Source organism: Halorientalis marina, assembly GCF_023028345.1.
Classification (GTDB): domain Archaea; phylum Halobacteriota; class Halobacteria; order Halobacteriales; family Haloarculaceae; genus Halorientalis; species Halorientalis marina.
Genome location: NZ_CP095490.1, coordinates 515,550 through 558,567 on the forward strand (window position 1 = coordinate 515,550; position 43,018 = coordinate 558,567).

At 59.3% G+C, this 43,018-nt stretch carries 37 protein-coding genes and 3 pseudogenes; 31 read left to right on the plus strand and 9 right to left on the minus strand.

Annotated features, from left to right (window positions below; translation table 11 throughout):
* The first annotated feature begins 778 nt into the window (after positions 1–778).
* Both MUG96_RS23875 and MUG96_RS23880 read left to right on the plus strand, forming a co-directional pair.
* On the plus strand, positions 779–1,882 hold the full coding sequence (locus tag MUG96_RS23875; protein WP_246989657.1) for a single stranded DNA-binding domain-containing protein: 1,104 nt from the start codon (positions 779–781) through the stop codon (positions 1,880–1,882).
* An 834-nt stretch (positions 1,883–2,716) separates the two neighbouring features.
* Positions 2,717–4,009, plus strand: a complete 1,293-nt coding sequence (locus MUG96_RS23880; protein ID WP_246989658.1) for an RNA-guided endonuclease InsQ/TnpB family protein — start codon at positions 2,717–2,719, stop codon at positions 4,007–4,009.
* Here MUG96_RS23880 and MUG96_RS23885 read toward each other — a convergent pair.
* Positions 3,992–5,383 carry an ATP-binding protein gene (locus tag MUG96_RS23885; RefSeq protein ID WP_246989659.1) on the minus strand — a complete coding sequence of 464 codons (1,392 nt, stop codon included), beginning with the start codon at positions 5,381–5,383 and terminating at the stop codon, positions 3,992–3,994. The two genes, MUG96_RS23880 and MUG96_RS23885, sit on opposite strands and share 18 nt — an antisense overlap.
* A gap of 176 nt (positions 5,384–5,559) precedes the next feature.
* Here MUG96_RS23885 and MUG96_RS23890 point away from each other — a divergent pair, with 176 nt between their 5' ends.
* The 5 genes from MUG96_RS23890 (at position 5,560) to MUG96_RS23910 (ending at position 8,543) form a co-directional block, all read left to right on the plus strand.
* The gene (locus MUG96_RS23890; protein ID WP_246989660.1) at positions 5,560–5,748 is read left to right on the plus strand and encodes a hypothetical protein; all 189 of its coding nucleotides are present in this window, start codon (positions 5,560–5,562) and stop codon (positions 5,746–5,748) included.
* Positions 5,748–6,062 carry a hypothetical protein gene (locus MUG96_RS23895; RefSeq protein ID WP_246989661.1) on the plus strand — a complete coding sequence of 105 codons (315 nt, stop codon included), beginning with the start codon at positions 5,748–5,750 and terminating at the stop codon, positions 6,060–6,062. The genes MUG96_RS23890 and MUG96_RS23895 overlap by 1 nt, the downstream gene beginning before the upstream one ends.
* An 87-nt stretch (positions 6,063–6,149) precedes the next feature.
* On the plus strand, positions 6,150–6,521 hold the full coding sequence (locus MUG96_RS23900; RefSeq protein ID WP_246989662.1) for a hypothetical protein: 372 nt from the start codon (positions 6,150–6,152) through the stop codon (positions 6,519–6,521).
* 62 nt (positions 6,522–6,583) lie between these two features.
* Positions 6,584–7,633, plus strand: a complete 1,050-nt coding sequence (locus MUG96_RS23905) for a hypothetical protein (protein ID WP_246989663.1) — start codon at positions 6,584–6,586, stop codon at positions 7,631–7,633.
* Positions 7,634–7,682: 49 nt separating this feature from the next.
* Entirely contained in the window at positions 7,683–8,543 is an 861-nt protein-coding gene (locus tag MUG96_RS23910) for a beta clamp domain-containing protein (RefSeq protein ID WP_246989664.1), read from the plus strand.
* Between the two features lie 278 nt (positions 8,544–8,821).
* On the opposite strand, the pseudogene MUG96_RS23915 reads toward MUG96_RS23910, so the two are convergent.
* Positions 8,822–9,379: pseudogene (locus MUG96_RS23915) on the minus strand (diadenylate cyclase).
* A gap of 423 nt (positions 9,380–9,802) precedes the next feature.
* Between MUG96_RS23915 and MUG96_RS23920 the strand changes: the two are divergent.
* The 4 genes from MUG96_RS23920 to MUG96_RS23935 all read left to right on the plus strand — a co-directional run bounded on the left by MUG96_RS23920 (position 9,803) and on the right by MUG96_RS23935 (position 15,133).
* The gene (locus MUG96_RS23920) at positions 9,803–10,519 is read left to right on the plus strand and encodes a putative universal stress family protein (RefSeq protein ID WP_246989665.1); all 717 of its coding nucleotides are present in this window, start codon (positions 9,803–9,805) and stop codon (positions 10,517–10,519) included.
* 85 nt (positions 10,520–10,604) lie between these two features.
* Positions 10,605–11,969: an APC family permease gene (locus tag MUG96_RS23925; RefSeq protein WP_246989666.1), complete on the plus strand. Its 1,365-nt coding sequence runs from the start codon at positions 10,605–10,607 to the stop codon at positions 11,967–11,969.
* Between the two features lie 122 nt (positions 11,970–12,091).
* Complete coding sequence (locus MUG96_RS23930; RefSeq protein ID WP_246989667.1) at positions 12,092–13,726, plus strand: potassium channel family protein; 1,635 nt, start codon at positions 12,092–12,094, stop codon at positions 13,724–13,726.
* Between the two features lie 465 nt (positions 13,727–14,191).
* Positions 14,192–15,133 carry a CPBP family intramembrane glutamic endopeptidase gene (locus tag MUG96_RS23935; protein WP_246989668.1) on the plus strand — a complete coding sequence of 314 codons (942 nt, stop codon included), beginning with the start codon at positions 14,192–14,194 and terminating at the stop codon, positions 15,131–15,133.
* Here MUG96_RS23935 and MUG96_RS23940 read toward each other — a convergent pair.
* Positions 15,126–17,444, minus strand: coding sequence for an amino acid permease (locus MUG96_RS23940; RefSeq protein WP_256465466.1), 2,319 nt, complete (start codon positions 17,442–17,444; stop codon positions 15,126–15,128). The two genes, MUG96_RS23935 and MUG96_RS23940, sit on opposite strands and share 8 nt — an antisense overlap.
* Positions 17,445–17,565: 121 nt before the next feature.
* Complete coding sequence (locus MUG96_RS23945) at positions 17,566–18,270, minus strand: universal stress protein (RefSeq protein ID WP_246989669.1); 705 nt, start codon at positions 18,268–18,270, stop codon at positions 17,566–17,568.
* A gap of 262 nt (positions 18,271–18,532) precedes the next feature.
* Between MUG96_RS23945 and MUG96_RS23950 the strand changes: the two are divergent.
* Positions 18,533–18,721: pseudogene (locus MUG96_RS23950) on the plus strand (DUF955 domain-containing protein); the annotation flags it as partial.
* A gap of 36 nt (positions 18,722–18,757) precedes the next feature.
* Here MUG96_RS23950 and MUG96_RS23955 read toward each other — a convergent pair.
* Positions 18,758–20,443 (minus strand): NAD-binding protein, encoded by a 1,686-nt coding sequence (locus tag MUG96_RS23955; protein WP_246989670.1) that lies wholly within the window; start codon positions 20,441–20,443, stop codon positions 18,758–18,760.
* A 265-nt stretch (positions 20,444–20,708) separates the two neighbouring features.
* Between MUG96_RS23955 and MUG96_RS23960 the strand changes: the two genes are divergently transcribed.
* From MUG96_RS23960 to MUG96_RS24010, 11 genes are all read left to right on the plus strand, one after another.
* Positions 20,709–21,593 (plus strand): IS1595 family transposase, encoded by an 885-nt coding sequence (locus MUG96_RS23960; protein ID WP_246989671.1) that lies wholly within the window; start codon positions 20,709–20,711, stop codon positions 21,591–21,593.
* 331 nt (positions 21,594–21,924) lie between these two features.
* Complete coding sequence (locus MUG96_RS23965) at positions 21,925–22,887, plus strand: M78 family metallopeptidase domain-containing protein (RefSeq protein WP_246989673.1); 963 nt, start codon at positions 21,925–21,927, stop codon at positions 22,885–22,887.
* A gap of 231 nt (positions 22,888–23,118) precedes the next feature.
* Positions 23,119–23,877, plus strand: a complete 759-nt coding sequence (locus tag MUG96_RS23970; protein WP_246989674.1) for a GIY-YIG domain-containing protein — start codon at positions 23,119–23,121, stop codon at positions 23,875–23,877.
* A gap of 147 nt (positions 23,878–24,024) precedes the next feature.
* Positions 24,025–24,957 carry a DUF6610 family protein gene (locus tag MUG96_RS23975; protein ID WP_246989675.1) on the plus strand — a complete coding sequence of 311 codons (933 nt, stop codon included), beginning with the start codon at positions 24,025–24,027 and terminating at the stop codon, positions 24,955–24,957.
* A gap of 35 nt (positions 24,958–24,992) precedes the next feature.
* Positions 24,993–25,154, plus strand: a complete 162-nt coding sequence (locus tag MUG96_RS23980) for a hypothetical protein (protein WP_246989676.1) — start codon at positions 24,993–24,995, stop codon at positions 25,152–25,154.
* Positions 25,151–25,843: a hypothetical protein gene (locus MUG96_RS23985; protein ID WP_246989677.1), complete on the plus strand. Its 693-nt coding sequence runs from the start codon at positions 25,151–25,153 to the stop codon at positions 25,841–25,843. The genes MUG96_RS23980 and MUG96_RS23985 overlap by 4 nt, the downstream gene beginning before the upstream one ends.
* Positions 25,844–25,896: 53 nt before the next feature.
* Positions 25,897–26,151 carry a hypothetical protein gene (locus tag MUG96_RS23990; RefSeq protein ID WP_246989678.1) on the plus strand — a complete coding sequence of 85 codons (255 nt, stop codon included), beginning with the start codon at positions 25,897–25,899 and terminating at the stop codon, positions 26,149–26,151.
* The gene (locus tag MUG96_RS23995) at positions 26,141–26,980 is read left to right on the plus strand and encodes a DUF6884 domain-containing protein (protein WP_246989679.1); all 840 of its coding nucleotides are present in this window, start codon (positions 26,141–26,143) and stop codon (positions 26,978–26,980) included. The genes MUG96_RS23990 and MUG96_RS23995 overlap by 11 nt, the downstream gene beginning before the upstream one ends.
* Before the next feature lie 65 nt (positions 26,981–27,045).
* The gene (locus MUG96_RS24000; protein ID WP_246989680.1) at positions 27,046–27,189 is read left to right on the plus strand and encodes a hypothetical protein; all 144 of its coding nucleotides are present in this window, start codon (positions 27,046–27,048) and stop codon (positions 27,187–27,189) included.
* A gap of 163 nt (positions 27,190–27,352) precedes the next feature.
* Positions 27,353–27,502 carry a DUF2080 family transposase-associated protein gene (locus MUG96_RS24005; RefSeq protein ID WP_246989871.1) on the plus strand — a complete coding sequence of 50 codons (150 nt, stop codon included), beginning with the start codon at positions 27,353–27,355 and terminating at the stop codon, positions 27,500–27,502.
* 3 nt (positions 27,503–27,505) lie between these two features.
* Positions 27,506–28,735, plus strand: a complete 1,230-nt coding sequence (locus MUG96_RS24010; RefSeq protein ID WP_246989681.1) for an RNA-guided endonuclease InsQ/TnpB family protein — start codon at positions 27,506–27,508, stop codon at positions 28,733–28,735.
* Positions 28,736–28,763: 28 nt separating this feature from the next.
* Here MUG96_RS24010 and MUG96_RS24015 read toward each other — a convergent pair whose 3' ends face one another.
* Positions 28,764–29,255, minus strand: coding sequence for a hypothetical protein (locus MUG96_RS24015; RefSeq protein ID WP_246989682.1), 492 nt, complete (start codon positions 29,253–29,255; stop codon positions 28,764–28,766).
* A 65-nt stretch (positions 29,256–29,320) separates the two neighbouring features.
* Here MUG96_RS24015 and MUG96_RS24020 point away from each other — a divergent pair.
* A protein-coding gene (locus MUG96_RS24020) for an IS630 family transposase (RefSeq protein WP_246989683.1) occupies positions 29,321–30,321 on the plus strand; the annotation gives its coding sequence in 2 pieces (ribosomal slippage) (positions 29,321–29,810 and positions 29,810–30,321; 1,002 coding nt in all).
* Between the two features lie 184 nt (positions 30,322–30,505).
* Positions 30,506–32,452 carry an archaea-specific SMC-related protein gene (locus MUG96_RS24025; RefSeq protein ID WP_246989684.1) on the plus strand — a complete coding sequence of 649 codons (1,947 nt, stop codon included), beginning with the start codon at positions 30,506–30,508 and terminating at the stop codon, positions 32,450–32,452.
* Between the two features lie 27 nt (positions 32,453–32,479).
* On the opposite strand, the gene rdfA is transcribed toward MUG96_RS24025, so the two are convergent.
* The 3 genes from rdfA to MUG96_RS24040 form a co-directional block, all read right to left on the minus strand.
* On the minus strand, positions 32,480–33,124 hold the full coding sequence (gene rdfA, locus MUG96_RS24030; RefSeq protein WP_246989685.1) for a rod-determining factor RdfA: 645 nt from the start codon (positions 33,122–33,124) through the stop codon (positions 32,480–32,482).
* A 922-nt stretch (positions 33,125–34,046) separates the two neighbouring features.
* Positions 34,047–34,808 carry an IclR family transcriptional regulator gene (locus MUG96_RS24035; protein WP_246989686.1) on the minus strand — a complete coding sequence of 254 codons (762 nt, stop codon included), beginning with the start codon at positions 34,806–34,808 and terminating at the stop codon, positions 34,047–34,049.
* Positions 34,809–34,980: 172 nt separating this feature from the next.
* The gene (locus tag MUG96_RS24040) at positions 34,981–35,241 is read right to left on the minus strand and encodes a hypothetical protein (protein WP_246989687.1); all 261 of its coding nucleotides are present in this window, start codon (positions 35,239–35,241) and stop codon (positions 34,981–34,983) included.
* Between the two features lie 909 nt (positions 35,242–36,150).
* Here MUG96_RS24040 and MUG96_RS24045 point away from each other — a divergent pair.
* The 6 genes and pseudogenes from MUG96_RS24045 to MUG96_RS24070 all read left to right on the plus strand — a co-directional run bounded on the left by MUG96_RS24045 (position 36,151) and on the right by MUG96_RS24070 (position 42,964).
* Positions 36,151–37,152, plus strand: a complete 1,002-nt coding sequence (locus MUG96_RS24045) for a YeiH family protein (RefSeq protein WP_246989688.1) — start codon at positions 36,151–36,153, stop codon at positions 37,150–37,152.
* 271 nt (positions 37,153–37,423) lie between these two features.
* Positions 37,424–38,374, plus strand: a pseudogene (locus MUG96_RS24050) (transposase).
* 178 nt (positions 38,375–38,552) lie between these two features.
* Entirely contained in the window at positions 38,553–39,152 is a 600-nt protein-coding gene (locus MUG96_RS24055) for an SRPBCC family protein (RefSeq protein WP_246989689.1), read from the plus strand.
* A gap of 53 nt (positions 39,153–39,205) precedes the next feature.
* Complete coding sequence (locus tag MUG96_RS24060; protein ID WP_246989690.1) at positions 39,206–39,700, plus strand: (2Fe-2S)-binding protein; 495 nt, start codon at positions 39,206–39,208, stop codon at positions 39,698–39,700.
* 1 nt (position 39,701) lies between these two features.
* Positions 39,702–42,080 carry a xanthine dehydrogenase family protein molybdopterin-binding subunit gene (locus MUG96_RS24065; protein ID WP_246989691.1) on the plus strand — a complete coding sequence of 793 codons (2,379 nt, stop codon included), beginning with the start codon at positions 39,702–39,704 and terminating at the stop codon, positions 42,078–42,080.
* On the plus strand, positions 42,080–42,964 hold the full coding sequence (locus tag MUG96_RS24070) for an FAD binding domain-containing protein (protein ID WP_246989692.1): 885 nt from the start codon (positions 42,080–42,082) through the stop codon (positions 42,962–42,964). The genes MUG96_RS24065 and MUG96_RS24070 overlap by 1 nt, the downstream gene beginning before the upstream one ends.
* Positions 42,965–43,018: the final 54 nt, after the last annotated feature.

Consider the following 43,018-nt stretch of genomic DNA (forward strand, 5'->3'; position numbering starts at 1 on the left):
TCGGCGCGGGTCCCACCCACCTCTTGGTCGCGCGGTACGGGCCGCCCGCGCGACGTGCTCAGTAATGAGTAACCGGTTAGCACTTAATTCAGACGCTCCACTGCGCGCGAGACTGCGCTCCGCGCTTCCATCGTGCTCGGATAGTCGTGTCGCCGTCGGCGACACTGCCGGGGGTTCTGCGCGCTCGGCGAGGGACGCTCCTCGCTGACGCGAGGGCGTTTCCTGCCAGTCCGCGCTCGACCCGGGCTGCCGGGCGCGACTGCCTCCCATGGGATTCCATCCAACGGCGTTGCTGCGGGCTCGCAGCCGGCTGTCACGATTGCCGTCGCTCGCAGGACTCGCGTCGGCAATCGACCGCCTGCGAGCTCCTCCCGGTGCGTGGATTCCATCCCACGGGAGTTCGTCGTGCCGGGCGATTCGGGCCCCTCCCGCGCTCCGCGCGGGTCCCTCCCGAACGGATGAATTAAGTGCTAACTGCGGAGAACCTGCCTCGCGTTGCTTACGGCACTGCCGGCGGGTCACGATTTCCATCGCTCACGGACGTCGTTGCGTTCGCGTCGGAAATCGACCGCCGCAGCGCCGACGCGGCGCGACGCTGCTTCTCCTTGGTCCTGCGGACCCGGTCATAGGGGCAGGTGGCCCGTCCGGGGACAGGCGGAAACCCGGCGGCTGGGCGGTGGTTCCGTCCAGTCGGCCGCCCGGCGGGGCGTGGGGCGACAGCCGCGGCTCACAGGCGTCGAAAGGTGAGGCGTGGTGAGCGCCCCGAAAGGTGTCAACAATGTCTGATAGTAATCCTTCGCAGAAAAAGGTATCGACGACTGAAAAAGGCGCACTGGCAGAGAAGGAGCGCGATCCGCGCGAAGAGCAGATGAGCGTCCCGCTGGCCGAGAAGGTCAGTGGGCCGGAACACATCCTGGAAGATGTCGCCGAAACGCAGTCGGATGACGAACTCGATTTCCGGCCGAACAAGGGTATCGACTCGCGTGGCAACTACTACGAGCGTCAGCACGATTACGACTGGACGCGTGATCCGGCGGTCAGCCCCGGTCGTCGACACGGTGACACGCTCGCCCAGCAGGAGCGGCGGGCCGGCCGGGAGGCCGAAATGGAGCGCCATCGCGAGGTCGCTCGTGGCGCCCACGACGCTGGCCGCAAGCGCGCGGCAGCGTCCCGCGCCCAGTGTGGAGTTGACACGCCCTACACGCAGACGACGGCCGACGTACGTCCTGACGTGGATCCCTCGGACAAGGCCGATCCTCGCGGGTGGCTCCAGCAAGACGAACTCGCTGCGGTCAACCAGGTGGCCGCATCACTCGTTAAGGAGATGGAACGCGACATCCAGCTGGGGCGGGCCGGCCTCGCGAAGTTGGTGGCAAAACACGTCCTCGATGGGGCTGACGCCCTCGATGCGGCACTCGAAGTCAAGCGCTCGCTCCAGCGGTTGCCCGACGTGGCAGAGACGTTCATGGACATCGATGTCTTCACCACGTGGACGACCACGGTCGAAGCCGAGGTTGATCACCTCTTCGAGACGCCGGCCGCCAGCCAATATCAGGCTGGATACCTGGAAGACAAGAACGGCGATCGACGGAAGTTCGTCTACTGGTCGAAGTCCCACAAGGCAACTGGCATGGCGACGTTCCGGGAGGGTGACCAGGTTCGGCTCGAAGACGTGAAGATCAACGAATGGCACGGGAAGGCCTGTCTCGCAATCACCGGCGACACGGAGATCATCATCGACGAACGTGGTGATGGCCCCATGCATCGGACCGGAACGGCAGGCGAGGCGCCGTCGGTGGCTCCCTGGGATGTCGACGCAGACTCCCACGCGTGGGTCGAAGGCATTGACCTTACACGAGCGCTTCAGCAGTTCGACGGCTGATGATCCTCCGCCTCTTTTTTACCGTCACGCGAAGTCGGCACCGACTTCCGGTGGTCGTGGGCCCTGGGGCTGGCAGCGGGGGCGAAGCGAGACATTCTCAAGGGGAGACCCGCACCGCGCGCGGCGCCACCGACAGACGTGGTCTGTCGAGTCCCCGCTCGCTCCCCTCGGTCGCTCGCGGGGACGACGGAGCGCTGCGATCGGCGCGACGCGCGCCTCGCGGCGGTCCACCGTGCTCGCTTCGCTGCGCGCGGTCCCAAATACCGGCATTGAGTCCTAAAACAGTTAGAATTCGTGAAAAAATTGTAAGTCGTCGAACCCGCAATCCCGGATAGATCGCTGACATACCCCATTTCGCGGCCACAATTACCGATCTTGTACCTCCCATGTTTCTAACTGAATTCGACTCTTGTTCGGGAGACGAATTTCAGGAGGCTCTATTCGCGCTGGAAGAAGAGGGGAATGTCGCGCTGCTCACCGGACAGGTCCTACCCGCCGGCTTTACCCATATGAGCGCTCAATTTCTCGGAGATCCGGCGTTTGAACGGACTGCATTCGTCGGTACGCCCGATCCAGATCTCGCATTTACAGAACGGTTAGATCGGGCCGGCTTCGATCCAGAAGAAAGAGAACGTGTCTACACAGTTGAGTTGGACCCCGAGGGCTGTAGTGCCGTTCCAAACCAACTCACAGCGGTAACAGCGCGGAAGCCCATCGGCTTTAGCCGTGGGAGGAAGCGCGTAAACTCCGTGCAACGATCCACCAGTAACGGCATTGCTGACTCCCAAAAGACTTGAAAAATGTTAATAAAGAGTAGCGACTACTGTGAGATACATGGCGTGGGAGGTTACTCGAACGGTTCGCGTCCGTCTCGACGTGCCTGCCGACCGCCGGAGTGACCTCCACGCCACCAATTCCAAATTCCAGTACTGCGCGAACCGCACCGCAGACTGGGCGTGGCGCTATCCTGATGAGGACTGCGTGACCAGCAAAAGCGAAGCCGAGGCCGCCATCTACGACGACCTTCGGGAAGAAACCGACGACCTACATGCGAACCTCGTTCAGAAGGCGATCAAACGCGCCACCGACGACATCGACAACTGCGTAGACAGGCTGGCCGACGGCGAGACCACCAGCAAGCCCGAATACGATACGTTCAGCATTGTCTACGACAAGCGAGCCGCCACCTACTACCGCGACAAAGTGAGTCTCGCCACCGTCAACAGGAGAGTAGAGTGCGAGTACGACCTGCCCAACGATCCCGCGGGGACACCTCACGGCAAGTACCTACTTAACGAGGACTACGACTTTGCCACTAGCACTGTCCACTACGACAGCGACGCCGACGAGTTCTACCTGCACGCCGCGATGGAGCGGGAACTCGACGCAAGCAGTCCTGAGAAAGCCGAGGATTCGAGAGTCCTCGGCGTGGACTGCAACGTTGACGACCATATCGCCGTGAGTTCAACAGGTAGGTTCGTCGGCAACGCCGACTATCTCAACCACCAGCGCCGCGAGTTCGAGAAGCGGCGTGCCAGCCTGCAACAGACGGGGACGCGAAGCGCCCACCTGACCTACCACCGCGTCGGTGACAGGTTCGGACGCTGGAGCGCGGACTACCTGCATCGGTGCTCCAAAGAAATCGTTTCAGAGGCCGAACGCCACGGCTGTACGCACATCGCGTTCGAGGACTTGGAGCAGATTCGAGAGCGCATCAGCGACGGCAAGAAATTCCAACAGTGGGCGTTCCGTGCGTTGCAGGAACAAGTCGCGTACAAGGCCGAGGAACAGGGCATCGTAGTCGAGAAAGTCGACCCATCCTACACCAGCCAGCAGTGCTCGAAGTGTGGGTGTACACTCGAAGAAAACCGGGACGGGCAACACTTCGCCTGCTTGGACTGTTCGTACTCGGTGCACGCCGACTACAACGCGGCGAAAAACGTGGCGCGGAAACTTACACTCAAACTCCAGCGGGGGCAGAAGTCCCCCGCTGGAGGGGCGTTCTGTCAGTACGCCCTGAAGTCGGGGATTATGACCGTGAACGCGACTGACGTGTCGTCCGACACCCCTGTGTCGGCAGAACGGGAGTCCACCGGCAAGCCAACGGCTTCAGCCGTTGGTAGCTGACTCCCCCGGCGTAATCAGATCGGACAGGTCGAAGAGAAATACATCATTGCGTGTCTCAGCAGTCTGTTCGAGATCAGCAGTATATCCAGAACGGCTGAACAGGACGTACGAGGTCTCCCCGTCTGCTGGCTCCTCAGACCACCGGACTTCCGATACTGTGCGTTCGAGATTGGCGAGGACGCCCTCATCCACAGGACGAGAGGTGAACTTACATTCTCCAGCGACAAGACCCTCGTCGGCGAGTCCCAGAACATCCAATTCGTGTTCCTTGAACCACCACTGTCCGACATCACGAAATTGTTGGTCGAGAAGGTTCGGGAGCGCGCGCTGGCAGAGGCGTTCGAATAACGGACTCACGTAATCCGCCAGTTCGGGTGCGACGAGTTCGTCATACGCGTCCTCACCGAGCATCCGGAGTTGATCCTGGTTGCCGTACACGAACCGGAACCAGAACCGGAATAACGGCGCAGCGATGCGATACCGACCGCGTTTCGATGCGGTTGGTGATTCCGTCACAGGAATATGACGCTCAACCAGCCGAAGCCGGCGAAGCTTCTGGAGGTATGTGCTCAGTGATCCGGACTCTACGCCGGCCATCCCTGCTATTTCGTTTGGGGTTCGTCGCCCGTGTGCCAGCGCACGGAGAATGCTAAAGTACGTATTCGGCTGCCGGAGTTCGGTCCGGAGCAGAAACTCAGGCTCCGAATACAGGAGCCCGCGTTCGGAGAGGATCGTCTGTTGAACGTTCGTTCCTAAGTGCTGGTCAGGCTCGATGGTCTGGAGATAGTACGGTGTCCCACCGTAGATCGACCATGAAGTGATAGCGGTCTCCGGATCATACTCTGGGAAAAACTCGCGGGCATCCACTACGGAGAGCGGTTTGAGGTCGATCGTCGCCGTTCGCCGACCGTACAGCGGTGCGCTCCCGGAGAGTACCTTGTCTTCCATGACGCTAATCGACGAGCCGACGAGCACGAGCGTCATCTCCGTCTCCTGTAACGCCATGTCCCAGACACGTTGAATCCGGGATGGCAGTGACTCATCTTCCTCGATAAGAAACGGGAACTCGTCGATAACGACGACCGCATCGTCCTCTCCAAGAGCTTCAAGGAGTGCCTCCCAGTCGCGCCGGACGTTTCGCAATGAGGGAAACTGACCCGTGGCTGTGTCGACGAACTGTTCGAGTTGGTTCTGTGCCGTTGACTCAACCGCCTGGTAGTAGACGGCATCGTTCCGATCAGCGATAGACTGACGGACCAGCTCGCTCTTGCCGAGTCGACGGCGTCCGTAGAGCACAACGAAATCGGCTGTCTCTGACTCGTAGCAGTTCGTGAGTTGATCGAGTTCGACATCCCGATCAACGAATTCCTCCATACTGTCAGTACCACGTCCGAACTAATGGAACTTCTGATTTCAGAAATCGCGATTTCTGAAATCGTAATTTCTAGATTCCGGATTGTGATTCGAGCCTTCGTTCAGTAGCACAATACTGTTCATACCGGCCTTTTATTCCACAATTATTTTGGCGAATGGAACGGAAGACGACCGTGATGACCGACGGTGACAACCTGCTCGTCCGAGAGGCAACTGTGGACATCACCCGACGCGGTGATATCGTCAGCATCGTTCTGCAGGGTGAGGAGTACCAGATGCAAGCCTCCGAAGCCGAGAAAATCGGCACGGAACTGCTCGCGATTGGCCGCCACGGCGAAGACCACGAGTCCGTCCCCGACTGGTAATGCTCCGCCGTGTACTCGCCCGGGTTAGCCAGTCAACAGTTCCCGTGAAAGCGTTCGGCCAAGAGTTCGTCGACGCGCTTCCGGAGATGGCCCGAAACTTTGTCGACTACTGGGAAAATCAACGGCTCATCGCCTACTTCATCATCTACTCTGCCGCTGTCTCGATGCTGCTCGCCGGCCTCGGCGCCTATACTGATGACTACTGGCTGATGGTCGGGGTCGCAGTCGTCTATGCGGTCTCGGCACTGCCGTTCTTCTTCTGGGCCGGGCAGAAGTATCACGACGAGGAGATCGATCCCGGGGACTTGTCCTAGCGCTTTCACTCGTTTTTCTCCTCCGTGCAGACCGGCAGTTGTATTGCACGCGTACTGATAGCAGTCTCGTTCGTTCCACCTTCGACAATGTCCACGAAACGCCCCGACACAGAGCAGCAGAACCCGACAGATACCAACGCACCGATCGAGCCGACGGTAGTCGATGCACTCGATCATCGAGAAGCACTCCGGACGGCTGCCGAATTCTCCCAGTCGGAACTCGCGGACGACTACTTGAAACTCGCCCGTGCGTTCGACGCCGCAGTCTCCCTCGCTAAGCTTGACGACGATGTCAACCCCGAGATCCGCCTCGACGACGACGAACTCGTGTTGCTAGCCTTCGCCCACCATGCCACCGCACAGCAGTTGCGCCGCGACGGCCACGACGCTGTCGCCGGCGAATTCGAGCACTTGGCGACAGCGGCCACTGACAGGTTCATCGGTCGGGTAAAATCCTGACCGGACCGCAGCTTGTTTTTTGTCTCCCCGAAGGGCGGGAGAGCAGTTCTCCCAATCAACTCATGACCGATTCGCACACGTCTCTCAGTACGTTCGGAAGTACAGAAGATGACCTCGATCCAGCGCCGAAAAGCGTCGGCCGATGTGCCCAGCTGACCGACGCTCCCAATCGGACCGACGACCCCGAGTGGGAGTCGCCCGACACCGAGTGGGGCCTCCGGACCCGCCGGCCTGCGTCGTCTATTCAGACCGGTGCCGGCCACGTCCGTCCCCAGCAAGCCCGTTGGATCGTTGACGGCGATGTCGCCGCCTACGTCGAAGAATACGGCAGTGGCGAGATCTGGACCATACCAGGCACTTACGCCGGCTTCGACGAAATCGATCCGCTCGTGACTCACGTCGACGGCTGTTGCGAGACATACGGCTACGGGATTGACGGGACCGCCTTAGAGAAAGCCCTGCGGGTACTCACCGGTGGCGGTCGGTACAGTGCTACAGACTACACTGTTCTCCCCTGTGGCCCCCATCCGTGGATTCTCACCGGGCCAGAAGGCTCGCTACTGTGCAGTTGTATGCCCGTCGACCGTCCGGAAGGAGGCGAGGGCCGACGCAGTAGCGAGATACAAGCCGGGGACACGCGACTCACTGTCGAAGAGAAAAACGACCAGATTCTCCACGGCCTCGCGCACTTCGTGCGTCTCCTCGAGGAGGCGAAGGATGTCGAGATCGAACGAGCCGAGTACCAGACTGTCCGCGGCGATGTGAAACACACTGTCCACTCGGCTGACGACGAATCGTTCAGCATGGAAGCGTCGGACCTCGCGACGCTAGGTACGCTCGCAAAGACGGCCTCCAGCGTGGAAATTGCGGATCGAGGTCGGGTCAAACCACCGAGCGGTGACCAAACTGTCTCGATCAACTGGGACGGGCCCGAACATGAGGTGGGCGAGGTCGTCGACGACCGATTCATCGCCGGCTACAAGTTCGCATGGGAGGATCCCGACGACGCCCTCGAACAAATCGCGACCGTGCGAACGTACTGGCTGTCAGAAGGATTCTCCAGCTACCGACTCGACTTCTGGTCCGAACGGCTCGTGACCGTTCTTCCCTAAGCAGAGCGCGGCGGACAGTTTATTCGTCCCTGTCGGACGGAGGCCATCGATGTCGACAGAAGCGGATTCCGCAGACGAAGTCGAACCGACACCCGAACAGGACACGCAGGCTCAGTCCACCGACGAATCCGAGCAGGGCGACAACTCTCCTGCCCGCGACTCTACCCCTGCCGTATTTAAGCTCACGTCGTCGGTCAGCACGCTCCAATCCATCGTGAACGCTGTCGATCCGATCGTCGACGAGTGTCGGATAGCCGTCGACGACAGCAGGATTCGGATTCGGGCGTCCGACCCTGCACAGGTGAAAATGGTGGATCTGCAGGTCGATGCCCAGTCGTTCAAGCAGTTCGAGAGCGCGAGTGGCTCCCTCGGTGTCAAGGTCGGCCGGTTGGACGAAGTGTTGTCGGTCGTCGACGAGGATGTTGTTCAGTTCGTGCTGGACCCTCAGACGAACACGCTCCAGGTCAGTTCGAGCGAGATGACCTGTACGCTTGCGTTGATCAACCCGAAGTCGATTCGTCAGGCTCCGAACCTCCCAGATTTGGACTACCAGGCGATCTGCCGACTCGATGCAGACGACCTCGATCTAGCAGTCACGGCCGGCAAGAAAGTCAGCGACCACCTCTACGTCGTCGTCGACGAGGACCAACCAGAACTCCGGTTCGAAGCGCGCGGCGACACCGACAGCGTGACTTACCGACGGGAACCTGCTGATCTGGTCGCGTTTGAACCGGGGGACGCCACCTCGAAATTCGATCTCGATCACCTGAGCAGGGTCAACCGCGCGCTGCCGACCGGACCGACGCGACGCCTTCAGATCGGCAACACGATTCCGTTCGTCGTTCGTTCGCCGTTCCCCGACGCCGACGGGACTGTCCAGTACCTTCTGGCCCCGCGGACTGACGATTAGCTCTCTATCAGGGTGTCATAGAACATTTTTCAGGGAGTCTGATTTCAGACTATCGGGAAGGAACCACCTGCTCACTGCGTATGCGAGTCTACCGCTGTAGATTTGCCAGATTACGTTACTGTTCTCAGAGCGCTGCTGAAAAGAGAGGCTATACACAGCAGTAGCGCACTGTCTGACGGATGCTGGGTGTTCCAAGATGTGGTTGTGTGTCCGGCGTTCGTCCACCTCGTAGACAGTCCCACTGCCCTGTCAGTCGGTACGCAACGAGATGAACTGTATTACTCCACGGACCGCCATCGACCGCCGATCTCCTCGCGGGGATAGTCTTGATACGTACCGTCGAGAAACGTGGTGACGCGCCCGTCTTCTTCGCTGAGCGTGATGACCCACAGGACTTCTTCACGAATCGACGTTTCGAGTGCGCTCATGTGTTTCGCCCCCATCCAATCAGCGTATTCGAGTTTATCGAACGTCTCGATGTATTCGCGGGTGGGGCTGCGAACCCGAACCATCTGCTCTTGAATCGTTCCGTCCCCGGTCACGACGATAGCGCCATCTTGGCTGAACGCCACGTCTCGGGCGACCTCGGTGAACGTGTCGGGCGACTAGGTGACGAGCTGACACCACTCGATTGGCCACCTGTTGGCTCCCATCGGATCGGTGTACGTATCGAAATTGGTTTCGGAAACGATCATCAAGTACAGACTCGGGCCACTCACGTACTGTTCGCCCCACTGGTCGAATCCCAAGCTCAACGACTCAGCAGTGTACCTGATCTGATCCATCAGCTCCTGACTGGTCGCATACCTGCTCAAAACACGGTCGAGTTCTTCCATGCTGGCCCGTGACCTGATATGGTTTGTACGTGGTTAAGTACTGTCTCGGCGTGAGGTGGTGGCTGTGGCAGTTCTATACCGATGACTCGCTACAGTCGAACTGATTTCTGCCGTATTGAACCGCTTTTTTAATGCCACAGACGCGCACTCTATTCAGCAGCGCCTTCGCTAACTACTTGATTTCTGTCAGTAACGGCGTGACCGGTACAGAGAGTGGATTCAGCAAACTACTCTCCGAGAGTTCGCCGTCCAATCGGCCTACAATCAACACGGGTGTCCCAACCCCCAGTCGTGGTAAGAGAATGAAGACATCAGTAGCTGGGTGTATATTCCGAACTCGGACATTGAGGGCCCGTTTGAACAGCAAGTACAGCGTATTGCGGCGCCCCTCCGGTTTTAGTATTCCCTAACCGATTAGTATGTATGAGCGTAACACACCGAATCCTCATCCCGTTCGAACTACCGGATGCCGACGAGGTACCACCGGTGTTGGTCGACACGCTCGTGACGATGGAGGTGGTCTTGCTTGGCCACTACGGACTGCCGGAGCAGACGCCGCCCTCCGTCGCCCGCGACCAGTTCGAGGACGATGCTCGAACAGAACTCGACGGTATCGCCCGACGATTCGAGGAGACAGGAGTCTCGGTGGCCACTCGGCTCGTGTTTGGGAAAGCTCGTGAGAAGACGATTAATCGCGTCGCACTGGAGGAGAACTGCGACGTGATTCTCACGCCTGGCGACGCTGACGCAATCGCAGAGGTGCTCGTGCCCCTCCGTGGTGAGGCGAACTTCGACCGCATCCTCTCGTTCGTCGGGGAGTTACTGACCGCGACTGGGGCATCCGTCACGCTGTTTCATACGGGTGAAGAGTCCGACCGGCTCCCAGGCGAGAAGATCCTCGCGGACGCGACAGACCGTCTCATCGAGGCTGGTGTCGAACCCGACCGCATCAGCCAGCAACTGTCGGTAGAAGACGACGTCGAACGGAGTATTGTCGACCTCGGGGACACGTTCGACCTACTCGTACTGGGCGAAACGGAGCCTTCGCTCCGCGACCGAATCTTTGGGAATCGCCCGGCACAAGTGACCGCCGGCACGGACGATCCGGCCTTCGTCGTTCGAAACGTCGAACAACCGTAATTCATCAATCGATGTCGTGGAACCAATCCCACTCCGAGATTCGGAAACGGCCAACCCACTCGGGTGATGCAGAGGTGGTCAGCGGATGAAGGACGATCTCGAACGCGACCTCGGCCTGTACGCGACGGTTACGATTAGCATGGGCGCGATGATCGGCAGCGGCATCTTCGTACTGCCGGCGCTTGGTTTGAAGAAGGCTGGACCAGCAGTGATCCTCGCGTACATCCTCGCCGGACTGGTTGTGCTGCCGGCGGCACTGTCGAAAGCCGAGATGGCGACGGCAATGCCCGAGTCCGGCGGCACGTACCTCTACATTGACCGGGCGATGGGCCCACTGGCCGGCACGGTCGCGGGAATCGGCGCGTGGTTCTCACTGGTATTCAAAAGCTCGTTCGCGCTGGTCGGGCTGGGAGCGTACTTGCTCCTTCTGGTCCCGGTGTCGGGCAGGTTAGTGAAGGCCGTCGCGCTGGGGCTGGCTACGCTGATCATTGGGCTCAACATCGTCGGCACCGAACAGAGCGGCAAGGCCCAGTCGATCATCGTTACCGCCGTCGTGGTTGCGCTGGCGGCGTACGTGCTCAACGCCGGCGTTGCAGTCGACACCACCCGATTCGACGGATTCGCGGCGAAAGGTGCTGGTGGCATCGTCACCGCGGCGGCGTTCGTGTTCGTCTCCTACGCGGGCGTGACCAAAATTGCCAGTGTCGCCGAGGAAATCGAAAATCCCGACCGAAATCTGCCGCTAGGGATCCTCATCTCGATGGGCGTGATGATGGTCCTGTACACACTCGTGGTCGCGGCCGTCGTCGGGCTGAATGATCCGAACGTGTTATCCACGAGCGGGCCAGGCGACGGTCCGTCGTTGACGCCGATGGCCGACGGCGCCAGCCAACTCCTCGGGGGGGTCGGCATCGTTGTCATCGCGGTGGTCGCGATCCTGGCGCTGACCAGTATGGCCAACGCCGGCGTGCTGGCGTCTTCGCGGTTCCCGCTGGCGATGAGCCGGGACTCGCTGGCACCCAAGGGACTCGCCCGGGTCAGCGAGCGATTCCAGACCCCCCGGAACGCGATCGTGGTGACCGGCGTTCTGCTGCTCGCGCTGATTGCGTTCGTCCCGGTGGTTGAGCTGGCGAAGTTGGCCAGCGCATTCCAGATTCTCGTGTTCTCGATCGTCAACGTCGCCCTAATCGTGTTCCGGACCAGCGGCGTCGAATCCTATCAGCCGTCGTTTCGGTCGCCAGGCTACCCGTTCGTCCAGCTCCTCGGCGTGGTCGGCGGTTTCGCGCTACTCACCCAGATGGGGACGCTTCCAATCCTCGGAGCGGCTGGCATCATCGTCGGCGGGGTTGCGTGGTACCTCGTCTACGGTCGGAACCGGACGGACCGCGAGGGTGTGCTGGGCGTCATCCTCGCCCGACGACGCGATGAGGAATCGGTGACATCCGATTGAGTCGATGGCTGTACAATCTCCCTGACAAGATCAATTAAAACTTGAACACGGCCCAGCACTGACGGCGTGCGGCGACGACTGTATCGGGATGGTTTAACAATCCGAGGGTAATTTCCGTACGTATGGACAAGTGGCAGCGCCGCACCGTCTACTATTCGGTCTTCTTGATTGGCTCGATGCTCGTGTTTGCGGTGCTTTATCAGAACGGGATGCGGATCTACGAGGGAGAACCTAGGACGTTCCTCCACTCCCTGCAAGTCGTCGTCGAGACGTTCACGACGACGGGGTTCGGCTCGGATTCCCCCTGGATCAGCCCGGAGATGAACGTGCTCGTGATCGTCATGGACCTCTTCGGGACGCTGCTCATCTTCATGGCCTTTCCTGTCCTCGCGTTTCCGCTACTCGAGGAGATTCTCTCGACAACTGTTCCCAAAACTGTCGACGGCGACCTCGACGATCACGTGGTGATCTGCACGTACACGCCCCGTGCCGACGTGCTCATCGACGAACTGGAGTCCTGGGATGTCGACTACGTCATCGTGGAACCGGACCGTGAACAGGCGACTGAACTGTACGAGGACGACTACCGTGTCATCCGAGCGGACCCGGAGTCGGCGTCAGGGCTCGAAGGGGCGAATCTCGCTGCCGCGAGGGCGCTCGTCGCCGACGTGTCGGATCAGGTCGACGCGAGCATCGTGCTCACCGCCCAGGAGGTTGCCGAAGATGTCCTGACACTCAGCGTCGTCGAAGAGCCTGACCGGGCAGCCTACCACCGTCTCGCCGGCGCCGACGAGGTGCTCTCCCCGCGCCCGCTGCTCGGCCAGAGTCTCGCCTCGAAGGTGACAACGTCGGTCACGAGCGAACTGGAAGAGGTAGTGGAGATCGACGACGACTTCGAGATCGCCGAGTTTCCGATCCACCGCGGGAGTCAGCTCGTCGGGAAGACACTCGCGGAGAGCGGTATCCGTGAACAGGCCGGTGTCAACGTTATCGGGGCCTGGTTCCGCGGCGAGTTCGAGACGCCACCGGACCCCGACGCGACGCTGGCCAACGGCACGGTGTTGCTGGCCACCGGTCGCGAAGCCCAGCTCGAACAACTCAAGGACCTCACACGGTCGGGGATGCGACGGCTGGATCGGGGTGACACGATCGTCGTCGGACACGGAGAGGTCGGTCGAACCGTCACTGACGCGCTCACCGATGCCGGAGTGCGGTACACCGTCGTCGACCAGACTGATTTGGAGGGTGTCGACGTGGTAGGGGACGCAAGCGATCCCGAGACGCTTCGAGAGGCGGGTATCGATGACGCCAGTGTAGTTATTCTGGCACTCCCCGACGACACGACAGCGGAGTTTACCGCCCTCGTGGCGCGGGACTCGAGTGCCGACGTGGAGATCATCGCTCGGGTCGAGGAGTCACAGAGCATCCCGAAGATGTACCAGGCTGGTGCGGACTACGTACTGGCACTCGCGAACATCACCGGTCGAATGCTGGCCTCGCAGATACTAGAAGAGGAGGACGTTCTCTCGATGGACCAGAACGTGGAGGTCGTCCGGACAAACGCACCCCAGCTTGTCGGAAAGACGCTCGGAGAGACACGCGTCCGGTCGGAGTCAGGCTGTACTGTCGTCGGGATAGAGCGTGACGGAACGGTAGTCTCCGACATCGGTCCGGAGGTCCGCATCGAAGACGGGGACGAGCTCATCATTGCCGGGACCGACGATGGGGTCCAACGATTCACCGAGCTGTACACGTGAGGGAAAAACCTGGATACGCCCGTTATTACGTGGAAATGAGCGTTCAAAAACATATTCCGAGAGCGGTACTCGGAATAATCGGAGGGGGCACACTCATAGTCGGTGTCGCTACCTCGGTCCTGTTCTTTAGCTCAGTCGAGCAGAATTACTCCGAACCGTGGCTCATTCTCAGCGGAGTGTGTAGCCTCGGATATGCGGCTGGCGGGATTATATATCGACATCGGAACCGACGGGCAGCCCTGGGATTCGTAGCCGGAATGGTTGGGTGGGCAACGGTCTTCCTTGGGGTCGCGACACTGAACCGAGGCATCATCGGAAGTAGCCTCGTCTCGTTGGTCCCGGCGGGATTGATGTTGTTGGGTGTGTGGTACTACGATCCTGACACGCGGTAAAAATACGAACCGAAAGGTCATCGGCACCGGGGACGTATATCTGCACATCTCCATCGCTTGACCACAAACTGCAATGCATCCGTATATCCACGAGTACTTCCGACGGCTTCGTCTGCTCGCGTGGAATAAGCGAGAACAGCGGCCGCGCTCGTTGGTCCGCGTGGAACTGTTTTTGATACTCTACATGGGTATTTTCTTGGCTTTGCCGAATCTCGTCTGGCCGTCGGGCGACAGCGTGCTCCGCTCAGCCACGCTTCGTGTGCTTCTCGTCTGTTGTACGCTTGGACTGCTGCTCGGGGCAGCGAAATATCTGGACAAACGATCCGTTCGTTCGTTTGGGCTACGGATCACCCATCGTTGGGCGAGTGACGCGCTCGCAGGCGCAGTTATCGGCGGGACGATTCCAGTAGCGGCGGTGGGACTGGGGGTCATTGGCGGATGGATCACCGTCTGCAACCCAAGATACACTCCCACCAGTACATACCTCCAGAACATTGGACTGGTAATCGTCATCACCGTGAGTATCGCGATCGCCGAGGAACTCGTCTTTCGTGGATACGTGCTTACGAACGCTATCGAGGGGTTAGATCTGCGATGGTTGTCTGAGACAACGACGCTCGTTGCTGCGTGGAGCGTGTCTACACTGCTATTTGGGCTTGTCCATCAAGCACCGACGCTCGTTGCTGGCATCCATTTCTTGAGTGCTGGATTTCTGCTCGGCCTTGCGTATCTCCTGTCGGGCCAGCTTGGGTTGCCTATCGGCATCCATGCTGGATTCAATTTCGTTTCCGGCTATGTCGTTCCGATGACCTCCGACCCATCACTAGTTATCGTCCCCCTCTCTGTGAGTGGCCCCGCGTGGCTTACTGGTCAAACTGGGCTCATCCAGACGGGCCTCCAGATTCCAGCCGCGCTCGGGATACTGGGATACCTCTGGTGGCGTACAGGACGGGTTGGTGTTGCCCCGAGGATCAGAGCCAAACTCGACGACGAGTGGGCAGATAAGATTAAGTGACGTCTTCGGCCGCTGTTATGTCGGCGAGTGCCCGGTCATGGCTATCCGGATCGAGCAGTTCTCGCCCGCGAACGACCGCGACGTTGCCGGGGGCGTCCCGGCTGACCCGCCGGGCGGTCGAGCCGAACTCAAGCCGTTCTGCGTCGCTCCGTTCGGAGAGTCCGACACACACCGTGTCGTACCCCGTGACGGCATCAATGACCGCCGACGAGAGGTCCTCGCTGACGACAACCTCGGTCTCGTACTCGTCAGGATCGAGATTCGCCCGATTCGCGACCCACTCGATCATCCGTCGCCCTTCCTTGACCGGGTCGGCATCATCAGTCGAGCGCTGGACGGTGAGTAAGGTCGCAGTCTTACGGTCGACCGTGGCGAAGTCGACCGCCCGCTGAGCGACCGTCGCCGCATGCGGCCCGGCGTCGACCAGTGCGACCGACTCCCCGATCGTCTCCTGCTCGAACTCGACGAGTGCCACGTCACACGGGGCGCGCTCGATCACGGGATCGAGCGTCGACCCGAACACCTCGCCGTCGTCGCCGTCCGCAACGCCCTGCCACCCGAGAACTACCTGTTCGGCGTCAGTCTCCCGAATCACCTCGAGGATTACCTCGCCGGGGTCGTCGGCGATGGCAGAACGGGTATCGAGGTCGATCCCGATATCGGCCGCGACGCCACGGGCGACCGTCAGGAGATCCCGCTGTTCGTTCAGTCGATCCGACTCGACGTTCCGGTCAGGCGAGGGACGCGCTTCGGTGACGTGGACCGCCACCAGCTCCGGCTCGCCATCGTCGGCGTGGGCCCGGGCTGTCGCCGCGGCCAGGCGGAGTAATCGCCGCTGCGTCGTCGGGTTTGCGACCGGGACGACCACGCGATATGGCTGTGCGTCGGCCGTCGCGTCGGACGGCTCCGCCCGACCGAATAGCCCACCTATCGCTTCGAACGCGATCCCCCCTGGTTCGAACGCGATCCGCACTGCCTCACCCAGCAGTCCGTCTTCGACGGTCCGACTGCGAGCGTACCCGCCGTACCAGACGACGCCCAGCGCGACAATACCGATCCCGACCACGATCACCTCGGGCTGCATCTGGGAGATGACCACGCCAGCCATCAGGACACCCAGGACGGGGACTGCCGGATACAGTACCCCTGGCATCTCGAACTCCGGGTCGTACGGTTCCGGATCGACGCGCCGGAACACGACGAGTGCGACGTGAACGAGCGCGTACGTGACGAGGAAGCTGAAGCTCGCCACCTGCGCTAACAGCGCGACGATCTCGGCGACCTGCAATCCAGCGAGTACGAGGAGCCCGGTCACACCACCGGTCGCGATGATCGCGCGGTGGGGCGTCGCGAACCGGTCGTGGGTGACGTTCAATCGGTCGCTCATCAAGCCGTCCCGGCCCATCGCGTAGATCACCCGCGACGCCGCGAGGATCGAGGAGTTCGAACTGGAGATGGCGGCGACCGCGGCCGCGACGGTGACCGCGGCAACGCCGATCGCACCCCCCATCGTGATTGCAGCGACGTCCGACACCGGAACGAACGAGCTCCCAAGCTGCTGGTAGGGGACCACGCCCGTCGAGACGAGCATGATCACGACGTACAGAATCGTGACCGACACCACCGACAACACCATTGTCAGCGGAATCAGCCGCCCTGGATCCTCGATTTCGCCAGCCACCGTGGCGATGATCTCGAACCCGAGGTACGTGACGAACACCGTCCCGGTCGTGGCGACGATTCCGACCGGACCCGTCGGGGCGAACTCCGCGAGGTTCCCCGGCTCGATGAAGAACACACCGACCGCGACGTACGCTAACACGACGACGAGTTCGGCTCCGATCATCAGGTTCTGCGCGCCGCTGGATTCGTCGGTCCCGTAGTAGTTGAGCCCCGTAATCGCCGCGAGCCCGACCAGCCCGATCAGGACGATGAGTGCGCGCCCGTCCAGAAACGGCAGCGGGACGACGATGTACTGGCCGAAGCCGATCATGTAGAACGCGCTGGCGAACATCAGCCCGGTCCACATCCCCCAGCCGACGATGCTGCCGAACAGGCCGCCAAGCGCGCGATTGACGTAGTGGTAGCTGCCGCCGGCGATCGGCATCCCCGTCGCCAGTTCCGCCAGCGACAGCGCCGCCAACAGGGCGACAAAACCGGCGATCCCGAATGAAATCGAACTGGCCGGGCCGGCCCCCTCGGCGGCCAACCCAGGGAGAATAAAGATGCCGGCCCCGATCATCGTCCCGCCGCCGAGCGTCATCGCTTCGATGAACCCGAGATTTCGCTCGAGCGAACTCCCGTCAGTCACAGGTTCATCCCCTTCGCGGACGGCGGGACGCGTCGGTTCACGGGGTGCTCACCTGGGAGGGAAGCTTTGGCCACAGTTAGTAGTTCAATCACTGGGTGGAAAGCATATAAGTCGCGTGGGGCTACGCCTTGCGGACGACGAACGCCGGGCGGTCGACCTCGTCAGCGATGCGGGTCGAAACCCGACCGAGGATGCGGTCGGTCAGCGACGGCTCTGTTTCCCCGACAACGAGGAGATCGAACTCGTGGGCCATCTCGACGATCGCAGTTCCTGGGTCGTTGGTCGTCGTGAGTCGCGTGTTGATCCGGGCACGGTCGATACCGGCCTCGACAAGCCGACCGGCCGCATCGTCCAACAGCGACTGACCGTACGCTTGCTCGTCCGCGGTTGTGGCGTGAAACAGCGTCGCGGTCGCCTCTTCGCGCCGGAGGAGATCCGCCACGAGCGAGAGGATGCGGTCGAGGTTGTCGTCGCCTCGAAGCGGGACGAACACTCGTTCGGTGGCGGTATGGCTCCCAGGCAGTAGAATCGCATCACAGTTGTACTCCTCGGCGGCGCGATCGACCGTCTCGTCTCGGTCGTGTGTGAACACGACGCGCTGGGTCACGTCACGGTCGATCGCAGCGGCGAGTTCGCCCAATCGTTGTTGCGCATCGTCCTCGTGGTCCGCTTTGAGTTGCGCCGGCGGCGCCTGGTCAGGGACTGGATAGTAGCCGAGCAGGACGAGGTCTACCGTATCGGAGATGGTGAGGAGATCTTTCTCGGGACGGTCGTCGTTTGAAACATCGACCGGCACGAGAATCGTCGAACCACCGGTCAGAGGCATATAGTGTCACTGCTGTCCACACGGTTATATTTGTGGTCACCCGCTATCCGCAAAGACGGGTCGGTCGTGCAGTTGCGACATAAATATACTGTGGAGCCATCCCGGAGAGTAAACCGGGCACATAATTGGTTTTAAGTATCAAAAAATAAATTTTTGGATGTCATCACTACGTGGATCTATTACTATCGAGGCGGCATTACTCAGTAGTGGCTCATTCGAAACGTTACGAACAGACATCCGCTATCGATTTTTCCGTCAATGAGTCGAACAGCTGACTACCGCTGCTGATGAACTCGGCATCACGGTGCGAATCGTGCCGGCAGCTGAGTGGACGCACAGGGAGGCGAAGGGAATCTGCGAGCAACTCAGTCTCGTTGACGTCCAACCGCTCGTCAAGGTTCGCGAGTCTGATATACAGCTCTCAGCTGCACTCCCAATATTGAAAAATTTCTAGTGGCGAACCGATGAGCATGGTCTCAGTATGGAGTCATTGATCAGGATTGACGGGTGAAACACCGAACTGCTTTCTGAACTGCTGGACCGCCTCGTCTGAGCCCACAAGCACGACTCGCTCGTCCCCAGTGAACCGCCGCTGGGGGTCAACTGTGCTGGTGAATCCGGACTCGTCTTCGACGGCGATGACGCGACAGCCGGTCTTTTGATAGATGCCCGACTCCACGAGTGTCGACCCGGCCAGCGGGTCAGCCGGCACGCGGAGCAGCCGAATCTGGCTCGCAGGGGCGAGGATATCTTCACCACGGAGCTCTCTGGCCACCATCCGAGCACTCACTCGTGGGACCGAGAGGACGTAATCCGCGCCGGCGCTCAGTGCTTTTCGTGTCGCATCAGTATCACTCACGCGGGTGAGGATTTCTATATTTGAGTTCAGCGAGCGTGCTAACACCGTTGTCAGGAGCGAGGCGGAGTCGTCCGGAAGGCCGACGATAATCGCACCCGCAGTCTCGATTTCAGCGGTCTGCAGGATGTCGTCAGAGCCCGCGTCACCGACGATATCGACACCGTCGCGATCTTCGATGTCGATCGTCGTGATATCGAGTCTCTCCTCGGCAATTACCTCTCGTGCGGCTTGTCCGACCTCTCCCTGGCCGGCGATGATGATACGGTCGTGTCGCCGAAATGTTCGGTATGGCTTCGTGAACTCACCGAACGCCTCCAGTTCATCGTGGGCGCCTGAGAGGAGTAACACCGTGTTCGACCGGATAACCGCATTCGGATCGGGCGGGAGTTGCAACTCCCCGTCGATCCACGCGCCGATGATGTTTGCGCCCGTTTCCTCTCTGATCTGTGAGTTGCGGATCCGCGTCCCAACTAACCGGTTCCCCGGCTGAATCGGGATCTCTGTAATCTCTATTTCGCCCCCCAGTTCGATCGTATCTGTCAGCTCCGAACTGAAAGAGGAGACTGCCTTCTCGGCGAGCCGGCGTCCGAGCACTCCGTGTGGGGACAACACAGTATCTGCGCCTGCATCAAGCAGAACGCTCCGCATGTCACTATCGTCGGTGAGAGTGATGATCTCAATATCCGGATCGATCGACCGGACCGTCAGGATGGTGTTGACGTTCCCATCTCCAGCATCCGTTATGACCGCTCGTGCGGCGTCGATACTGGCCCGCTCGAATGCGCCCCTATCCTGCGGTGAGCCGTGAATGGCCGAGTATCCCGCGTCGGAGAGATCCTTGGCGTTTTCTTCATCGGATGCAATCAGGACATATTCGATCTCGAGCTCTTCGAGCTCGTCAAGGAGGACGGCGGAATCCCGTCGGTATTCACAGATGACGACATGGTCCTGCTTAGGCGTCAGTCGATCATCTAAGTTAACCTCGGCACCGGTGAAGAGCGGGATGATAATTAGGCGAAGGGTAAAAAATCCGATGCCGATACCGGAGATCTGCGTTAGTGACACGAACAGATACATCAATGGGTGGCTCCAGAGATCAGCGTCCTGCCCGTACCCGGTCGTCGTCATCGTCTGGACGACGAATTCGAACGAGGCAAAGATAGACTGATTGACGCCTTCCAGGCGTGCCAGCGCAATATTGTAGATCACAGCATACAGGAAGACGAGCAGTACGAGGCCGACGACATAGTAGATAATGAGGCGATTCCGCCGGGAGAACTCGACCTCCGGGAGCCGCCCTGAGAGAAATCCCATACTGAATTGTGTGTGTCTACCTACTGGGTATATTAAAAGGTCCCCGATGACCGACTGTCCGGGGTGCGAAGGTGTCGTCGCCGAATTGTCGTATCATTACGTGGTTCTGTCCAGCTCCTCTCCAATGTGGATTAACGCCATCTGTATACCAGTATCAGAGTTGTGTTTCGGTGTACGCTCATCCGTAGGAGATTGTTGATACTGCTGAGCGGTCACTGTAGAGTCAAAGAGGACAAGGGCACCGCGTCAGCGGTGCCCGACACGAATGATTCCGCTCGATGTGTTTAGCTCGGAATCGATCGCAGCAGACCTGCTCCAACAGGTTCGCTGGCGTGACGGTGTTACCTGTCCTCGCTGCCGTTCTGACCGCACGGTCAGAAACGGCAGCTACAGAGAGTTTCAACGGTATCTCTGTAAGAATTGCGACCGTACGTTCAACGACAAGACGGGCACGATTTTCGCTCACTCGAAGGTTGCACTCCGCCGGTGGTTGTTCTCGATCTACGCGTTTCTTCGGTTTAACACGAGTCTCCGGCAACTCCAGTGCGAAATCGAGGTGACACACAAGACGATTCACCGACGCATCGAGCGCTTCGCCAGAGCGCTCGATGCGCCTTCTCTCGATCTGGTTGGTCCGGTAGAAATTGACGAAGTGTACGTCTCTGCCGGGAAGAAAGGCCGCGAGCGCGACCAACCGTCGCGCCCGCGTGGCCTGTCCACGCGCGGGCGAGGTTCGTACGATGGCGACAAGCCACCTGTGTTCATTATCGCCGATCGCGGGACCGGACAGCGGTACGTGATCCCAGCGAAAGCCGCCGACGAATCGACGATTCGACTCCTGCTTGCTGACCGCAACGAGGAGTCGCTCACAGTCTATACCGACGGCTTTCGAGCGTACGAACCGCTCGACGCGGACGACGCATTCGACCGCGAATACGTCGTCCACGGCGACGGCGAATACGCCGACGACGAAGTACACGTCAACACCTGCGAGAGCCACGCGTCGCTGACGCGACGGTGGCTCTCGCCCCATCGAGGCGTCTCGAAAGACAAGTTAACGCAGTATCTCAGAGCGTTCCAACTCCGTAGAGAGTTATTTCGAGAACCGGGGCGAGACGCACTCAAACACGCCGTCCGAGCGACACTCTGAAATCAACAATGTGCTACGCAAGAGCGTTCGGTGTATATCGCAGTCAAGAAAAGAGACCTGTTCGTTGTGTGAAACACCCGTTAAACGAGTCCTCGAGACGGTCGACGATTCGTGATTAGTCTGTACTGATCGATTCCACCGACCTGCTCTAACCGACGCAACATGCGAAATATGCGCGTTGTATGCAGCATGGTCGCTAAAACCTATCACTGACTGAGGGGTTCAACAAGGCCGAGTAATCCAAATCACCCTACAGCGCCCTCGGCGTATTTGTTTTCCCCGGAATATGGTGAGGGAGCGTTCCATCGAGAACGCTTTCCGAATCAGAACAATGTCGACGACACACTCCGAGCCGACCGACGACACGAACCAGCAGGAACCGACCGTCGCGTTCGACGAGTCCGACTCTCGTGCCGACGACATGCGCGAGCGCCTGGACAACTGGGTTGAGGACCTCGCCGAGTTGACCGACGAGGCCCTCGCCAGCGAGCAGTTCCAGGAGTGGCTGGACGTCCAGAGCAAGTTCCACGACTACTCCCACCGGAATACGCTGCTCATCAAGTTGCAGTGCCCCGAGGCGACGAAGGTCGCCGGCTACTGGACCTGGCAAAACGAGTTCGACCGTCACGTCCAGGAAGGCGAGAGCGCGATCTGGATCTGGGCCCCGATCATCACCAATCGGTGTCCGAAGTGTGAGAACGCGCCGTCGTACCACGACAAGATCGACTGTGACTACGACGAAACAGATCCAGAAAACTGGCCAGAGGGCCTGGTCGGGTTCAAACCGACCTCCGTTTTCGACGTGAGCCAGACCGAGGGCGAACCGCTCCCCGAACTCGATGCCGAGGCTCACGGTGACCCCGACGGCCTCGTCGACGCGCTGCTCAACGCTGGCGAGGCCCTCGGCTACGAAGTCGACGTCGTCGCCCCCGAGCAGTGGGAGCATGCGTCGGCAAACGGGATCTGCAAGCGCCGCAGTCCTGTGACAATGCATCCGATCATCGAAGTTCGGGACCGGGACAACAGCGCCGACCTCGCGAGGACGCTGATACACGAGATTGCCCACGCGATCCTCCATTTCGAGCCGGATGAGGACGAGGAAGAAGCCAAGATTGAAGTCGAAGCCGAGGCCGTCGCCTACGTTGTCTCTCGGCACTTCGGCCTCGATGCAGCAAACTCCCGATTCTACCTCGCCGCGTGGGATGGGGACGCACCGGAGACAGTCCACGATCGGTTGAGCCGTATCTCACGAACGGCGGAAGAAGTCATCGATACAGTCGAGACGGCGGATTAAAATCCGTCGAGGAGTTCAGAAACGCGTTCCCGAAGTTCAGAGTTCGTTTCGAGTTCGTCGGGAGGCAGGTCTTGGACGACCCATCTGTGGCCCCCAGGGCACCGATACAGGTCGCCGTTCATCGTCGGTTCTCGATTTTCGTGAGCGTGCTCGCACACCGGGCAAGTCGCCATACAGCCCGGTGGTCCCCCAATCACATTTCAAGTTTTTCCTCCCTCGCTCGGTGAAGGAATGCTCTCGTCCGCGACCACTGTCCCGTCCGACCCGCTGGAACAACTGTACCAAACACTCGCCGACCTTCGCGAGCAGATCCACGGGCCGTACTACCTCGACGACGTCGACGGATCGCTGGCGTGGCCCGACCGCGGTGTGTATTTCTTTTTCTCGCCCAGCAGCGACCTCAGATCGATGCCTATCACAGAGTGGCGACTCTCCCGGATCGGCACCGTCGGCGTCAGCGAGGGGTCCAGCAACACCCTCTGGAACCGCCTGCGCCAGCACCGAGGCAACGTCCGGGGCAAGTACGCCGGCGGCGGCAACCACCGTGGCTCGATCTTCCGACTCCACGTCGGTCGTGCGCTGATTGAGAAGCACGACTGGCACGACCAGTATCCCCACTGGGGCGATCAAAATCCCGATGCCGAGACGACCGCCGTTCGCGAACAGGAACACGACCTCGAGCAGCAGGTGTCGGAGTATATCCGCGACCTTCCCTTTCTGTGGGTTGACGTGCCCGGCGAACCGGGTCCCGATGCAGACCGAGCGGTGATCGAGCAGAACTTGATCGCGCTCGTCAGCCACTACCGGCGGAGTGCCGGCCCCTCAGACCTTGACTGGCTCGGGTACCATTCAGCGAAGTCCGAAGTGTTCCAGTCGGGCCTGTGGAACGTCCGGCACGTCTCAGACCTCTTCGACCCGACGGCGATCGCTCTGCTTGACGATTACATCTCGTCGACGGCGCCGCTGGACCACCAGACTGGGCTTCATTAACCAACACTCAGATGGTAGAAGGCCCATCAATCGGTGTATTACTCTAGAGTGTTGGTTAAGCTTCAGGTGCGACAGTTCTCGTCGCCTGCCCGCCGTTTGTTCTGCCCCTGGCCAGCTGGGCGCACACTCCGTGCGGCCGTGATCCAGATGTCCTCCGAAGCACGAGCCTCCTGGTCAGCATCGACCATCGACAGCGCACAGCGCGCCGACTGGATTGGATTCCTCCACCGGAGCCCCTTCGTCATCGATGCTTTCGCCCTCGGTTTCTCAGTCGGAATCCGCGAGGATTATACGTACCAGCAAACGCCCCGGAACGTCGACGTCCCAGTTCAGATCCTCGACAACGACTTCCGGGACCCCGACATTAACCGGTACTTGCAGCGGTTCCAGCAGCTAGAGCCTAACGTCGCGATGCTCGGGGACGCATACAGTCGTGACGAGGGGCGCGAATACAGCCGGACAGCCCGAGAGCTGAAAGCCTCCTTTCCCGATGTCGAGATCATCATTGTCCCGAAGTGCCGCGAGGCAATCGATGCGATCGACGAGGACCTCATCCTCGGCTACCCAATGGGCTACTCTGACAAGACTGCTGACGAGTACACGAATATCGTCGACTGGCGCGGTCGGCGTGTCCACCTACTGGGTGCAAGCCCCCCGAAACAGTACCAGACGATTCAGGAACTCACACAACCGCGAGTGACCGGCGAGGAACCGGCGGATATCGTCGGCGTCGACTGGAACGGGATTCACCTCGCAGCGCAAAAAGGTGAGTTCTTCCACCCTGACGGCTACCGGACGGCAGACCACCTCTCCATCCGCGAGACGGTTAAGCGGAGTCTCGAACAGATCCGCCGCTACTGGCGCTCGGCGGGCGTGTGGCCAGACCAGACTACCGGAATTAGTCCGTTGAAGACTGAGCCGATGGACCCGGTCTGGGCCGTCGACGGCTCCCACGCCGACGGGCGTGCCCTCGAGGACGCGATCGTCGTCGAGTACGAGGACGGCCCGACGCTGGCCTATCGCGACGATCACGAGCGGGCCCGAATCGAGTACTGTGAGGGGCTAACGCCCGCAGAGTAGGTTTGTCTCCCCCTGCCGGGTGGAGGCTTTTCATCATGAGTACCGGCGAGCGACGCGGCGACGCACCGGCAGAACCGGCGGACCAAACAGATCGTGACATCGAGGAAGAACATCGCAACGCCCAACAGTCCGGAACGATATTCGCCGGACAGCAGTGGCCCGAGAGCCGACGAAAGGAGGAAGGGGGCCGGCGATGACCGGCGCCGAGACGACCTTTGGGGAGGAGAAACAGGCAGATCTCGCCCGCCGCGCTGCCCGTGCGTTCGATTCGACCCCCCTCCGCAAACAGATTCGCAGCGACGTGCGGGACGACCCCCAGTTGGGTCACCTGCTCGACGCTGCCGCACACCTGCGGTGTGCCGTTCACGAGCGCGAACAGGAGACGGGCACGGAGTCAATGCTGTATCGCGAGCTGGAAACCGCCGAGCAAGGCGTGGCCGCCTACGCTAAGGACTCCCGGGTCGGCGAGGTCATCGCGCGGTCGTGTGCGACCGTGATCGAGGAAGGTGATCAGTGGGCCCGCAGCGACTCGCTCGATCAGGAACACATCGACGAGGCCGTCGCCGAGGCCCGCCAGTGGCTCGGCCAGCATACCGACATCGCAGGGCGGTTGGACCTCCTGCATCTGGGTCCAGATCTCCCAAGCGGCGACCGTTCTGCCCAGGTTCGCGTGACCTTCGTCCCGCAACGGTGGCACGACGGTCGTCTTGTCCGAACACAGAAGCGCGAGCATTTCGTCGTCCCGGCAGCGGATGCGACCGACAATAACGGGGATCTGTACGACGACGGCTCGTGCAAAGCCAAACAGCTCTGGGCACACGACAACGCACCCGAGCAGGCCAGAGAGTGGGACGGACCGTTCACCATCACACTCGATTGGGTCTGACGATTCTCCCGCCGCCTGTTTGTTCTCCCAGGGATGGGTGGAGGAAATCTTCCATGGCCACCCACGACTCTGGAGAGGTAACCAACGAACAGATCGAGATCAATCCGGTCGAGTGTGAGTTCTATCGAGACTGTACGAAACCGGCCCAGTACGAGTTCGAGGCACTCGTCTTCAACGCCGGCGTCCAGCAGGTCCGGGCTTGTCTCGGCTGTACCGCAGAGTTCCTCGCGCCTGAGCGGAACCGTCGTGTTGCCGAGGTTCGGAAGCTCGATCCCGCCGAACGGTGGGAAGCCACCGATGAAGCCTGAGCGGACACGCGGCCGGTTCGTCCTGATCGGCTGTGGCGAAGCGAAAGCCGATGAGCCCGTCGAGGCGCGAGAGCTGTATACATCGTCATACTTTGCAGTCAAGCGCCGCTACGCCGAAGCAGCCGTCCAGTGGGCCAGAACAGCAGACAGGCGGGCGAACGCCTGGGCCGTCCTCTCCGCGGAACACGAGATTTTGCCTGCCCGGATGGAGACGGCACCGTACGACACCACCATCGACGACCTCCGCGACGTTTCCGTCGACGGTGAGCCGCAATTCGAGCTGCCATCTGGCGATCCCGTCACGACGGAACTGGATCGGTGGGCCCGCCGTGTTCATTCGGCGATAGCCGACTGGCTTCGCCGGCCGTTCCGCGCTGATCAGGAGGCGTCGCCCTGTCGGGAGTTGATTGTCCTGGCTGGGAGTGACTACGTCGACGCGCTTCGCGAACGCGGAATCTTCGAGGGGCGACCAACAGCGTTGGAAACCGGACGGAAGACACACACTGCACTCCCGCCGAAGGCGACGATTCGCTTCCCCTTCCAGGAGCAGGATTTCGACGGGATGTTCGAGCAGATGGAGTGGTTGAGCAATCGTGCCGAAGAACTGGAAGCCGCCGCCGCACCAGCCCAGACCCGCGAACTCTCCACGTTCGACGCCGGCTACGAGCGTGAGCAACCCCGCTGGCAACTTGATCGAACCAGCGTCGACATCGAAGCGACCGAGCAGGCCGGCCTCGACGCCTTCGAGGATGTTCCCGATCGATACATCGCGACCGAGCAACAGCAGTTGAAAATCGGAGACGCTGAAACAGTCGAAAAGCCCGAATAGCAGACCCAGAACAGGTATTGTTGCGTGTCGATAACGAGTTTGTCTACCCCGTATTGGCTGGAAGGATGGAAACAACAGAGCCAACCACTGACAGCGAACAGAACCGTGGCTTTGATTTCGGGAATCCCGAATCCGACCACGACGTTACGATTGCCTACAATTGGCGATACGTCGACTCGCTCTACGTCACCGAAGACGGAATTAGCTGAATTGAGGCGCTAAATCCCCTTCCTCAAGGAGCAACGCAGGGAGTGAAGCGACCGAGTAGCGCAGTATGGAGGGGATACAGCGCCACACCGTTCTCAAACATGTTTACCGCTCGGTTCACAGGCCCCACCGCTACCGTTATGTCTATCCATGGTCTATACACCGTTGATGGATAGGTTTGAAATCGAAGGTGAGGAAGTCCTCGGCGGGACGGCAAAACCGTCAGGGAACAGCGCCCACGTCATCGTTCCCAAACGCTGGCGCGGAGCCGACGTGAAAGTCGTCCGCGTCTCCGAACCCAACTCAGACGAATAAGATATGCAGTACAACTACAATTATCGACTCAATCCGCCAGAAGCCCTCACCGAGACGCTTCTGCACCATGTCGATACTTGTAGACAACTGTACAACCACGTTCTCTACCTGCTGAACGAGGCAGACGACATTCCCGCCCGCTACGAGGTGCAGGGGCTGCTTCCCGACCTCAAAACGTGGTGGGACGACCTCGGAGACGTTCACTCGAAAGTCCTCCAGATGGTCGTTAAGCGCGTCTACGACAACCTCTCCACGCTCAAAGCACAGAAGGAGAACGGACGCGACGTTGGGATGCTCAAGTGGAAACCACCTCGGGAGTATCGGTCGCTCACCTACAATCAGTCCGGCTTCAAACTCAAGAATACGAGTGGTCGGCCTGTCTTGTGGTTGAGCAAAATCGGTGAAATTCCGATTCACCTTCACCGAGACATCCCGGAGAACGCGACCATCAAACAGGTCACGGTCAAACGAGAACCCACGGGCGAGTGGTATGCCACGTTCGGCATCGACGTGGACGAAGCCACGCCCGAGAAACCTGAGAACCCCGAGAATGTCGTTGGTATCGACATGGGGATTCTCACGTACGCCCACGACACCGATGGGTACGCCATCGAGAGTCCCGACTTCTCCGAGGAACGCGAACGACTCGAACGCGCACAGCGCGACCTTTCACGGAAGGAACACGGCTCTGCGAATTGGGAGAAACAGCGCCGAGTTGTGGCCGAACGACACGCCGACCTGAAGCACAAGCGCCGCGATTTCCTCCACAAGTTGTCGAACCACTACGCCCGCGAGTACGACCTCGTAGCGGTCGAGGACTTGGACGCAAAGGGCTTGGTCGAACTGCCGGGAAACTCGCGGAACCGAGCGGGGGCGGCGTGGGGGACGTTCTTGCGGATGCTCGAATACAAGTGTGACCGGGAGGGAACGCACTTTGTCTCGGTGAATCCAAGAGGGACGACCAAGGAGTGCGCGTCCTGTAGTGTCTCAACGGAGAAGCCGCTGTGGGTGCGCGAACACTCCTGTCCAGCCTGCGGGTTTGAGGCGGACAGGGACGCGAACGCGGCATGGAACATTCTTTCTCGCGGCCTCGAAGACATAGGAGTGGGACACTCCGAATCAACGCCTGTGGAGACTGCGCTCCCTGTAGATACACTCGTAGCTGCAAAGCGCGTCGTGGAAGCAGGAAGCCCTACCCTCAACGAGCGAACGGCGTCAGCCGTGAACGAGTAGGGTAGGGTAGTTCACGCGGAGTCACGATTCAGACAGATATCCTGCAGAGGACGGCAATGACGACGTTCGGTGCTCCTGTGGCAAAGAGTTCGATTCGGTCGAAGAAGGGCGCACTCACCTCAAACGGGTCGAAGCACCCAATGCACCACCGCTTGATGTTCCACGAGCAGTCACGTGGAGAGACGAGCGAACAAAAATACACGACGGGTACGTGGAAGTCATCCCGAACCGCCCCAAAGCCCTCGGGAAAGTCGTTGACGGATCCAGCTATCTCGTCGCCACAGCCCGGGAAAGGTTCCACCCACCCGAACGGTTCCAGTTCAAAGACTGGTGCCCACTCGTCGACGGCCCTCTCACCTGGGGCGACGGGAGTCCACTCTTTAGTTATCGACGCCTCCGACGAGCCCTCGGAGCGATAACTCCGGCGGGAGACTACGAGCCAGCGCGGTACACGATCCACTTTCGGGGGCAACAAGCTCTGTTCATCGAGGGTGCCGGGACCGGCATCGTCGTTGCCCATCTAGAAAACGACGATTTCAATAGTAATCGTTAGAACTTTTTGCCCGGAAACTGTTACAGCTATTAGTGGAGCACCTCGACGCTATCTCTGTCGAAGAGCTGCAAGATGCTCTCGACAGCGTGGACGGAAACAAGCCGACACAACGGCTTCTGGCAGCGATAGCGTACAAGAACGGTGTCACGCAAACCGAGTTAGCTCAGTGGTACGACGTCCAGCGGCGAACCATCTACAGTTGGCTCAAGCGACTCGACACCGACGAGTCGCTTGAGCAGGCCGTTTCTGATGATAAGCGAACCGGAAGGAAGCGAAAGCTTTCAGAAACAGAGCAAGAAGAGTTCGAAGAGACTGTCCACGAACCACCTGAAAAAGTCGGGATCGACGCGCCGGCGTGGACGCCGGCGCTGGTCCAGCAGTATCTCGAGGACGCGTACGATGTCGAATATTCAATCCCGAGTTGCCGGCGGTTGCTGAAAGAAGCGGGATTGAGCTATCAAAAACCCCGCCGAACAGCCGCCGAGGCTGACGAAACCGAGCAGGAAGAGTTCCGCGACGAGTTCAAAAAAAGCGGCGGGAGATGGACGTCACCGTAGTCTGTATCGATCAAACCACGAAATCCGTCCAGGTCGAGCCGCGTGCCGCGTGGTTTCCGCGCGGCACGCGGCCGGCCGTTGAGCTGTCAGGACAACGCGATTGGGCGTGTCTACTGGGTGCGATCACCGAGAGCGGTGATCGCTTTTTCTCCCGGTTCAGGGAGTATGTTACCGCCGAGCACGCAAAGCATTTCATTTTAGCGTTATGTGAAGAGTTCGAAGATGACTTACTCGTCGTTCTGGATGGCGCACCGTATTTCCAGGCGTCGGCCGTCACGGACCTGGCGGCCCGTGACGACCTCGCCTTCGTGACGCTACCCTCGTATTCGACGGAACTTAATCCGGTCGAAGAGTGCTGGCGACAACTCCAGAACGCTCTCAGCAACCGGTTTTTCGATTCACTCGACGAACTAACGACAGCGATCGATACAGCTCTTGACCAACTTTCTCTTCCAGAGGTGAGCAACTATTTCTAATCACTACTATAGACAGTGCCTCGAAATGAGTTATTTATTCTAACTTTCACTGAAATCACCCTCCGCCGACGACTTTTTTCGACGACGGACGGGGGTCTATTGCCCTCCAGAGCGACGGTACGAGCCTGTTATCTGTGGCGAACGACGATTACTTATTTATGTATCGACCGATTTTAGTTGTATAATGTCACAGGCCGATGCGACGAAACTAGCGGCAACAGTAATGGTTGAAAACATCGGGGGAATCTCAGAAACGGAAGTCGAGATACCGCCCGGTGTAACGGTCCTAACTGGCCGAAACGCAACGAATAGAACGTCGTTTCTCCGGGCCATCATGACTGCCGTCGGAAGCAACGACGTGTCACTCAAAGGGGACGCGGACGAGGGCGAGGTCGAACTCACACTCGACGGGGAAACGTATAATCGGACGCTACAGCGGGGGAACGATGCCCTTCAGCTCGACGGCAATCCATTTCTCGACGACTCGACCGTCGCTGATCTCTTCGCCTTCCTACTCGAATCGAACGAAGCTCGCCGGGCCGTGATCCGTGGCGACGACCTCCGTGAACTCCTTATGCGGCCGGTCGATACCGACGAGATACAGGCCGAAATCGACCGTCTCGAACGCGAACGCGACGAAGTCGAAACGAAATTGAACGAGCTGGATTCACTGAAGGGAGAACTCCCGGGCCTCGAAGAACAGAAACAGCAGCTACAGTCGGATATTGAGGCCAAGCGCGAGGACCTCGAGGAGATCGAATCCGAAATCGACTCCATGGACGCGGACGTGGACGAGACCAGAGAAGAGAAGCGGGAACTTGACTCCCGTCTCGAGGACCTCCGCGACCTGCGAGCAGATCTCGAGAGCGTCCGCTCGGACATCGATCTCGAAGAAGAAAGCATCGCATCCCTCCGGAGCGAACGAGCGGAATTACAGGAGCAAAAGGAGGAACTGCCCGACACCCCGATGGGCGACGCCGGGCATATCGAAGACGAGATCTCCCGACTCCGCGAGGAGAAACAGCAGTTGGAGGGCACTGTTCGAAACCTTCAGGACGTCATTCAGTTCAACGAAGAGATGCTCGACGGCGAGCAGTCTGCGGTTGGGGAGACCCTGAAGTCGGACGAGTCGGACGGCGCTGTCACCGATCAGTTACTCGAGGAAGAGGAAATCGTCTGCTGGACCTGTGGCAGCGAGGTTCCCGAGGACCGGATTCAGACGACACTCGACGAACTCCGTGACGTTCGACAGGGGTACATGGCTGACATCCGGGAGATCGAAGACGATCTCGACGAACTGCGGTCGGACAAACGCGAACGCGAGAAACAGCAGCGGCGCGCCGACGAAGTGCAGCGTAAATTAGACGACATCGAGTCCGAAATCGAGGAGCGAGAATCCCGACTGACGGACCTCCGAGATCGGCGTAACGAACTCAGCGACGAGATCGAGACGGTCGAGGCGGAAGTCGAGGAGCTCGAATCCGAGAACTTCGCCGACATTCTCGAACTCCACAAGGAGGCGAATCAGGTGGAGTTCGAACTCGGCCAGCTCGAGTCGGACCTCGACGACGTAACCGACCGGATCGCCGAGATCGAAGACGAACTGACTGACGAGTCCGAGCTACGTGACCGTCGAGAGGCCCTCAAGTCGGAGCTGGAGGAACAGCGAACGCGTATCGACCAGATCGAGCGTCAGGCTGTCGAGGAGTTCAACGACCGTATGGACGACATCCTCGACATGCTAAACTACGAGAACCTCGCGCGTATCTGGATTGAGCGAGTGCAGAAAACCGTCCGCGAAGGGCGCCGTAACGTGGAGAAGACGGTCTTCGAATTGCACGTCGTTCGAACGACTGACTCGGGGGCGACCTACGAGGACACGATCGATCACCTCTCCGAGAGCGAGCGCGAGGTGACGGGACTGACGTTCGCGCTGGCCGGGTATCTCGTCCACGACATCCACGAAACCGTTCCCTTCATGATGCTTGACTCGCTCGAAGCGATCGACTCCGAACGGATCGCGGATCTCGTCTCGTACTTTTCGGAGTATGCGTCGTATCTCGTCGTTGCCCTCCTCCCTGAGGACGCACAGGCTCTCTCCGAGGAATACACACGCGTTACCGACATCTGACTACCGATCACTCAGCAGTTGCCTCTTCTACTGGGGCTCGCTTGACTGACATTCGCAGCGCCCCTCTCGGAGCAACTCGACGATATCGTACTGTGTGTTACAGTCTTCACAGAGGACAGTAACGTCAACGAAGATGCGGAACTCGCCGAGTGCGAGCTGATCCGTGTTCGTGAGTTGTTCGAGACTTTTCTCGGCGACTGATCGTGTCCGCGACTGGAGTCGCTGCAGCGTCTCGATCACGTTTCCGACGCGTTTCGCGCTACTCTCGCGTTCGTATTCCGCACCTCGATATTCCTTGAGATAGGTACGAATCGCCTGATACGTGACGAAATCCCGCTCCAGTCGCTTGATGTCGACACCGTCCTGCTCGAGACGGCGGCGGGCTTCCGTCCGATTCCCACTGCTGACTTCGTCACCGGTCAGCAATCGATATAGGTTGCTCACTTCTCCCTCAACCGTCGACATTCCCGCATCGGCCATCGCTGACTCGAGCAATCGTTCGTTGAACCGATCGGCGAGTGCGCGCAGACTTTCGCGCTGGTCCCCGTCTGCTGTCCAACGTTCCTCGAGCCGCTCACCGAACTGGTCTCCGAGTCCATACACTTCGATCAATCGTGCGACTTTGCTATCGATCCTCTCGTCCGCGCTCTCATCGTCAGTATCCGAAGACATCGTTGCCAAATACTTGAATCTAGAGACGTATTAAGTAGGGGGTTGTTCTATCCCAGTCTCACATCGAGTAGAATAACATAACTATGCCCATTATCTTGATCTGGTGGTTACCAATCCGGTTCGTTGGCACCGTCTAGATAACCTCCGCAGAAATTTGACTATATAGCGCCTGATGGGGCCGCTGACGGTTGTAATATCAACGGAATGCCTGCACCATTTCTATTGGCCTGACGATTGTCCACCCTACTCGTATGAAAGCGGTCGGTCCGCACTTTGAGTGGCTGAAACCACTGTTCGGTTTGTCCTGTTTTAAGTATTTAAATTCGGCGTGAGTTCCTCAGATCTGAGTGATGGGAATACAGATGAATAGAGTTTGCCCATCAACCGTTTGGATTGAGTTTCACTCGCTGTTCGACGCAGTTAACAGCAAGTCCATTGCTGACGACTTCGAAATCGAGACATACTCCACGAAACATGATTTTGAGAATGACCTCAAAGTCGCCATTTTGAAGCAGTCATCCCATCCGATTCGCTTGCCGAACTCGCTGAGAAAACCATTATCAACGACAAGTTAGCATATCTGGCTGGCTCGACCTTCTCTAGGTTGACGAACGACCGCGTCTATCGCGCGGTTGTTCATCTCTTCTTTGAGTTGCTTCATTCACCCAGTTCTACCACCAACATGGGTTCCGACGCAAGCACCTAGAATGGTTCGGTCGCGCTGTCATAGCGACTGATGTAGCTACTCCCACTCTCACCAGATCGGTTGCTGTCCCAAGCGAACGCCATGACACCGAGATTCTGCATGTGATTGAACCTGATAAGAAAGGCTCCATCTTGTACACCTGATTACTTGCTATCCCCTACTAAAATAGGAGCTGGTGTTTTCTGTTAGTGAATGTTGAATCCATTTCTCGTAGAATTAATCTCGATACTTTATGTTTAGTTCTATACTGGTAGATGCATCAATTATCTTCTCTCCAAACCTCTTCTGTAAGTATTCTGGCTTCCGCCCTTTTGCTGGTACAGAGACGCTGATTGCGCCAAGTGTTGATTTTCCCTCGACGCCTGATGCGATAGACATTACTCCTCGGAGAGACTCCTCATTGCTGATAGCGAATCCTTGATTTCGCACTTGTTCTAGTTCCTCCTGTAATACGTCGATGCTCCCGATCGTCTTTTCTGTTTTTGTAGGTAACTCGGATTCGAAGAGTGTTTGCACCTCTCCTGTTGGAAGCATTGCAAGTATTGCCTTTCCAGCTGCAGTTTGATGAAGGGGAACACGACTCCCGAGAGGAACGAAATTCCTCATTTCATAATTATCATTCCTAATATGGGTATAGATTCCATCTTTCCGGTGCTTTATTGCGAATGACACAAGCTCGTCCACTTCTTCGACGAGATCTCCTAATTCCGGTTGGGCAAGTCGGCAAAGTGTACAATTATCCCGAACATATCCACCGTGCGTAAGAAGGCCAAAGTCTAACCGGTATTTTCCGGAATTATTGTTCACATAACCATAATCCTCCATCGTGGATAAATGCTTGTGAACCGCACCTTTTGACAGTTCTAACCCGTTCGCGATCTCGGTAACACCAGCTTCTCCTTCATTTTGGAGATATTCGATAATAGAAAACAGTGTTCTATCTGAACCGACGCCTGTTTTTGTGTTATCTTCTATCATGCTTAGATGTATCACTGTTTTCGTGGGTCATAAATGTTCACCATTAGAGAATGGTGAGTGTCAACTTTAGGCTAAAGGTGGCGGTCGACCAAAGGTACGTTAGTCACTTAACAATGCTCAGCTGTATAGAGGAGGAAACCCGCCAGCAGCAAATTTTTGTATGCAGACACTGTCAAACAGTGGGTTGGTGTCGTTTCCATACTATGCCAGCTTTTGGTTCTGGAAAACGAGTCATTCGTGGACTATTATCTGAGGGATTTGCCAGTGGTTCCATCGGTGTAAGAACCTGTTCGAGTCCGACTGCTATACTAACAGCCAGAAGTCTCCACACAGCGTCTTGGTAGAATACCGCCTCAACTCTTCTAAACGCGGCTTCTCTGAGTGAATATCCGTTACTTCTGGCCACCAGGATAGTATCGTCAGGAATGGCCACCGACGAGACGAAAACGACGATGACGGTTAGATGCTGTACATCTGGGTGGCAATCGATTGTACTACACTCAAGATGCTTTACGTCGATGTTTTGCCGGCTGATCCAGCTGACGCAGTTCTTCTCACAAAGAAGAACTCAATGTCGCCGCAATCGGCCTGCACCAGCGGGCGACTGCGGCCCACTGGCACAACTGGTCATAGAGGTGGTACCCTACAACAGTGAGCGTGAACTCTCCGGAAGTCGCTTCTTCATCGAAGCCTGGTTTTAGCCTGTTCAAATACCGAACGGCCGTTCTGGCTCAACTTCTAGACGGAATACCGTCGACTCACCGGATCATAGCTACAAACCTTTGCCGCTCTAGATCCATCCGAGAGGTTGTCATTACAAGAAGTCAAATCCGTCCTGAGCTGGCCGAGTGTCAATTACTGCGATTAGGTGGTCTGAAAATGGAAAGAAACGCTTGCTGAGACACACAGGGCAACTTGTCGACAGCGCCGCTGTCGCGGATTTCGAATGACGAAAGCCAGATCGAAATTGATTGCAAGAAAGGTGGGTGTATACGGTGATCAGTACGGGGTAAAAACTGCTGTTGGAGGTTACTGTGGTCAGTCGCCACGGAATCGGCCCCGCGGTGGCGTCTCTCCATCGAAGAACCCGTCAATTTTGGGGGAGATAACCAAAATCATATAACCGATATCGCACAAGTTAGCAGTACAATGGACAGTCGGGACTGTAAGACTCAGGAGGTCAATGACGATCAAGGTGATACACAATATGGGCCATGGATTTCGCGATATAGATTGCTACAAGCTTGGGAGAACATTAGTCGGGACTGGAAAGCTGTTCTCTTTGGAATCTCACTACTCCTACTCGTAATAATTGGCGTTTCCATACCGTGGTGAGTTATCTATGAGGCGACTTAGATTGATTCTTCCTGGTCTAACAATTCTTATCCTGATCGGGATATTCGCCCGGTTAATCTCCGTAACTGTCCCTCTGATGAACCATCTTATACTAGCTATTTTAATTGGGCTTTTTATTGGTAACTTGTATGAGATTCCTGAATGGGCTGAGTCTGGTATTGCAACACATAAATTATGGCTTGAGGCAGGAATCGTAGTAATGGGAGCAAGTGTTGCACTTGACCAAGTAATAGCTGCCGGACCGACGATACTGGCCCTTGTAGTCACTACGGTTATTGTAATAATCCTCCTCGTTGAAACGCTCTCCATTGGTCTATTCGATATTCAGACGAAAGTCCCCTCACTACTCGCTGCTGGATCGAGTATCTGTGGCGTGTCTGCAATTGTAGCAGTAGCTGGTGGAATTAAAGCCAACGAGCGCGAGATTGCCTACGCGGCAGCAACCATTTTGTTATTCGATACTATAACTATAATTTCATATCCAATTCTCGGCCAAGTAATGGGACTATCTGATACCGTGTTCGGGGTATGGGCTGGTCTCACGATGTTCAGCACTGGTCCAGTGACCGCGGCTGGTTTTACATTTTCTGAACGTGCTGGCGAATGGGCTGTAATTGTAAAGCTCACCCGGAACGCCTTAATCGGTGTTGTTGCCATTGCCTACTCCCTTTTCTACACACGTCGGGGCGAAAACGCGATGGAATCCTCAACGAACCAGTGGCAATATCTCTGGCAATCTTTCCCAAAGTTTGTATTGGGATTTTTATTTGTAATGTTTGTAGCCAATATCGGAATTCTGAATCAACAACAGGTCACTACCCTCGAAAATGCTTCTAATTGGCTATTCTTATTTGCGTTTGCTGGACTAGGCTTTGAGATTCAGTTCAGCGAGATTCGTTCTACAGGTTTAAAACCAATCTTTGTTGTTCTTACCACTCTAATATCTACGAGTGTAGTCTTACTGTTGATCCTCAGAGTATTATTTTAGGTTGCAAACCTAGGGTTGAAATATATCGCGATGATGTGGCGATCTCTAATAACTTATGAAGAAGTGATTGCTACGCCCTCCATGGATTCAATAGGCGCACAGTATCATTCTGATCGCTTTGGTGCTACTTTACTATACGCTATTCAGTGTAGATTCATTTGGTAACGGATGGCAGAGGGTGTCATAGAACGGTTACCACACCAAGAAGCAGGGTGAACGCTGAGGTGGTATGAGTTCAGCGACCCTGTAAGATGATCCTTCGGTAGAGACGTTGTTCAATGTCGCGGAGACCGAGATGCTAGCGTTGTTTGAACATCTCTCCCTCGAGTTTCTCGGAGAGTTCGACGTGTCCGCCCCGGCGGAGACGGGGCGAACACGAGAGCATGAACCACCAGAGCTGATGCGTAGGTTCCTCCACTGCTACTGCCACGACATCTACGGCATCCGTCCCGTTGAACGAGAGCTCCGGAACACGGTCGTCTGGCTGGGCTCTGGCTTTGATTCACCGCCGTCCAGAGACGCGGTCGATCGCTTTCTCACCGACCTCGAACACGTCGTTGACGATGTTTTCACCCGGCTCGTCGAGCAGGCCGCCCGCTGCGGCCTGCTCGACTTGACCTACTGCATCGATTCAACCGACGTGAGAGCGATGCCCGCCGACCAAGACGCCTCGAAGTGCTACGATCCAACCGCCGACGAGTACTACCACGAATACGGCTGTACGATCGTCTCGACCGGATCAAAGATCCCGATAGCAGCAGAGTTCACAGAGAGTTAGCAAGCGCCAGAGGAGACGGCGATGCGCGTCACGCGTGACGCGCTCGCCGTCGCCCAGCCGATCTGGATGGTCGGTGACAGCGCCTACGACACGCTCGACTGGCACGACCACCTGTTGGCCGCAGGGGTCGTGCCAGTCGCTCCCTACAACGCGCGAAACACCGACGATCCGCTGGATATCGAGTACAGGATCGAAGATCGCATCGAGAAACACAGCGAGGACGTTCAGCTGAAGCAATCCACGTTGGATGAGACGTACAACCGCCGTACTGGCGTCGAACGAACCAATGAATCAGTGAAAGACTGCGGCCTCGGGCGTGCGTTCGCCCGAGGCCGCATCCACGCACGAGCACAAGTGTTCCTTGCGCTGTGCCGTCGGCTCGTCGTCGCAATCACCAACTACGAACGTGGAGACAATCCGGGAAGTACCGTGATCGCGGTGTGAGAACTCTTCTATGACACCCTCGACGGATGGTACAAAACTTTCTGTGTGTTTCTGGTAGAGTAAGAGAACGTATGGTTCATGGGAATTTTTATATCTTGAGTCCGACTATGTCAGATGGCGCAGCAAGATAACAATTATCAAACAAGGCTGCAGAACGGTAAATCTATCAGAACAACCGATGGAATTTGAGGACACATTCACAATCGAGGACGTATCGTCAGAGGAGGTCTGGCTTGCGCTGTCGGACCCGATCCTCATCAAGCAGTCGTTGCCGGGTTGTCAGTTCCTGACCCGGATCGACGACCCCGACGACGTAGACTTCGACGCGCTCCAGGAAGCCGAACCGGAGGAGGACCCGGTGACCCTGCCGGAGGCCGAACCGGAGGACATCTCGGAGCGAGCGTTCGTCGAGGGCGGCCACTACGCGGCGCTGATGCAGATCAGCGTCGGGAGCGTGAAGCCGAGTTTCCGGACGGTCGTCACCATCGATGAGCGGGAGTTCCCGGAGATGAACGCCGCGGGCGAGGGGAGCGCGAGCGACTCCTCGTTCGAGATGTCCTCGGGGATGACCCTCGTCGAGACCGACGAGGGCGTCGATATCGAGTGGCAGGCCGAGGCCGACGTGTTCGGCAAGGTCGCGCAGATGGGACAGCGCGTCATCAGTCCGGTCGCCAACCGCGTCGTCAGCCGGTTCTTCGGCAGCGTCGAGGACCGGCTGACCGACGTCGCAGACGAAGAATCCAGCGGATTGCGAGACCGCGTTCGAAACCTGCTGTAACACACCAGCTGCAGTCACGAACTGTACAAGATAATGACAAACACCGAATGAATATGGCAGAACACGACATCACACTCACGGTAAACGGGACGGAACACGAACTGACGGTCGAATCACGGGCCCTGCTGGTCCACGCGTTGCGGGACCAGCTCGGCTATACGGGCCTCAACGTCGGCTGTGAAAGCACCATGTGCGGGGCCTGCACGGTCCACCTCGACGGGGACGCCGTCAAGTCCTGCACGGTCCTGGCGGCACAGGCCGACGGCGCCGAGGTCACGACGGTCGAGGGACTCTCCGACGACGGCGAGTTCCACCCCATCCAGGAGGGGTTCCAGGAGGAACACGGCCTGCAGTGTGGCTACTGCACGCCGGGCATGATGATGACCGCCACGCAACTGCTCGAAGAGAACCCCGACCCCGACGACGAGGAGATACGCGAGGCCCTGGAGGGGAACCTCTGTCGCTGTACCGGCTACCAGAACATCGTCAAGGCGGTCGAGAACGCCGCCGAGAAGATGGGCGGGACCGCCGCACGGGGGGACGACTGACATGAGCATCGAATCCGTCGACCCCGACGACGTGGACGCGGCGGACATCCTCGGCTCGGCCATCGAACGCCGCGAGGACCCCGCGTTGCTGACCGGCGACGCCGAGTACACCGACGACATCCAGCTCCCGCAGATGACCCACATGGCGGTCAAGCGGAGCCAGCACGCCCACGCGAAGATCGAGGGCGTCGACACGAGCGCCGTCGAGGAGATGGACGACGTGGTCGCGGTCTTCACCGCCGAGGACATCGACGTGCCCGGCAGCCTCCCGACGGGTTGGCTGCTGGAGTCGCTCAAGCAACCCCCACACCCGATCCTCGCCGAGGACCGGGTCCGGTACCAGGGCGACGCCATCGCGGTCGTCCTCGCCGAGGAGCGGTACGCCGCCCACGACGCCGTCGACGCGATCGACGTGGACTACGAGCGTCTCGAAGCCGTGACCAGTCCGAGTGAGGCGCTGAACGGCGCGCCCGACCTCCACGAGGACGCGCCGGACAACACCGCCTTCGAGTGGGAGATCGGCGACGAGGAGAAGACCGAGGCGGCCTTCGCGGACGCCGACCACACGGCGAGCGTCGACCTGGAGAACCAGTTACTGATCCCCAACGCGATGGAGCCCCGCGGCGCGGTCGCGGACTACAACCCCTCCACGGAGGAACTGGAGGTGGCAATGACCTCCCAGAACCCCCACCTCCACCGCCTGCTCATGTCGGGCGTCATCGACCACCCCGAACACAAACTCAGCGTCCGCGCGCCCGACGTGGGCGGCGGCTTCGGGAGCAAGATCCACCACTACGCCGACGAGGCGCTGGCCGCCTGGGCCGCCAAACAGGTCGAACGCCCGGTCAAATGGGTGGCCACCCGTACCGAGACCTACCTCACGGACGCGCCCGGCCGCGGCCACGAGACCCACGGCGAGATCGCCATGGACGACGACGGCAACATCGTCGGCCTGCGGGTCGACACCGAGGCCAACCTCGGGGCGTACCTCTCGACGTTCGCGCCGTCGGTCCCGACCTACCTCTACGGGACGCTCCTGTCGGGCCAGTACGACATCCCGGCCATCCACGCGGAAGTGACGGGGGCGTTCACGAACGTCCCGCCCGTGGACGCCTACCGCGGCGCCGGCCGCCCCGAGGCCTCCTACCTCGTCGAGCGGCTGATCCACCTCGGCGCGAAGGAGATGGACATGGACCCCGCCGAGTTCCGGCGGCAGAACTTCGTCCCCGACGACGCCTTCCCCTACGAGACGCAGGTCGCGGTCGTCTACGACTCCGGCGAGTACGAGAAGACGCTGGACCGCGCCCTTGAGATGCTCGACTACGAGGACTTCCGCGCGCGCCAGGAGCAGGCCCGCGAGGAGGGCAAGTACCTCGGCGTCGGCTTCTCGGCGTACATCGAGGCCTGTGGCCTCGCGCCCTCCGAGTTGGCGGGACAACTCGGCGCCCAAGCCGGGCTGTGGGAGTCCTCGCTGGTTCGCTTCCAGCCCTCGGGGACCGTCACGGCCTACTGTGGCACGTCGGGCCACGGGCAGGGACACGACACCACCTACGCCCAGATCGTCGCCAACGAACTCGGCATCGACTACGAGGACGTGGACGTGGTCGAGGGCGACACCGACGAGATTCCACAGGGGATGGGCACCTACGGCTCCCGGTCGGCGGCGGTCGGCGGGAGTTCGCTCGTCAAGAGCTCCCAGAAGGTCGTCGAGAAGGCGAAATCCATCGCGGCCCACCAGCTCGAAGCGAGCGAGGACGACATCGAGTTCGAGAACGGCGAGTTCCGGGTGGCCGGCGCGCCCGACCGCTCGATGCACATCAAGGAGGTCGCGGAGGCGGCCTACCTCGCCCACGACATGCCCGACGAGGTGGAGCCGGGACTGGAAGCCACGAGCTTCTACGACCCCGACAACTTCGTGTTCCCGTTCGGGATGCACGCGGCCGTCGTCGAGGTCGACCCCGACACCGGCGAGATCGAGTTCGAGCAGTACGTCGCGGTCGACGACGTGGGCAACCAGATCAACCCGAAGATCGTCGAGGGCCAGATTCACGGCGGCGTCGCCCAGGGGATCGGCCAGGCCCTCTACGAGGCCGCCGAGTTCGACGACAACGGCCAGCTACTCACGGGGTCGATGCAGGACTACGCGGTGCCGAAAGCCGAACACATCCCGGAGATGGACACCGACTCGACGGTGACGCCGTCGCCGCACAACCCACTCGGGGTCAAGGGCGTCGGCGAGGCCGGGACCATCGCCGCGCCACAGGCCGTGGTCAACGCGGTCTGTGACGCCCTGGAGCCGTTCGACGTGGACCACATCGACATGCCGCTGAAAGACGAGAAAGTCTGGCGGGCCATCCACGAGAACGGGGGTGGTGACTGATGTACCCCGGCGAGTTCGACTACCTGCGTGCCGAGAGCGTCGAGCACGCGCTCGACCTGCTCGACGAACACCCCGACGCCGAACTGCTGGCGGGCGGACACAGCCTGCTCCCGACGATGAAAAGCGGGCTGGCGGACCCGGACACCGTGGTCGACATCGGCCACATCGAGTCGATGCAGGGCATCGAACACGACGGCGACACGACCAGCATCGGCGCGCTGACGACCTACGCCGAGATCGACGACACCGATGAGCTGTGGGACGGCGCGACGGCACTGGCCGAAGCCGCGAGCGAGATCGGCGACACGCAGGTCCGCAACCGCGGGACCATCGGCGGGAACCTCGCTCACTCCGACCCGGCCTCGGACCTGCCGGGCGCGGCCATCGCGAGCGACCTGACGCTCGTCGCCGAGGGTCGCGACGGGGAGCGTCGCATCGACGCCGACGACTTCTTCGTCGCGATGTACATGACTGACCTCGCGGAGGACGAACTCCTCACGCGGGTCGAGGTGCCACGCGTCGACGGCGACGCCGGCGGCGCCTACGTCAAGAAGCCGAGCCCGTCCTCGGGCTACGCACTGGTGGGCGTCGCGGCTCGCCTCCAGCTCGACGGCGGCACGGTCGCGGACGCCCGCGTCGGCGCCAACGGCGCGATGGACCACGGCGTCCGCCTCGACCCAGTCGAAGATGCCCTCGAAGGCGAGACGCTGGACGAGGACGCCATCGCGGCGGCGGCCGAACACGCGACGGCGGACCTCGACGAGTCGATGATGATGGACGACATCCAGGCGTCGGCGGAGTACCGCGCCCACCTGCTCGAAGTCTACACCGAGCGGGCGCTGGCACGGGCCGCGGAGCGCGCCGGGGCGACCGTCCCGGCGTGACCCGGCACGCCCGATCCGGCGGGGACGACCGCCCGCGGCCGTCGGCCGCTCGAC

Bases quoted from the DNA above. Each gene is read 5' to 3' on its own strand.
- MUG96_RS23910 (WP_246989664.1), top strand. From the start codon at position 7,683: ATGTCGACAGAAGCGGATTCCGCAGACGAAGTCGAACCGACACCCGAA.
- MUG96_RS23955 (WP_246989670.1), bottom strand. From the start codon at position 20,443: ATGGGATTTCTCTCAGGGCGGCTCCCGGAGGTCGAGTTCTCCCGGCGG.
- MUG96_RS23960 (WP_246989671.1), top strand. From the start codon at position 20,709: ATGATTCCGCTCGATGTGTTTAGCTCGGAATCGATCGCAGCAGACCTG.
- MUG96_RS24045 (WP_246989688.1), top strand. From the start codon at position 36,151: ATGAGGCGACTTAGATTGATTCTTCCTGGTCTAACAATTCTTATCCTG.
- MUG96_RS23875 (WP_246989657.1), top strand. From the start codon at position 779: ATGTCTGATAGTAATCCTTCGCAGAAAAAGGTATCGACGACTGAAAAA.
- MUG96_RS24065 (WP_246989691.1), top strand. From the start codon at position 39,702: ATGAGCATCGAATCCGTCGACCCCGACGACGTGGACGCGGCGGACATC.
- MUG96_RS24010 (WP_246989681.1), top strand. From the start codon at position 27,506: ATGCAGTACAACTACAATTATCGACTCAATCCGCCAGAAGCCCTCACC.
- rdfA (WP_246989685.1), bottom strand. From the start codon at position 33,124: ATGTCTTCGGATACTGACGATGAGAGCGCGGACGAGAGGATCGATAGC.
- MUG96_RS23935 (WP_246989668.1), top strand. From the start codon at position 14,192: ATGCATCCGTATATCCACGAGTACTTCCGACGGCTTCGTCTGCTCGCG.
- MUG96_RS24035 (WP_246989686.1), bottom strand. From the start codon at position 34,808: ATGATAGAAGATAACACAAAAACAGGCGTCGGTTCAGATAGAACACTG.
- MUG96_RS23880 (WP_246989658.1), top strand. From the start codon at position 2,717: ATGGCGTGGGAGGTTACTCGAACGGTTCGCGTCCGTCTCGACGTGCCT.
- MUG96_RS23895 (WP_246989661.1), top strand. From the start codon at position 5,748: ATGCTCCGCCGTGTACTCGCCCGGGTTAGCCAGTCAACAGTTCCCGTG.
- MUG96_RS23995 (WP_246989679.1), top strand. From the start codon at position 26,141: ATGAAGCCTGAGCGGACACGCGGCCGGTTCGTCCTGATCGGCTGTGGC.
- MUG96_RS24070 (WP_246989692.1), top strand. From the start codon at position 42,080: ATGTACCCCGGCGAGTTCGACTACCTGCGTGCCGAGAGCGTCGAGCAC.
- MUG96_RS23970 (WP_246989674.1), top strand. From the start codon at position 23,119: ATGCTCTCGTCCGCGACCACTGTCCCGTCCGACCCGCTGGAACAACTG.
- MUG96_RS24015 (WP_246989682.1), bottom strand. From the start codon at position 29,255: ATGGGCAACGACGATGCCGGTCCCGGCACCCTCGATGAACAGAGCTTG.
- MUG96_RS23885 (WP_246989659.1), bottom strand. From the start codon at position 5,383: ATGGAGGAATTCGTTGATCGGGATGTCGAACTCGATCAACTCACGAAC.
- MUG96_RS23890 (WP_246989660.1), top strand. From the start codon at position 5,560: ATGACCGACGGTGACAACCTGCTCGTCCGAGAGGCAACTGTGGACATC.
- MUG96_RS23980 (WP_246989676.1), top strand. From the start codon at position 24,993: ATGAGTACCGGCGAGCGACGCGGCGACGCACCGGCAGAACCGGCGGAC.
- MUG96_RS24060 (WP_246989690.1), top strand. From the start codon at position 39,206: ATGGCAGAACACGACATCACACTCACGGTAAACGGGACGGAACACGAA.
- MUG96_RS24055 (WP_246989689.1), top strand. From the start codon at position 38,553: ATGGAATTTGAGGACACATTCACAATCGAGGACGTATCGTCAGAGGAG.
- MUG96_RS23900 (WP_246989662.1), top strand. From the start codon at position 6,150: ATGTCCACGAAACGCCCCGACACAGAGCAGCAGAACCCGACAGATACC.
- MUG96_RS24000 (WP_246989680.1), top strand. From the start codon at position 27,046: ATGGAAACAACAGAGCCAACCACTGACAGCGAACAGAACCGTGGCTTT.
- MUG96_RS24025 (WP_246989684.1), top strand. From the start codon at position 30,506: ATGTCACAGGCCGATGCGACGAAACTAGCGGCAACAGTAATGGTTGAA.
- MUG96_RS23945 (WP_246989669.1), bottom strand. From the start codon at position 18,270: ATGCCTCTGACCGGTGGTTCGACGATTCTCGTGCCGGTCGATGTTTCA.
- MUG96_RS23930 (WP_246989667.1), top strand. From the start codon at position 12,092: ATGGACAAGTGGCAGCGCCGCACCGTCTACTATTCGGTCTTCTTGATT.
- MUG96_RS23985 (WP_246989677.1), top strand. From the start codon at position 25,151: ATGACCGGCGCCGAGACGACCTTTGGGGAGGAGAAACAGGCAGATCTC.
- MUG96_RS23925 (WP_246989666.1), top strand. From the start codon at position 10,605: ATGAAGGACGATCTCGAACGCGACCTCGGCCTGTACGCGACGGTTACG.
- MUG96_RS23990 (WP_246989678.1), top strand. From the start codon at position 25,897: ATGGCCACCCACGACTCTGGAGAGGTAACCAACGAACAGATCGAGATC.
- MUG96_RS23975 (WP_246989675.1), top strand. From the start codon at position 24,025: ATGTCCTCCGAAGCACGAGCCTCCTGGTCAGCATCGACCATCGACAGC.
- MUG96_RS23965 (WP_246989673.1), top strand. From the start codon at position 21,925: ATGTCGACGACACACTCCGAGCCGACCGACGACACGAACCAGCAGGAA.
- MUG96_RS23920 (WP_246989665.1), top strand. From the start codon at position 9,803: ATGAGCGTAACACACCGAATCCTCATCCCGTTCGAACTACCGGATGCC.
- MUG96_RS23905 (WP_246989663.1), top strand. From the start codon at position 6,584: ATGACCGATTCGCACACGTCTCTCAGTACGTTCGGAAGTACAGAAGAT.